General features: G+C 62.3%; 49 protein-coding genes and 1 pseudogene (1 of these 50 cut by a window edge). 29 read left to right on the plus strand and 21 right to left on the minus strand.

Annotated features, from left to right (window positions below; translation table 11 throughout):
- Positions 1-318 carry the 3' end of an LLM class flavin-dependent oxidoreductase gene (locus CR103_RS11380; protein WP_099916100.1) on the plus strand. The gene continues 672 nt to the left of window position 1, outside the view, so only the last 318 of its 990 coding nucleotides appear in the window; its start codon lies off the left edge, out of view; its stop codon occupies positions 316-318.
- A 155-nt stretch (positions 319-473) separates the two neighbouring features.
- The gene (locus CR103_RS11385; protein ID WP_099916101.1) at positions 474-3260 is read left to right on the plus strand and encodes a M16 family metallopeptidase; all 2787 of its coding nucleotides are present in this window, start codon (positions 474-476) and stop codon (positions 3258-3260) included.
- Positions 3261-3457: 197 nt separating this feature from the next.
- Here CR103_RS11385 and CR103_RS11390 read toward each other — a convergent pair whose 3' ends face one another.
- Together CR103_RS11390 and CR103_RS11395 are read right to left on the minus strand one after the other, a co-directional pair.
- The gene (locus CR103_RS11390; RefSeq protein WP_218968473.1) at positions 3458-4276 is read right to left on the minus strand and encodes a carboxylesterase family protein; all 819 of its coding nucleotides are present in this window, start codon (positions 4274-4276) and stop codon (positions 3458-3460) included.
- Between the two features lie 9 nt (positions 4277-4285).
- The gene (locus CR103_RS11395; RefSeq protein ID WP_099916102.1) at positions 4286-4606 is read right to left on the minus strand and encodes a PsiF family protein; all 321 of its coding nucleotides are present in this window, start codon (positions 4604-4606) and stop codon (positions 4286-4288) included.
- Between the two features lie 232 nt (positions 4607-4838).
- Between CR103_RS11395 and CR103_RS11400 the strand changes: the two genes are divergently transcribed.
- The 4 genes from CR103_RS11400 to CR103_RS11410 all read left to right on the plus strand — a co-directional run bounded on the left by CR103_RS11400 (position 4839) and on the right by CR103_RS11410 (position 7344).
- Complete coding sequence (locus tag CR103_RS11400) at positions 4839-5198, plus strand: DUF1428 domain-containing protein (protein WP_099916103.1); 360 nt, start codon at positions 4839-4841, stop codon at positions 5196-5198.
- Positions 5199-5204: 6 nt separating this feature from the next.
- Complete coding sequence (locus CR103_RS22650; RefSeq protein ID WP_180279356.1) at positions 5205-5351, plus strand: hypothetical protein; 147 nt, start codon at positions 5205-5207, stop codon at positions 5349-5351.
- Positions 5348-6004 carry a bestrophin family protein gene (locus tag CR103_RS11405; protein ID WP_099916104.1) on the plus strand — a complete coding sequence of 219 codons (657 nt, stop codon included), beginning with the start codon at positions 5348-5350 and terminating at the stop codon, positions 6002-6004. The genes CR103_RS22650 and CR103_RS11405 overlap by 4 nt, the downstream gene beginning before the upstream one ends.
- Before the next feature lie 200 nt (positions 6005-6204).
- Positions 6205-7344, plus strand: coding sequence for a glutathione-independent formaldehyde dehydrogenase (locus CR103_RS11410; RefSeq protein WP_099916105.1), 1140 nt, complete (start codon positions 6205-6207; stop codon positions 7342-7344).
- A gap of 28 nt (positions 7345-7372) precedes the next feature.
- Here CR103_RS11410 and CR103_RS11415 read toward each other — a convergent pair whose 3' ends face one another.
- Positions 7373-8206 (minus strand): aldo/keto reductase, encoded by an 834-nt coding sequence (locus CR103_RS11415; RefSeq protein ID WP_099916106.1) that lies wholly within the window; start codon positions 8204-8206, stop codon positions 7373-7375.
- Positions 8207-8456: 250 nt separating this feature from the next.
- Here CR103_RS11415 and CR103_RS11420 point away from each other — a divergent pair, with 250 nt between their 5' ends.
- Genes CR103_RS11420 through CR103_RS11430 form a run of 3 tightly spaced genes read left to right on the plus strand, consistent with a single transcriptional unit; the run spans position 8457 to position 14905 of the window.
- Positions 8457-11120: a TonB-dependent receptor gene (locus tag CR103_RS11420; protein WP_229443013.1), complete on the plus strand. Its 2664-nt coding sequence runs from the start codon at positions 8457-8459 to the stop codon at positions 11118-11120.
- 15 nt (positions 11121-11135) lie between these two features.
- The gene (locus tag CR103_RS11425; RefSeq protein WP_099916107.1) at positions 11136-13601 is read left to right on the plus strand and encodes a family 20 glycosylhydrolase; all 2466 of its coding nucleotides are present in this window, start codon (positions 11136-11138) and stop codon (positions 13599-13601) included.
- Positions 13598-14905, plus strand: a complete 1308-nt coding sequence (locus CR103_RS11430; RefSeq protein ID WP_099916108.1) for an MFS transporter — start codon at positions 13598-13600, stop codon at positions 14903-14905. Before CR103_RS11425 ends, CR103_RS11430 begins: the two co-directional genes overlap by 4 nt.
- On the opposite strand, the gene CR103_RS11435 is transcribed toward CR103_RS11430, so the two are convergent.
- The 3 genes from CR103_RS11435 to CR103_RS23855 all read right to left on the minus strand — a co-directional run bounded on the left by CR103_RS11435 (position 14902) and on the right by CR103_RS23855 (position 16980).
- Positions 14902-15822 carry a helix-turn-helix domain-containing protein gene (locus tag CR103_RS11435; protein WP_099916109.1) on the minus strand — a complete coding sequence of 307 codons (921 nt, stop codon included), beginning with the start codon at positions 15820-15822 and terminating at the stop codon, positions 14902-14904. The two genes, CR103_RS11430 and CR103_RS11435, sit on opposite strands and share 4 nt — an antisense overlap.
- 124 nt (positions 15823-15946) lie before the next feature.
- Positions 15947-16852 (minus strand): CAP domain-containing protein, encoded by a 906-nt coding sequence (locus CR103_RS11440; protein WP_229443014.1) that lies wholly within the window; start codon positions 16850-16852, stop codon positions 15947-15949.
- Positions 16849-16980 (minus strand): hypothetical protein, encoded by a 132-nt coding sequence (locus CR103_RS23855; protein ID WP_267873989.1) that lies wholly within the window; start codon positions 16978-16980, stop codon positions 16849-16851. The genes CR103_RS11440 and CR103_RS23855 overlap by 4 nt, the downstream gene beginning before the upstream one ends.
- Positions 16981-17117: 137 nt before the next feature.
- On the opposite strand from CR103_RS23855, the gene CR103_RS11445 reads away from it, so the two are divergent.
- Positions 17118-17654 (plus strand): DUF2058 domain-containing protein, encoded by a 537-nt coding sequence (locus CR103_RS11445; RefSeq protein ID WP_099916111.1) that lies wholly within the window; start codon positions 17118-17120, stop codon positions 17652-17654.
- A 30-nt stretch (positions 17655-17684) separates the two neighbouring features.
- On the opposite strand, the gene CR103_RS11450 is transcribed toward CR103_RS11445, so the two are convergent.
- Both CR103_RS11450 and CR103_RS11455 read right to left on the minus strand, forming a co-directional pair.
- Positions 17685-18083, minus strand: coding sequence for a hypothetical protein (locus CR103_RS11450; protein WP_099916112.1), 399 nt, complete (start codon positions 18081-18083; stop codon positions 17685-17687).
- A 59-nt stretch (positions 18084-18142) separates the two neighbouring features.
- Entirely contained in the window at positions 18143-18859 is a 717-nt protein-coding gene (locus CR103_RS11455) for a Crp/Fnr family transcriptional regulator (RefSeq protein WP_099916113.1), read from the minus strand.
- A gap of 206 nt (positions 18860-19065) precedes the next feature.
- On the opposite strand from CR103_RS11455, the gene CR103_RS11460 reads away from it, so the two are divergent.
- The gene (locus CR103_RS11460; RefSeq protein WP_229443015.1) at positions 19066-21309 is read left to right on the plus strand and encodes a sugar nucleotide-binding protein; all 2244 of its coding nucleotides are present in this window, start codon (positions 19066-19068) and stop codon (positions 21307-21309) included.
- Between the two features lie 213 nt (positions 21310-21522).
- Here CR103_RS11460 and CR103_RS24000 read toward each other — a convergent pair whose 3' ends face one another.
- Both CR103_RS24000 and CR103_RS11470 read right to left on the minus strand, forming a co-directional pair.
- Positions 21523-22164: a hypothetical protein gene (locus tag CR103_RS24000; RefSeq protein WP_099916115.1), complete on the minus strand. Its 642-nt coding sequence runs from the start codon at positions 22162-22164 to the stop codon at positions 21523-21525.
- Between the two features lie 256 nt (positions 22165-22420).
- Complete coding sequence (locus CR103_RS11470; RefSeq protein WP_099916150.1) at positions 22421-23554, minus strand: alkene reductase; 1134 nt, start codon at positions 23552-23554, stop codon at positions 22421-22423.
- A gap of 316 nt (positions 23555-23870) precedes the next feature.
- On the opposite strand from CR103_RS11470, the gene CR103_RS11475 reads away from it, so the two are divergent.
- Complete coding sequence (locus tag CR103_RS11475; RefSeq protein ID WP_099916116.1) at positions 23871-24080, plus strand: hypervirulence associated TUDOR domain-containing protein; 210 nt, start codon at positions 23871-23873, stop codon at positions 24078-24080.
- 418 nt (positions 24081-24498) lie between these two features.
- On the plus strand, positions 24499-24723 hold the full coding sequence (locus CR103_RS11480; protein ID WP_099916117.1) for a hypothetical protein: 225 nt from the start codon (positions 24499-24501) through the stop codon (positions 24721-24723).
- An 80-nt stretch (positions 24724-24803) separates the two neighbouring features.
- On the opposite strand, the gene CR103_RS11485 is transcribed toward CR103_RS11480, so the two are convergent.
- Positions 24804-26294, minus strand: a complete 1491-nt coding sequence (locus tag CR103_RS11485) for a tyrosinase family protein (protein WP_218968474.1) — start codon at positions 26292-26294, stop codon at positions 24804-24806.
- A gap of 338 nt (positions 26295-26632) precedes the next feature.
- On the opposite strand from CR103_RS11485, the gene CR103_RS11490 reads away from it, so the two are divergent.
- Positions 26633-27052, plus strand: a complete 420-nt coding sequence (locus tag CR103_RS11490; protein ID WP_099916118.1) for a hypothetical protein — start codon at positions 26633-26635, stop codon at positions 27050-27052.
- Positions 27053-27104: 52 nt separating this feature from the next.
- A complete protein-coding gene (locus CR103_RS11495) occupies positions 27105-27470 on the plus strand; it encodes a DUF3140 domain-containing protein (RefSeq protein WP_099916119.1) in 366 nt (121 codons plus the stop codon).
- Between the two features lie 48 nt (positions 27471-27518).
- On the opposite strand, the gene CR103_RS11500 is transcribed toward CR103_RS11495, so the two are convergent.
- The gene (locus CR103_RS11500) at positions 27519-28046 is read right to left on the minus strand and encodes a lipocalin family protein (RefSeq protein ID WP_218968476.1); all 528 of its coding nucleotides are present in this window, start codon (positions 28044-28046) and stop codon (positions 27519-27521) included.
- 207 nt (positions 28047-28253) lie between these two features.
- Between CR103_RS11500 and CR103_RS11505 the strand changes: the two genes are divergently transcribed.
- Genes CR103_RS11505 through CR103_RS23375 form a run of 3 tightly spaced genes read left to right on the plus strand, consistent with a single transcriptional unit; the run spans position 28254 to position 30213 of the window.
- Positions 28254-29228, plus strand: a complete 975-nt coding sequence (locus CR103_RS11505; RefSeq protein WP_099916121.1) for a MerR family transcriptional regulator — start codon at positions 28254-28256, stop codon at positions 29226-29228.
- A gap of 26 nt (positions 29229-29254) precedes the next feature.
- The gene (folE, locus tag CR103_RS11510) at positions 29255-29968 is read left to right on the plus strand and encodes a GTP cyclohydrolase I (protein ID WP_099916122.1); all 714 of its coding nucleotides are present in this window, start codon (positions 29255-29257) and stop codon (positions 29966-29968) included.
- A gap of 50 nt (positions 29969-30018) precedes the next feature.
- Positions 30019-30213 carry a TIGR02450 family Trp-rich protein gene (locus CR103_RS23375; RefSeq protein WP_267873990.1) on the plus strand — a complete coding sequence of 65 codons (195 nt, stop codon included), beginning with the start codon at positions 30019-30021 and terminating at the stop codon, positions 30211-30213.
- A 51-nt stretch (positions 30214-30264) separates the two neighbouring features.
- On the opposite strand, the gene CR103_RS11520 is transcribed toward CR103_RS23375, so the two are convergent.
- The 4 genes from CR103_RS11520 to msrA form a co-directional block, all read right to left on the minus strand.
- Positions 30265-30960 carry an SDR family NAD(P)-dependent oxidoreductase gene (locus CR103_RS11520; protein WP_218968477.1) on the minus strand — a complete coding sequence of 232 codons (696 nt, stop codon included), beginning with the start codon at positions 30958-30960 and terminating at the stop codon, positions 30265-30267.
- A 93-nt stretch (positions 30961-31053) separates the two neighbouring features.
- Positions 31054-31512: a fasciclin domain-containing protein gene (locus CR103_RS11525; RefSeq protein ID WP_099916125.1), complete on the minus strand. Its 459-nt coding sequence runs from the start codon at positions 31510-31512 to the stop codon at positions 31054-31056.
- Between the two features lie 648 nt (positions 31513-32160).
- The gene (locus CR103_RS11530) at positions 32161-32397 is read right to left on the minus strand and encodes a hypothetical protein (RefSeq protein ID WP_099916126.1); all 237 of its coding nucleotides are present in this window, start codon (positions 32395-32397) and stop codon (positions 32161-32163) included.
- 28 nt (positions 32398-32425) lie between these two features.
- Complete coding sequence (msrA, locus tag CR103_RS11535) at positions 32426-32941, minus strand: peptide-methionine (S)-S-oxide reductase MsrA (RefSeq protein ID WP_099916127.1); 516 nt, start codon at positions 32939-32941, stop codon at positions 32426-32428.
- Positions 32942-33159: 218 nt separating this feature from the next.
- Here msrA and CR103_RS11540 point away from each other — a divergent pair, with 218 nt between their 5' ends.
- Complete coding sequence (locus CR103_RS11540) at positions 33160-33303, plus strand: DUF2256 domain-containing protein (RefSeq protein WP_370659436.1); 144 nt, start codon at positions 33160-33162, stop codon at positions 33301-33303.
- A complete protein-coding gene (locus tag CR103_RS11545) occupies positions 33300-34673 on the plus strand; it encodes a DASH family cryptochrome (protein WP_099916129.1) in 1374 nt (457 codons plus the stop codon). The genes CR103_RS11540 and CR103_RS11545 overlap by 4 nt, the downstream gene beginning before the upstream one ends.
- 317 nt (positions 34674-34990) lie before the next feature.
- Here the strand turns inward: CR103_RS11545 and CR103_RS11550 are convergent, their stop codons facing one another.
- Entirely contained in the window at positions 34991-35566 is a 576-nt protein-coding gene (locus CR103_RS11550; RefSeq protein ID WP_099916130.1) for a hypothetical protein, read from the minus strand.
- 146 nt (positions 35567-35712) lie between these two features.
- Entirely contained in the window at positions 35713-36534 is an 822-nt protein-coding gene (locus CR103_RS11555; protein ID WP_099916131.1) for an alpha/beta fold hydrolase, read from the minus strand.
- Between the two features lie 85 nt (positions 36535-36619).
- Here CR103_RS11555 and CR103_RS11560 point away from each other — a divergent pair, with 85 nt between their 5' ends.
- From CR103_RS11560 to CR103_RS11575, 4 genes and pseudogenes are all read left to right on the plus strand, one after another.
- Positions 36620-37018 (plus strand): hypothetical protein, encoded by a 399-nt coding sequence (locus tag CR103_RS11560; protein ID WP_229443017.1) that lies wholly within the window; start codon positions 36620-36622, stop codon positions 37016-37018.
- Between the two features lie 408 nt (positions 37019-37426).
- Positions 37427-37990 (plus strand): annotated as a pseudogene (locus tag CR103_RS11565) (IS6 family transposase).
- A 147-nt stretch (positions 37991-38137) separates the two neighbouring features.
- Complete coding sequence (locus CR103_RS11570; RefSeq protein ID WP_099916132.1) at positions 38138-38677, plus strand: heme NO-binding domain-containing protein; 540 nt, start codon at positions 38138-38140, stop codon at positions 38675-38677.
- Complete coding sequence (locus CR103_RS11575; RefSeq protein ID WP_180279357.1) at positions 38658-40667, plus strand: putative bifunctional diguanylate cyclase/phosphodiesterase; 2010 nt, start codon at positions 38658-38660, stop codon at positions 40665-40667. The genes CR103_RS11570 and CR103_RS11575 overlap by 20 nt, the downstream gene beginning before the upstream one ends.
- 164 nt (positions 40668-40831) lie before the next feature.
- Here the strand turns inward: CR103_RS11575 and CR103_RS11580 are convergent, their stop codons facing one another.
- Both CR103_RS11580 and curA read right to left on the minus strand, forming a co-directional pair.
- A complete protein-coding gene (locus CR103_RS11580; RefSeq protein ID WP_180279358.1) occupies positions 40832-41509 on the minus strand; it encodes a type 1 glutamine amidotransferase domain-containing protein in 678 nt (225 codons plus the stop codon).
- A gap of 21 nt (positions 41510-41530) precedes the next feature.
- Positions 41531-42565 carry an NADPH-dependent curcumin/dihydrocurcumin reductase gene (curA, locus tag CR103_RS11585; RefSeq protein WP_099916135.1) on the minus strand — a complete coding sequence of 345 codons (1035 nt, stop codon included), beginning with the start codon at positions 42563-42565 and terminating at the stop codon, positions 41531-41533.
- A 336-nt stretch (positions 42566-42901) separates the two neighbouring features.
- Between curA and CR103_RS11590 the strand changes: the two genes are divergently transcribed.
- The 5 genes from CR103_RS11590 to CR103_RS11610 all read left to right on the plus strand — a co-directional run bounded on the left by CR103_RS11590 (position 42902) and on the right by CR103_RS11610 (position 48402).
- A complete protein-coding gene (locus tag CR103_RS11590; protein WP_218968475.1) occupies positions 42902-44113 on the plus strand; it encodes an efflux RND transporter periplasmic adaptor subunit in 1212 nt (403 codons plus the stop codon).
- Between the two features lie 5 nt (positions 44114-44118).
- A complete protein-coding gene (locus CR103_RS11595) occupies positions 44119-45321 on the plus strand; it encodes an ABC transporter permease (protein WP_099916152.1) in 1203 nt (400 codons plus the stop codon).
- Positions 45314-46027, plus strand: a complete 714-nt coding sequence (locus CR103_RS11600; protein ID WP_099916137.1) for an ABC transporter ATP-binding protein — start codon at positions 45314-45316, stop codon at positions 46025-46027. Before CR103_RS11595 ends, CR103_RS11600 begins: the two co-directional genes overlap by 8 nt.
- Positions 46028-46289: 262 nt before the next feature.
- On the plus strand, positions 46290-47315 hold the full coding sequence (locus tag CR103_RS11605) for a zinc-binding alcohol dehydrogenase family protein (RefSeq protein WP_099916138.1): 1026 nt from the start codon (positions 46290-46292) through the stop codon (positions 47313-47315).
- A gap of 70 nt (positions 47316-47385) precedes the next feature.
- Entirely contained in the window at positions 47386-48402 is a 1017-nt protein-coding gene (locus CR103_RS11610; RefSeq protein WP_099916139.1) for a zinc-dependent alcohol dehydrogenase family protein, read from the plus strand.
- A 372-nt stretch (positions 48403-48774) separates the two neighbouring features.
- Here CR103_RS11610 and CR103_RS23010 read toward each other — a convergent pair whose 3' ends face one another.
- On the minus strand, positions 48775-49128 hold the full coding sequence (locus CR103_RS23010) for a hypothetical protein (RefSeq protein ID WP_099916140.1): 354 nt from the start codon (positions 49126-49128) through the stop codon (positions 48775-48777).
- Positions 49129-49539 lie beyond the last annotated feature (411 nt).

Genomic DNA, 49539 nt, shown 5'->3' on the forward strand with positions numbered 1-49539 from the left:
GACACCGACGAACAGGCGCAGTTGCTGGCAACGTCGATGCAGCAAGCCTTCGTCAACCTGCGCAGCGGCCGTCCCGGTAAGCTGCAGCCGCCCAAGCCGGGCTACCTCGAGAGCCTGGGGCCGCAGGAACACGGCATGCTCGAACAGGTGCTGTCGTGCTCGGCCATCGGTTCGCCCGACACCGTGCGGCGCGACCTGGAAGCGTTCATCGCGCGCACTGGCGCCGACGAGCTGATGGTGACGTCGCAGATCTTCGATCAGACAGCGCGGCTGCGCTCGTATGAAATTACCGCGGGCGTGCGCGACGGCAGCGCCTGATTTGGTAGGGTGACGTGGAAATATTTACACATTGCATAGGCGAAAAGGCAATAAAGTGACATGCGCACCGGTCTGGATCCAGACCGGCGCGCTGGCTCATTTTAATTTTTCGTCGCACCAATCGGCTTACCCAGCCGAAATTATGGAGGTAAAGCATGACCACGTTTATCCGCACCAGCATCCTGGCGGCGTCGATTGCCATGATCGTCGCCGGCGGCCTGACCCAAGGGGTGGCTCACGGCGCCCCCGTAGTCCAGCCGGCCGGCAAGATGGACATTGCCATTCCCGATGTGCCGTACACCAAATTCGTCCTCAAGAATGGGCTGACTTTGCTGGTGCATGAAGACCACAAAACGCCGGTGGTGGCGATCAACACCTGGTACCACGTCGGCTCGAAAAACGAAAAAGCCGGCAAGACCGGATTTGCCCACCTGTTCGAACACCTGATGTTCAGCGGTAGCGAGAATTTCAACAAAGGCTACATCAACGCCATGGAGCGCATCGGCGCGACCAACCTGAACGGCACCACCAACCAGGACCGCACCAATTATTTTGAGAACGTGCCGACCTCGATGCTGGACTACGCGCTGTTTGCCGAGAGCGACCGGATGGGCTACCTGCTCGGCGTGATCGACCAGAAAAAACTCGACCTGCAGCGCGGCGTGGTGCAAAACGAAAAGCGCCAGCGCGAAAACCAGCCGTACGGCGTTGCCTACCAGCTGCTGACGGAAAACACCTGGCCGGCCGGCCATCCGTATTCGTGGACCGTGATCGGCTCGATGAAAGACCTCGATGCGGCGTCGATGCCGGACGTGCACGAGTGGTTCAAGTCTAATTACGGACCGAACAACACGACCTTGGTGCTGGCCGGCGATATCACGCCGGACGTGGCGCGCCAAAAAGTGGAAAAATATTTCGGCGACATTCCAGCCGGCCCGCCGCTGGCCAAGCACGCGGCGTGGATCGCCAAGCGCACCGGCACCCACCGCGGCCTGGTCCAGGACCGGGTGCCTCAGGCGCGCCTGTACCGCGTCTGGAACGTGCCGGGCGCGCATACCGCGAGCGAGCCCTTGCTCGACCTGGCGGCCCACGTGCTGGGCGGCGGCAAGACGTCGCGCTTCTACAAGCGGCTGGTCTACAAGGAGCAGCTGGCCACCAGCGCCTCGGCCAGCAACGACTCGTCCGAAATCGCCGGCCAGTTCGAGCTGACGCTGACCGCGCGTCCCGGCGTCGACCTGGGCCGCGTCGAAGCGGCGGGCGACGAAGAGTTGCGCACGTTAATGAAAAGCGGTCCGAGCGCGGCCGAACTGGAGCTTGCCAAGACAGCGATTTTGGCCCGCTATACCCGGATTGTCGAGCGGGTCGGCGGCTTCGGCGGCAAGAGCGACTTGCTGGCGTCGTGCGCGACCTTTACCGGCAACCCCGACTGCTACAAGGACTACCTCAAGCGCATCAAGGCGGCCACGCCGGCGCAGGTGAAGCAGGCGATGAATGAATGGCTCAGCGACGGCGACTACGTGCTTGAAGTGAAGCCGTTCCCGACCGGCCTGTCGAGCACCGCCAAGCTCGATCGCAGCAAGGAGCCGGCGATGGGCGCGCCGGAAACCTTGAATTTGCCGCCGATGCAAAGAACCACCTTGTCGAACGGGCTCAACGTGGTGCTGGCCGAACGCCATGCGGCGCCGGTCGTGAATTTTTCGATGATGGTCGACAGCGGCTACGCCGCCGATTCGCCCGAGTTGCCCGGTGTCGCCAGCCTGTCGCTGCGCATGCTGGAAGAAGGCACGCCGACGCGCGGCTCACTTAAAATCGGCGAGGAGTTCGAATCGCTGGGCGCCAATTTTTCGGCCAACAGCAACCTCGACGGCGGCTTCGTCCAGCTCAACGCGCTCAAGGCGACCATGCCGAAAGCGCTCGCCGTGTACGCCGACATCGTGCTGCACCCGGCCTTCCCGCAAAACGAGCTGGAGCGTTTGAAGAAGGACCAGCTGGCGGCGATCCAGCGCGAAAAAAGCAATCCGAATGCGATGGCGCTGCGGGTCATCCCGAGCCTGTTGTACGGCAAGGACCATGCTTATTCGCTGCCGATGAGCGGGACCGGCACTGAAACCTCGGTGGCGCGCATTTCGCGCGATGATTTGGTCAACTACCACCGGACCTGGTTCAAGCCCAACAACGCCACCTTGCTGGTGGTTGGCGACACCACGCTGGCCGAGGTGACGCCGCTGCTGGAGAAGGCGTTCGGCGGCTGGAAGGCCGGCGCGGTGCCGAAGAAGAATGTGGTCGAGGTGGCGCAGCCGGCCAAAACGGTGGTCTACCTGATCGATCGCCCGGGTTCGCAGCAAAGCGTGATCTACGGCGTGCAGCTGGCGCCGCCGCGCAATTCGCCCGATTCGGTGCAGCTGGGGGTGGTCAACACCATCTTCGGCGGCAGCTTCAGTTCACGCATCAACATGAACCTGCGCGAAGACAAGCACTGGTCGTATGGCGTCGGCTCGCAGTTGCCGCCGGCGGTCGGCCAGCGGCTTTACATGAGCAGCTCGCCCGTGCAGACCGACAAGACGCGCGAGTCGCTCCATGAGCTGGTGATGGAATACGCCAACGTCGCCGGCGGCAAGCCAATCACCGCGGCCGAGCTGCAAGATGCGCAGACCAACGCCACCCTCGGCTTGCCGGGTTCGTTCGAGACGGCCGGCCAGCTCAGCAGCGCCTATTCGACCATCCTGCAGTACAAGCTGCCTGAAAACTACTTCAATACCTACACCGGCACGGTGATGGCAATGACGCCGGAGCAGACCAATGCCCTGGCGGCACGCACCATCATGCCGGGCAAGCTGGTGTGGGTGGTGGTGGGCGACATGAGCCGGGTCGAAGCGGGCATCCGCGAGATGAAGCTGGGCGAAGTGCGCAAGATCGACGTTGACGGTAATCCGGTGCAGTAAGCCACGCGGTACAAAAACGACAGCCCCGCCGGCACCACGCCGGCGGGGCTGTTCAGGCGCTGTATTTTACCTGGAGCGCAACGGCGACACTGACGAAAAAGCGGACCGGCGCCTCAGCTACAAAGGCGAGCCGGACGCGGCGGCGCTGGGCTTCGATTTCAAGATGGCCAAGTCGCATCCGTAAAGCGCAACCAGGCTCATTGCTTGCGGTGCTCGAGGAACCAGTCGAACAGGCCGGCTTCGCCGTACGCATAAACCCAGGCGTCGCTATGGCCGGCCCCGGGCAGCACCGTGTATTTGACGTCGCCGCCGGCCGCCTTCAGCGCGGCCACCATGCTGGCCGACTCGCGCTCGGGCACCGACTTGTCCTTCAGGCCGTGGAACACCCAGGCCGGCACGGCTTTCAACTGGCCGATGCGCAGCGTGTTGCCGCCGCCGCAGATCGGCGCGATGGCGGCGAAATAACCCGGGTAGTTCATCGCCAGGTCCCAGGCGCCGTAGCCGCCCATGCTGATGCCGGTCAGGTAGACCCGGCTGCGGTCGACGTTGTACCTTGCCAGCACCTCGTCGAGCATGGCCTTGAGCAGGTTGGCGTGCCACCATTCGCCGCTTGGCACCTGCGGCGACACCACCATGAACGGGAAGTCCGGATCCTTGTCGGCCAGCGCCGGCGGCCCCCAGGTCTTTACCTTGTCCAGGTCGTTGCCGCGTTCGCCCGATCCGTGCAGGAAGACAATCAGCGGCACCGGAGTACCTTTCGCCGAGTACGTTTTCGGCAGGAAGGTTAAATAACTGAGTTCGGCGTGGACCGTCATCGTCCGCGCCTTCTGCTGCGGCGGTGGCTGCGCCTGGGCGGGGAAGCCTGCCGCCAAGGCCAGGACGCCAATGAGCAGGTGGTGCAAGGCGAAGTTGGGCATGGTCGCGGCGCGGCTAGCAAGGGTAAGGGCCAGGCAGGAGAAAGCCAACCGTTGCAGGTTGGCTTTCTCCTGACGAAGCGGCGCAATTGGCCGCTTCATACGGGGGAGCTACCGCGCAGCGCTCAGGCAGGACTTCATGAACGATTTACGCTCGTCACCTTTCTTGCCGGTGGCGTCAACGTTGCAGCTCTTCATTTTTTGCTGCTGGGTCATCGGGGCCGGCGCCGACAGGCAGGTCTTCATGAAGGTCTTGCGCTCATCGCCTTTTTTGCCGGCGGCATCGGCGTTGCAGGTCACCATCTTGCTTTGCTGGGCAGTCTTGGCCGCTGGCGCGGCCGTGGCTGCGCCTGGTGCGACTGTTGCGACTGGTGCGGCAAAGGCGGCGGCGGACATCGACAGGGCGACGCAGGCGATTAAGATTTTCTTCATGATGGTATCCCGGGGTGATGGCGCAGGTGGGCACGCCGATGATGGTGAAACTCATGATGCGACACAATGACGAAAATGACAAGTCGCCTATTTCCGAACCCAATCCTTCGCCAACGGCAGCCGCTTCCGAGCCGGTTCGGCCAGCACGTTTAAGGGCCCCTCTTGCCTTTTCGCCAAGGGCTGCTAACCTAGGCTATCCATCGTTCATACAACGATAATCAAGGAGAACACCATGGCATATGTCGACGGTTTTATAGTTCCGGTACCCAAAGATAAGATCGACGCCTATCGCGACATGTCGCGCGCATGCGGCGCGGTATGGCGCGAATTGGGCGCGTTGAGCTTTCGCGAATGCATCGCCGACGATGTCAAGCCGGGTCAGTGGACGTCGTTTCCCCAGGCCGTCAAGCTCGAGGAAAACGAGGTGGTGGTGTTCTCGTGGATCGAGTTTAATTCGCGCGCCGAGCGCGATGCCATCAACCACAAGGTGATGAACGATCCGCGCCTGGCCGAATTCATGCAGGCCGGATCGATGCCGTTCGACGGCAAGCGCATGATCTATGGCGGCTTCGAAAACCTGGTCGAATTGTAAGCCCCGATGCCAAAGATCGCCTGGCTGCGGTTGCCGCTGGCGGCGTACGGCGTGCTGCCTGCCGTATCCGGGGCACCTTCGGCCGACGATGCCGACGCCATCGTCATCGCCGCTGTGCTGCCTGTAGCCGGGTACATGCGGCATTGGCCATGATCGTTCGTGAACGCCCTTCCGGACTCGTCCTGTTCCTGGTGCTGCGCGGATCGATCATGCCGCGCATCTTGCTGACCCTGATCGTCAACATCGTCGTCGCCACCCTCGTCACGTTCTCGCACGGCGACCTGTTCAACCTGAAAATCACGTTGACCGCGATTCCGTTCAGCCTGATCGGACTGCCGATCGCCATCTTCCTCGGTTTCAGGAACAACGCCGCCTACGACCGCTTCTGGGAGGGACGCAAGTTGTGGGGGGAACTGGTCTATCACAGCCGCAGTTTTTCGCGCCAGTGCGCCAGCCTGATCGACTACCCGGTGCCGGCCTGCGCCAGCGAAGGCCTGGGCGACGCCCGGGTCCGCATGGTGTACCGCGCCATCGCCTTCGCCCACGCGTTGCGCGGCCTGTTGCGCGCCACCGATAGCGCCGCCGACGTGCGGGGGTTGCTGCTGCCGGACGAATTGGCGCAGATGGAAAAGGCCTTCAACAAGCCCGATTTCCTGATGGGGCGGATGGGGATGGACCTGCGCCTGTGCTTGAAGGAAGGGCGCATCGAATCCTGCCTGGCCGCGGCGGTCGACGCCACCCTGTCGGCGAGGCGACTCGACGCCGCCCGCTTGGCCGAGCGGCAGGCGATCCTCGCGCCGCTATAGAAATTCGGCGAGCGGTTCACCGTTAAACAGCGCACAGATCGCGCATATGTTTGCGCTCACAGTGATCCTCGAGTGTCTCCTGCATTTTGCAGCGTCTCGCGCGGGCCGCACTGCCACTGATTTTCCGCCCTTGCGCCCGGTCCGCCTTCGCGCTGGAGCGCAGCGGCGCCCGCAGCTAACTTTTTTTGAAAGAAAATCTCATGAAAGCACTTGTCTATAACGGCCCGCGCGACGTGCAGGTCAAGGAAATGCCGGACGCGAAGATCGAAAAACACACCGACGTACTGGTGCGCATTACGACGACCAATATCTGCGGCTCCGACCTGCACATGTACGAAGGGCGGACCGGGATGGAGGCCGGCCGCATCCTCGGTCACGAAAACATGGGGGAAGTGATCGAAGTGGGCAAGGCGGTCGACCGCGTCAAGGTTGGCGACATGGTATGCCTGCCGTTTAACATCGGTTGCGGTTTCTGCGCCAATTGCGAGCGCGGCCTGTCCGGCTACTGCCTCACTGTCAATCCGGGCAGCGCCGGCGGCGCCTACGGTTTCGCCGGGATGGGGCCGTTCAGCGGCGGCCAGGCCGAACTGTTGCGCGTGCCGTATGGTGATTACAATTGCCTGGTGCTGCCCGAAGACGCCATGGAAAAGGAAAACGATTACGTCATGCTGTCCGATATTTTACCCACCGGCTATCACGCGACCGAACTGGCCGGCGTGCGAGCGGGTGAATCCGTCGTCGTCTACGGCGCCGGGCCGGTCGGCCTGATGGCAGCCACCTCCGCCTTCATCAAGGGCGCCAGCGAAGTGTTCGTCGTCGATATGCATAAGGATCGCCTGGCGCTGGCCGAGAAGATCGGCGCGGTCGCCATCGACGACACCGAGGGCGGCGGCGTTAAGAAAATACTCGACCTGACCGGCGGGCAGGGCGCCGACCGCGGCTGCGAATGCGTCGGCTACCAGTGCTGCAACATGCACGGCAAGGAGGTGCCGAACCTGACGATGAACAACCTGGTGCAGTCGGTCAAGGCAACTGGCGGCATCGGCGTGGTCGGCGTGTTCCTGCCCGAAGACCCGGGCGCAGCCGACGCGCTGGCGAAGGAAGGCAAGATTGCCTTCGACTACGGCTCTTTCTGGTTCAAGGGCCAGCACATTGCCAATGGACAGGCCAACGTCAAGGCCTACAACCGCAGCCTGTGCAAACTGATCCACGCCGGCAAGACGAAGCCGTCGATGATCATTTCGCACGAGCTGGCTTTGGATGAAGCGCCGGCAGCCTATGAAAGCTTCGGCAAGCGCGCCGACGGCTGGACCAAGGTGATTTTAAAACCGGGCAAGTAAGCATATCCGCCGAGCCGGCAGCGCGCTTTCAAATCATCTCCAGCGCGCGCTTCCTGGCCGGCGGTGGAAAGGCCTGGTCGAGCGCTGCCAAGTCCCCGGTCGACAAAACAACATCGAGGGCGCGGCGGTTCTGCTCGACGTGATCGCGGGTGCCGGCTTTCGGAATCGCGATGACGCCGTCGCCCCGCAGCACCCAAGCCAAGGCAATCTGCGCCGGCGTGGCGCCATGCCGGTCGGCGACAGCTTGCAGCTGGGGCTTGCCCAACAGGCGGTTCTGCTCCAGCGGCGAGTAGGCCATGATCGGAATGGCGCGCTCGGCACACCACGGCAGCAGGTCGTACTCGATGCCGCGCCGCGTAAGGTTGTACAGCACCTGGTCGGTGGCAACCGCGGGGCCGCCGGTCAGGCCGGCCAGTTCCTCCATGTCGGCCACATCGAAATTGCTCACGCCCCAGTGACGGATCTTCCCCAGGCGCTGCAGGTGTTCGAACGCTTCCAGCGTTTCCGCCAGCGGCACGTTGCCGCGCCAGTGCAGCAGGTACAGGTCGATGCGGTCGGTGCCGAGCCGGCGCAGGCTTTGTTCGCACGCCTTGACGGTGCCGGCGCGACTAGCATTGTGGGGCATCACCTTGTTGACCAAAAAAACGTCGTCGCGGCGGCCAGACAGGGCTTCGCCCAGCAGTTCCTCGGCCGCGCCACCGCCATACGCTTCCGCCGTGTCGATCAGTGTCATGCCGCTGTCGAGGCCGAATTGCAGCGCCGCGATTTCGTCCTGGCGGCGGCCGGCGTCTTCGCCCATGTACCAAGTGCCCTGGCCGAGCACGGGCACTTGCTCGCCAGATAAAAATTTGGTGGTGCGCATGTTGGCTCCTGTTTACGCTTGTCGCGTTCCGGTATCCGCCGTTTTATCCTACGTGAAAAACTACAAACCCGCACGCACAGCACGATTTGACAAACATGGACCGGCGGATCACCACACAATGCGGTCAATGCGAAAAGGACAGAGACGCTTGAGCGTGCGCCGCATTCGACGACTGCACGCCAAGGGTCTGCGCCGATGGCGCGCCAGGCTGTCGGCCGCACCGATCCCCCACCTGTATTTTGGAGAAAATATGAAACAGTCGATGGCACGGCACAAGCACACGAAAACCGCGATCGCGGCCGCAGTGACGGTATTGGCGATGGGGACGGCGCTGCAGGCGCAAGCGGCGGACACCTCGCCAACCGCACCGCAGACGGTGGTCTTCACCGGTGTGCGCGCCGCCCTCGAACAGTCGTTGCGCCAGAAGCGCGACGCCGATGCAGTGGTCGACATCGTCACCGCAGAAGACATCGGCAAGATGCCCGACAAGAACGTCGCCGACGCCATCCAGCGTTTGCCCGGCGTGAACACGCAGTCGTCGGCCGGCGGCGAAGGAGGCTTCGGCGAGAACGACAGGGTCAGCCTGCGCGGCACCAGCCCGAGCCTGCAGCAGACGCTGTTCAACGGCCACGCCATCAGCACCGGCGACTGGTTTTTGCTGAACCAAATTGGCGGCAACGTCGGCCGTTCCAGCAGCTTTTCGCTGCTGCCTTCCGAACTGGTCGGCTCGGTCGTGGCGCAAAAGAGCGCCACCGCTGACCTGGTCGAAGGCGGCGTGTCCGGCGCCATCAACGTCATCACCCGCCGTCCGCTCGATTTCCGCCGCCATCTGACGGTCGAGGGCTCGGTGCAGGCCAATTACAACGACTTGTCAAGCAAGACCGAACCGCAGTTGTCCGCGCTGATGAACTGGAAGAACGCCGACAACAGCGCCGGCGTGCTGCTGCAGGCGTTCTCCGAAAAATCGTCGGTGCGGCGCGACGGCCAGGAAATCCTCGGCTACACGCCGATCAGCGCCACCAGCGCGGCGGCGCTGGCCAATCCGGCGCTGCTTGGTGTCGTCGTGCCGACGTTTATCGGCGCCAGCCTGTTCGAACAGGTCAAGAAGCGCACCGGCGGCGCCTTCGACATCGAGCTGCGGCCATCGCGTGCGCTCATGCTCGACCTGAACGGGTTCTACTCGAAACTGGAAGCGCCGCACCAGAACACCAACTGGCTGGCAGCACCGGCCAATTCGCTCAATGGCAGCAACCTGGTGCCATTGAGCGCCACCGTGCGCAACAACACGCTGGTGGCGGCCTCGTTTGCCAGCAACTCGGGCGAGGTCGACAACATCTACCGGCCGGACGCGGGCGGCGAAGCGTGGTATCTCGACTTCAACGGCAAGCTGCGCGTGAACGACAATTTGACCGTGTCCGGCAAGCTCGGTACCACGCACGGGGTCGGCTACGACCGCAAGGACGTGTACTACCAGAACAACGTCAACGGCGGCATGACATATGCGCTCAACGGCCTGTCGCCGGCAAGCGTCAGCTATCCCGGCGGGAACACCATCTCGCCCGGCTCGACGGCGTGGGCCGGCGGCGGCGAAGCGCAGTCGGTCGACAAAGAACAGTATGGCCAGATCGATGCCGAATGGCGGCCGCGCGACTCGCTGCTCACCTCACTTACTTCACTGACCTCGCTCAAGTTCGGCGCCCGCCTGACCGACCACCACCGCAGCGCCGAGCATCCGCTCGAGACGCGTCCGGGCCCGCTGGGCTTTAGCAATCCGGGCCCGGCCTGGAGCGGCCAGATGTACCCGTCCGATTTTGCGTCGAACCTGGGCGGCAACCTGTCCTCGAGCTATTTCAAGTACGACGGCGCGGCCCTTGGCGCCTGGGGCGCGGTGCCGGGCAACCGCCTGCTCGACTACACGCTGCGGCATAACTGGACCGACGAATTCCAGGTCGCCGAGAAAACCGCCGCGCTGTATGCGATGGCCAATCTGGGCGGCGATGGCTGGAGCGGCAACTTCGGCCTGCGCGCCATCCAGACGCGCCAGCGCACGGTCGTCAATCTGGCGGGCGGGCCGGCGCCGGTCACCGGTTCGGCGTTCGGGTCCTACACGCCAACCACCTTCGAGCGCACCTACCGCGACTATCTACCAAGCGCGAACGTCAAGTTCGACGTGGGACCAAGCCTGGTGGTGCGCGCCGCCGTGGCCAAGACCATCGCGCGGCCGGACTACAGCGCGCTGGGCGGCTCGGTGTCGCTCAACGATGACGCCTTGAGCGGCAGCGGCGGCAACGTCAACCTCGACCCGGTACGCTCGACCAATGTCGATTTGTCGGCCGAATGGTATTTCGCGCCCAAGTCCCTGTTGTCGGCCGGCCTGTTTTACATGGACCTGCGCTCGATCGTGGCGCAGGGCACGTCATCGGGCACCTACTACAACAACAAGCGCAGCGCGCAGACGGTGTACCAGATCACGTCGCCGTACAACACCAGCGGCACCAACAAGGGCGTCGAGCTGAGCTACCAGCAGCCGGTGTGGGGCAATTTCGGCACGCTCGTCAACTATACGTACGCTGACGGCAAGCTCGACGGCGGCGGCGAACTGCTCAACTCGTCGCGCAACACCTACAACGTTACCGGCTACTTCGAAGACGAGCGCCTCAGCGCGCGCCTGGCCTACAATTTCCGCTCGGCGTACAAGGCCGGGGTCGACCGCGGCGCCAGCCAGCACGTCGACGGCTCGCCATCGCTGGCAGCATCGCTGAACTTCAAGCTGAGCGAGCGGCTGACCTTGACGTTCGATGCGCTCAATCTCACCAACAAGACCATCGCGATGTACGCCGAGAACAGCGACCGGCCGCGCGCGTTCTATTCGAACGGGCGCACTTTCTATGTTGGCCTGCGCGCGAAGCTGTAATTGAGTCCGACAACGATGGCGACAACCAAGAGCGTCACCGTTGGCTGGGAGTGCCTGGCCAACGGCAGAACGGACGAGTGGCCGGGCGAGTCGTTCGCGGCAACGCTGACGTTGCAGAACGTCTCGGGCGCGCCGCTGGCGGCGGGCTGGGCGCTGTACTTCAATACCTGCCGCCAGGTCGTGGAGGGCAGCGCCGACGCCGGCTTCATCATCGAACATGTCAACGGCGACCTGTTCCGCCTGACGCGGTCCGGCGCATGCGCCTGGCAAGCCGGCCAGGTCCATGCGATCAATTACCGCGCCCGGTTCTGGGCCATCAGCGTTACCGACGCCCCGCTCGGGTTTTACCTGGTGCCGGGCGATGGCGGGCCGGCCATCGATCTGGGCGACGCGCGCATCGTCCCGTTCACCCGGCCGCAGCAGCTGCGCCGCAGCCTTAATGACCGCGTGCCGGTGCAGGACGCCAGCGCGCGCTTTTGCCAGAATATGCAAGCGCGCCTGCTGCCGGTGCAGCAGGTCGGGCGCATTACGCCGAAGCCGTTGTCGGCGGTGTTTATTGAAGGTCAATGCGTGCTGGCGCGCGACACCGATCTCGTGTGCGACAGCGCGCTGGCCGGCGAGGCCGCCTACCTGCGCGCCCTGCTGGCCGGGTTGCCTGGCCTGCCGGCGGCTGGCGGCGCCACGATTGTGCTTGAACTTGGCGAACCTGGCACACCGGGCGACGAAGCCTACCTGCTCGAGCTGACAACGGCCACGCTGCGCCTGCGCGGCGCTTCGCCGCACGGCGTCTTCAACGGCATCCAGACCCTGGCCCAGTTACTGTGCGCCGCCACCGGCACGGCGCCGCTCGGGCGCGTGATCGATGCGCCGCGCTTCGGCTACCGTGGCATGATGCTCGACGTCGCCCGCCATTTCGCCAGCGTCGACACGGTCATGCGCCTGCTCGACTGCATGGCGCGCTACAAGCTCAACCGTTTTCACTTTCACCTTACCGACGACGAGGGCTGGCGCCTCGAGATTGCGGGCTTGCCGGAGCTGACCGAGGTCGGCGCGCGGCGCGGCGTGGCCCTTGATGGCCAGCCGTGCCTGCCGCCGGCGTTCGGCTCGGGCGCGGACATCGAAACCTCCGCCGGCACCGGGTTCTACAGCGCCGGCGACTTCATCGCCATCCTGCGCCATGCCCACTGTCTGCATATCGAGGTGATCCCCGAGTTCAACCTGCCGGGCCACGCGCGCGCCGCCGTGGTCGCGATGCGGGTGCGCCACGACCGCCTCCGCGCAGCCGGCGACGTCAATGCCGCCGAAGAATATCTGCTCAGCGACCCGGACGATGCGTCGCTCTACCAGTCGGTGCAGCTGTGGCGCGACAACGTCATCTGCATCGCGCGCCCGTCGGTCGATCGCTTCATCGATAGCGTCGTCGACGCCGTCTGCGCCTTGTTCCGCGCCGCCGGCGCGCCGCTGCGCGCCATCCATACCGGCGGCGACGAGGTGCCGGCCGGTGCCTGGCTCGGCTCGCCCCTGTGCCGCCGGCGCATGGCCGAGCACGGCTGGACCGGCGTCGGCGAGCTGCGCGACGACTTCGTCCGGCGCTGCCGCGCCATCCTCGAACGCCATGGCCTCGGCTTCGCCGGCTGGGAAGAAGCCGTGCCGGCCGCAGGTGACCTGACGCGGGCCGTCGAGGCCGGACCGAATTTCCAGCTCTACGTGTGGAACAACGCCTGGGGTTCTGGAATGGAAGACGGCGCGTACCGGCTGGCGAACGCCGGCTACAGCGTGGTGCTGGCCAACGCCGCCCATTTGTACTTCGACCTGGCCTGTGCCAAGGACCCGGAGGAGCCGGGCTACTACTGGGCCGGCTTCGTCGAAACGCGCAACGCGTTTACGTTTTGCCCGCTCGACGCCACCCTCACCGCCGGTTTTGACGCCATGGGCCAGCCGGTGGCGGCACCGACGCTGGCGGCCATGCGGCGGCTCGATGCGGCTGGCGCCGCGCGCATCGCCGGCCTGCAAGGCCAGCTATGGGGCGAGAACACGCCGTCGCGCGAACGCCTCGAATACATGGTGGCGCCACGCCTGCTGGCACTGGCCGAACGCGCGTGGGCACCCGACCCCGGCTGGCACCTGATGTTCGATCCGGCGCGGCGTGGGCAGCGCATCGAGCGCGACTGGAACGAATTTGCCAACCGCCTCGGCCAGCGCGACTTGCCGCGCCTCGATTGCGCGCCGCTGGCCTACGGCTACCGGCTGCCGCCGCCGGGAGTGGCGCTGGACGCCGCTGCCGGAACGATCCTCGCCAACGTTGCACTGCCGGGGCTGGCACTGCACTACACTGTCGATGGCAGCGAACCGGCGCAAACCAGCGCGCGTTACCGCGATCCGGTGGCGGCAAACGGGTGTGCGGTATTTAAGATCGCCACCTTCGACACGCGCGGACGCAAGAGCCGCAGCGTCACCCTCGACCTGGAGCCGCAGCCATGAATGATGTTTCCGCCGCCGCCGCCGTGTCCACAACCTTGGCGCCGTGCGCCGCCCGTCATCCGCTGGCGTGGGTGCCGACCTTGTACCTGGCGCAGGGCTTGCCGTTTTACGCCGTCGCGCTGGTGGCCGGGCTGATGTTCAAGAGCATGGATGTGCCGAACCACCAGATCGCCCGCTGGACCGGGCTGCTCGGCATGGCGTGGGTGTTCAAAGCGCTGTGGAGCCCGTTCCTCGAACTGGCGCGCAGCAAGAAGCGGGTGGTAATCGCCTTCCAGCTGACGGGCGCGGCCAGCCTGGCCGGCGTCGCGCTGGCGCTGCAGATGCCGGCCTGGTTCGCCTGCACCATCGCGCTGCTGGCGCTTGTCGCGCTGGCCTCGGCCACCCACGACATCGCCGCCGACGGCTTGTACATCGCCAGCCTGTCGGCGCGCCAGCAGGCCGCCTATGCCGGCTGGCAGGGCGCGTTCTTCAATGCCGCCAAGTTCCTCTCGCTGGGCGCGCTGGTGATGTTGGCCGGCTACCTGGAGCCACGCATCGGCGCGCGGCCGGCGTGGATCGCCGTGTTTTGCTTGCTGGGCGGCGCCATGGCCGCCCTCGCGCTGTACCACTTGTGGGTGCTGCCGCCAGGGCACAACACGGCAGACCACGCGCGCGCGGCGTCGCCGGGCGCGGTCGCTGCCACCCTGTTTGACGTCATCAAGGCGTTCTTTGCCAAGCCGGGCATCTGGATCGGGATCCTGTTTATTATTTTGTTTCGCGCCGGCGAAGGGCAGATCCAGACCATCGGGCCGCTGTTTCTGCGCGACGCCCGGGAACTCGGCGGGCTCGGGCTGTCGACCGGCGAAGTCGGCGCCGTCTACGGCACCGCCGGCACCATCGCCTTCCTGGCCGGCTCGATCGCCGGCGGTTATTTCACGTCATGGCTTGGACTCAAGCGCGCAATGCCGTGCTTGATCCTGGCGATGAACCTGCCGAACGCGGTGTTTTACTACCTCAGCGTAAGTCAACCCGATTCGCTCGGCGTTATCGCCACCGCGCTCGCGATCGAGATGTTCGGCTACGGTTTCGGTTTTGTCGGCATCATCCTGTTCATCATGCAGGTGATCGCCAGCGGCCGTTACCAGACGGCGCACTATGCCCTGGGCACCGGCTTCATGCAGCTCGGTTTCGTGGCCTCCAAGATGATCAGCGGCGACATCCAGCAAGCGCTCGGCTACCGCCATTTTTTCCTGTGGGTGTTGCTGGCGGCGTTGCCGGTGCTGCTGCTGACGCGCGTGGTGGAACTCGAGCGGCGTGAAGTTTAGCGCTTCTTGACCGGCAGCGCCAGCCAGCCGCGCCACTGGCCGGCGTCGCAGCGCTCCACCATTTCGATATGCGGGCGGGTGCTATCGAGCCGCCACGCGGCTTGCTGGTCGAGCCAGTCTTCGTACATCGAGCGAAACCGCGGCCACTCGCGCTGGAAGTCGAGGCAGGCGTAGTTGCCGGCCGGCAGGATGCGCACGCCCAAGCGCGGGTCGCCTGCCGGGGCGGCGGCCGCACCGAAATCGTAGCAGTATTCGCTGGCGCCCGTAAAACCCGGATCTTCGTCGAACACGCCATACCACGGCGTGCCCGGCGCCGCGCCGCCGCGCCGTTCGGCTTCGCAGATGACGTCGTTGCAGGCCAGTGAAAGCGCCGCTCCCGACTGGCCGAAAAAGCGATGGTAGCGCAGCGTGATTGGGGGCAGGGCGCGCACCGCGATGCGCGCGGCGATGCTGCCCGGCTCGGGTGGACAATACGGCGCCAAGATCACGTCCAGGTTATCCGGCTCGGCGACGAAAAAACTGACATCGCTCTCGCGCCCGACCTGCTGGTCCATGAAAGTGCGCCAGCCGCCTTCGCGCCAGGCCTTGGCCGACATCGCGAATTGCTGCTTGAAGGCCTTGGCAAAGGCGGCGTTGGACGGAAACCCGCAGTCCTGGGCGATGCGAAACACCGCGACGTCCGGTTCATGGCGCAGCAAGTGGGCGGCGCGCCGCAGGCGCCGCTTGCGCTGGTATTCGACGGCCGAAAAACCGGTCAGCTCGCGAAAGATGCGGCCGAAGTGAAACGACGAATAGCTGGCCGACGCCGCCAGCGTTTTAAGCGCCAGCGGGTCGCCCAGCGAGTCGAGCATCAAGTCCATCACTTCGTACAGACGCGACGCGCGCGACGTCGGTACAGGGCGGGAGGAGTGCGGCATGGCAGCGGCCGTTAATATAGGTGCATTAATTATCGCTTAAATAATGTGCAGTGACGCAATTAGTCAGCCATTGGGGCAAGCGCCGCAACACCTCCGATGTATTCCAGGTTCTCTTAAGCGCGGGTCAATGCGGCGTCCCAAATACCTGGGTCCAGTACACCCGCGTGCTCGCGCGGGCGCTGTCGACGGCGTACGCCGCGCCCATGTCGGTAAACCCGCGGTGCATGAGATTGGCGCAGTGCCCCGGGCTCGATAACCAGCCCGCTACCGCGTCGCCAGGGGAGTCTTGTCCGGACGCGATGTTTTCGCCGATCCGCCGCCAGCGATAGCCCGCTTGCAAAGCGCGGTCGCCGACCACGCGGCCATCCTTTCCCTGGTGACTGAAAGATCGATGGGTGGCCATATCGAGACTGTGCGCCAGCGCCGCATCGGCAAGCGCCGCGTTCCAGGCCAGTGCGGGCGCGGGCGCAAACTGCTGCTCGCCACAGCTTCTTGCCGACGAGCGCGCGGCGTTGACCGCGTCGAGGATGGCTTTACCTGCTTGCTGCCAACCGGCCAGCTGCGACGCGGGCGATGGCGGCGCCGGTTGCGCCAGCACGACCAGCCAGCTCGCGCCGCTGCGACCGGCGCCGATCGCGGAAAATTGCGTGCTGAGCAGCGTGCGGCAATATGTGGATGCGATGGCGGCCATGGCGGCGTGCTCGTCGAGCGGGCCTTCCACATAAATGGCTTCGGCGCGCGCAACCGGGTAGCCGGCGCGCTCAAGTGCCTGCTCCAGAAACATGCCTGACGCAACTTGTGCCCTGGACAAGGCCGGTTCAAGCGCAAGCGGCGCCACCGGAACTGCCGGGCGTCCCTCGCAGCTACCGGGCGCGGCGCGATACGCGTTGATGAGGTCGGCCAGCGACTGATGGCGATGCCGGTTTTGCGGGTTTTGCGCGTGCGCTGCCACAGCAGCGAACAACATGGCGCACACCAGCGCGCACCGGGTCAGGGCAATTCGCCGCTCTTTCGCGAACAGGTTTTTCACGCTACCGAGCTTGACCGGCGCCTGGGGGCGCGCCGAGCCAGCTGCGCCGGCGAAACGGGCACTGCCAGCAGCGCGCTCAGGAAAGTGGCAAGGAACAAAGCTGGTGGCTTGGTGTGGAGGCGTTTCATTATGGTTCCCTATTTATTGTTTCAGATTGCCCTGGATCGGCGCTTGCTGGGTGGGCGGCTGCGGATTTGCTATGCTAGCGTCTTCGAATCTCCGGCGCGGCACCCGTGCCGGCTTACCCTGTTAACGGAGCAGCACCATGGCATCTTTGCAAGATCAGTTTTTAAAAGCCGGCCTGGTCGACAAGAACAAAGCCAAACTGGCCAACCAGGACAAGAGCAAGCAGAAAAAGGTCGAGCGCCGCACCGGTACCCAAAATGTCGATGAAGTACGCTTGGCCGCGCTCGAGACGCAGCGCAAGAATGCCGAGCGGGCGCGCGAACTCAATGCCCAGCGCGACGCGGCTGCCACCCAAAAAGCGATCGTGGCGCAAATCGCCCAACTGGTGAACAAGAATCGCCAGAACAAAGGTGCTGGCGACATCGCCTACAATTTTGCGCACGACAAGAAGATCGAACGGATCTATGTTTCAGCGACGGTCCAGGCGCACTTGATGGCGGGGCGCCTGGTGATCGTCTGCCAAGGCGGCGCCACCGAACTGGTACCGCGGATCATCGCCGACAAGATCGCCGAGCGCGATGCCTCGCTCGTGGTGCGGGTCAGCAAGGCCAGCACCGAGGTCGACGCCGACGATCCGTACGCCGCTTTCCAAATCCCCGACGACCTGATGTGGTAACGCAGGCCCGGTCGACAAGCTGTAGCCTGCCTACTTGCGCGGCGCCGGCTTGCCGGCCAGGCTATCTGCCACCGCACCGGCGACCGAACCGGCCGGCGTTTTTCCGCCGTCCGCTGGCAGGTTGCCCAGTTCGCGTACCCGGTCCGATTGCTGGTCCAGGCTGACTTCCTCGGCGACGTCGCGCGTTTCGTCGCCTTCCACCTTCGGCAGCAGGGACTCGCTGCGTTCACCGGCGGGAGCTTGAGCGTCGCCAGTGGTTTGCTGCTGCTCAGTAACCGCTTCGTCCGGGCTGACTTCGTCGGTAAGAACATCGCGCGTTTCGTCGCCTTCGACCCTCGGCGCCGGCGATGCGCCTGGTGTAATGGCGCCGACGCCGGCGGTATTGTGCTGCTGCTGGCCGAGCTTTTCTTCCTTGTTTTGCTGGGTCATCAATGTCTCCCGCCAGGCAGTGTCCTGCCCGTGTTTAAGTAAAAAATAAAAAATAAAAATCAGGCCGCCATCAGCCTTGCGAACTGGGCGACGTTCGACGCATAGCATTCGCAACTGGCCTCTTCGAGGCCCTCGCGGTTGAGTATCATCATTGCGCCCCGGCTATATTTGATGAATCCGGCCTGTTGAAAAGCGCCTGCCACCAGGCTCACGCTTGGCCGGTGTACGCCGAGCATGTCGGCGATAAAGTCCTGGGTGAGGAAAAACTCGTCGCCGTCGACCCGGTCGTGCGTCATCAGGACCCAGCGCGCGAAGCGTTCTTCGACATTGTGCAAGCGGTTGCAGGCGACCGACTGCGACACCTGCGAGAGGTAGGCCAGCAGATAGCGTTGGGTAACGCGGCGCAGCGGCGTGTCGCCGGCAATCGCAGCACGAAAAGCGGCGACCGGCATGCGCAGGCTCGGTCCTTCGACCTGGCAAACAGTGGTTTCGATCCACTCGTCGCCGCCGACCAGCAGTTCGATTCCGAAAAACCCCTCCTTGCCAATGGTCCCGACCTTGACCGCGGTGCCGCTTTCCATGAAGGCCAGCACCGACAATACGCCACCGCATGGAAAATATACATTGGTGGCGGGCTTGCCGCGTTCTCCGACAACAGCCTTCCTGTGCAGGTGGGCGGGGAAGAGATCAGGGGCGATCTCGCGGTACTCGGACTCGCTCAGGCTGGCAAGCAACTGGTTGCCGCCCGCAATAGGGCAGGGAGAAAGCGTGGACATTGGCGCGATCGGCTAGTAGAAAAGGGGCGGCGGCCTGCCTGGTTCGAAGGGGGTGTCTTACCCACAGTTGGACCTGCCAGTGCTTGATTGGTTCGCGCGAATTTAGCGCTAATTCAGCCGTTTCACTTCATATGTATGGACTAATACAGACATGCATACGCATGCCTGTGTAAGCTATTTCCCTCGTTTTAACCAAGGATCATCCAATGAGGATTCAGACGACTGGCAGTGCGGCACCGGCGATGGCGCTATGGGGTGGGCTCGAGTGCACGCTGAACCGGGTAAGGGACAATTATTTCAGCCAGATGGAGCGCAACGGCCACGCCGAGCGCTTGCAGGACCTCGAGCGGTTCGCCTCGCTGGGCGTGCGCGCCATCCGCTACCCGGTCTTGTGGGAGCGCACCGCGCCGGAAGCGTTGGCAGACGCCGACTGGACCTGGTCCGACGAGCGGCTGCCGGCCTTGCGCGATCTGGGCGTCACACCGATCGTCGGCCTGCTGCACCATGGCAGCGGGCCGCGCCATACCAGCCTGGTGGCCGCGGACTTTGCCGACAAACTCGCCGCCTATGCCGGCGCGGTGGCCGCCCGTTATCCTTGGGCCGAATTTTATACGCCGGTCAATGAGCCGCTTACCACCGCCCGTTTCAGCGGCCTTGCCGGTGCCTGGTATCCGCACGGGAGCGACGACCGCACCTTCGTCCAGGCACTGTTGAACCAATGCCGCGGCACGGTGCTGGCGATGCGCGCCATACGGCAAGTCAATCCCGATGCCAAGCTGGTGCAGACCGATGACATCAGCAAAACGTACGGGACGCGCGAAATGGCGCCACTGGTACATTTTTATAATGAACGGCGCTGGCTCAGTTGGGACTTGTTGTGCGGCATGGTCGACAGCCGCCATGCGCTGTGGGATTACTTGGTCGGCACTGGCATCGATCCGGCCGAGCTTCTCTGGTTGCGTGACAATCCGTGCCCGCCCGACATCATCGGCGTGAATTATTACGCGACCAGCGAGCGCTGGCTCGACCACCGGGTCGAATGCTTCCCGGCGAGCCATCGCCACACTTACCGGGATGTCCACCATGCCGACATGGAGACGTCGCGCGTGCTGGCCACGCCGACCGCCGGCATCGGGCCCTTGCTGCGCGAAGTGTGGGAACGCTACAGCCTGCCGGTGGCGGTGACGGAAGCGCACATCGACGCCAATCGCGAGGACCAGCTGCGCTGGCTGCTGGAAATCTGGGAAGCGGCCGTCAACGAACGCAAGGCCGGCGCCGACATCCGGGCGGTGACGGTATGGGCGCTGCTCGGCTCGTACGACTGGAACTGCCTGGTCACCGAGTGCAATGGCTACTATGAACCGGGACCGTTCGACGTGCGCGGCGAGCAGCCGCGCCCGACCGCGCTCGCCGCGCTGATGCGCGAACTGGCGACCGGCCGGCCGCACGCCAGCCCGGTGTTGCAGGGGCAGGGCTGGTGGCGCCGCCCCGGGCGTTTCCTGGTGCGCCCGGTGGCAACCCCGGGCGAGGTGGCCGACCTGGCCACGTTTCGCCACCATGGCCGCAACCAGGTTCAGCAACCGATCCTGATCACCGGCGCCAGCGGCACCCTCGGCAGCGCGTTTGCGCGCCTGTGCGAAAGGCGCCACCTGGCTTACCGCATCGTCACGCGGGCCGAAATGGACATGGCCGATCCGGCCGCGGTGGCGGCGGCCATCGTGCGCTACCGGCCGTGGGCGGTGATCAACGCCGCCGGCTACGTGCGGGTCGACCAGGCCGAAGCCGATGCCGAGCGCTGCTTTCGCGACAACACGACGGCGCCGACCATCCTGGCGCTGGCCTGCATCCGCCATGGCCTGCGCTTCACGACGTTCTCGAGCGACCTGGTGTTCGACGGCAAGCAAACCACGCCGTACGTCGAGTCGGACGCGACGTCGCCGGTTGGCGTGTACGGACAGAGCAAGGCGGAGGCGGAGCGCCGCGTGCTGGACGCCAACCCGCAGGCGCTGGTGATCCGCAGCAGCGCATTTTTCGGCCCGTGGGACGGTCACAACTTCGTCAGCCTGGCGCTCGACGCGATGGAAAATGGCGCCCCGTTCGCCGCCGCCGCCGACCTGATCGTCACGCCGACCTATGTGCCGGACCTGGTGAACACGTGCCTGGACCTGATGATCGACAATGAACACGGCATCTGGCACCTCAGCAATGGCACTGCCGTGACGTGGGCGCAGCTGGCATCGATGGCCGCCGAGGCGGCTGACGTCGACGGGTCGTGCGTGGAGGCGATGTCATCGGCGCGGCTGGGCTACCTCGCCAGGCGGCCTGCCTACAGCGCGCTCGGCAGCGAACGCGCGCCGCTGTTGCCGTCGCTGTCGGACGCGTTGACGCGCTACGCCGGCGTGCGCGCCGAGCGCAACGCGCGCACGGGCGAGATCCGGCGCGTGGTGTAACAAGGCAAATGATTACCTGCCGTTGACCGGTGGCCGCGCCCGTGTTTGTGGCGTGCGTGCGACGCCGGCGTGTTGCGAAGGGGCTACGGAGCGCTGCATTTATGCTGGTCGCTATAAACTCCGAGCTTTCAATCTATGTCATTGATATTGTTGAGTTTTCTCATCCATTACCCAGTTACTTCAGGCTGCAATTGCGGCCGGGCGGGGTGGGAATCAATGAAAAATCGGCGCCGATGCAAAGGTGCCTAGAGAAACCCCAACCCCCATCAGGAGATCGGCAATGAATAAGCAATTGAAAGCATTACTGGGCGTATCGATCGTCGCCGCCATGTTCGGTACGTCCACGGCGCAAGCGCAATCGTCAGGCTCCAGCGGATCGAGCGGCACCAGCGGTTCGCAGGCAACCGACCAAAGCTCGGGCGCCTCGCCCGGCGATATGACCGGTACCCCTACCAAGAAAGAGAAGAAGCAGAAGAAGTATGGCGCCGCTTCCGGCAGCAGCGGCAGCAGCGGCAGCCCCGGTACCACCGGGGCTTCGATAGGCGAAGGCGGCACCAGCTCGAGCGGCGTCGGTGGCACCAGCGGCGCGGGCGGCTCCAGCGGCTCCACCGGCGTCAGCGGCACCAGCGGCGCGGGCGGCAGCAGCGGCAGCAGCGGCAGCAGCGGCTCGATGGACTCCGGATCGAGTGGTTCGATGGGTACTGGTTCGAGCGGTTCCAGTGGCTCAAGCGGCTCAAGCGGCTCAATGGGCTCCGGCTCGAGTGGTTCGACGGGCACTGGTTCGAGCGGTTCCAGTGGCTCAAGCGGCTCAATGGGCTCCGGCTCGAGCGGTTCCAGTGGATCGAGCGGCACCAATGGATCGAGCGGCTCAGGCGGCTCGATGGGTTCCGGCTCAAGCGGCAGCAGCGGAACCAGCGGCAGCGGGACCAGCGGGAGTGGAACCAGTGGAACCAGCGGAACCAGCGGGACCAGTACACCCAGCGGTAGCGGGCGCTAACCAGCAGTGAGCGACCGTGCAGTTGCAGTGCGGCCGCATCGTAAGCATCGTGCAAACACCAACCGAGCTGGTTGGTGTCTGCATGTGCGGGCGTCTTGCTGCGGCTTACGACTGCTAGGTCGGATGCGCTTCCAGGTCGGCTTCGGACTGCTCTGCGTTCATTGCCGGATAATCGATGTAACCTTCGGCGCCGCCGCCATAGAAGGTTTGCGGGTTCGGCTTGTTGAGCGCCGCGCCCCGGCGGAAACGTTCGGGCAGGTCGGGGTTGGCGATGAACAGCTGGCCAAAGGCGATCAGGTCGGCTTTTCCTTCGCGCAGTGCCTCTTCGGCGCGTTGCTGGTCGTAACCGCCGGCGACGATGATGGTGCCGGGGTAGAACGGGCGGAAAAAGCTGGCTGACAGGTCGGCATTAGGATGCTCGCCCTGCGTTATCGCCGGCTCGATCAGGTGCAGGTATGCCAGGTTCAGCGTTGCCATGCGGCGCACCACGTAGCCGAAGGTGGCTTGCGGATGGCAGTCGCACATATCGTTGAAGCTGCCGCCAGGCGACAGGCGCACACCGACGCGCTCGCTCCCCCATACCTCGCTCACCGCGTCGATCACGTCGAACAACAGGCGCGCGCGATTCTCGACGCTGCCGCCATACTCGTCGGTGCGCTGGTTGGTGCCGTCCTCGAGGAACTGGTCGAGCAGGTAGCCATTGGCGCCGTGCACTTCGATGCCGTCGAAACCGGCCGCTTTTGCATTTTCGGCGCCATGGCGGAAGTCGGCGACAACGCGCGGCAGCTCGTTCGTTGCGAGCGCGCGCGGGACCGGGATGTCTTTGAAACCCTCGGCTGTATAGGTCTGCACGCCGCGCGGGGCGATCGCCGACGGCGCCACCGGCAGCTGGCCGTCCCGGAAGTCGGGATGCGAGATACGGCCGACGTGCCACAGTTGCATGAAGATCAGGGCGCCCTTGGCATGAACCGCGTCGGTCACCTGTTTCCAGTGCGCGACCTGGTCCAGGCTGTGGATGCCCGGCGTGGCGACATAGCCCTGGCCGTCCGGGCTGGCCTGGGTCGCTTCGGTGATGATCAGCCCGGCCCCGGCGCGCTCGCTGTAGTAGGCCGCGGCCATGGCCGACGGAAGGTTACCCGGCTCGGCGCGGCTGCGCGTCAGGGGCGCCATTACCATGCGGTTCTTCAGTTGCAATGTGCCGAACTGGTACGGCGCCAGCAGGTCTGCTGGTTGGGTGTTGGCGTTCATGGTTTTCTCCTTTTGATTGGTCAATCCGACCAGTCTAGGGAAAGCACGGCGCGCGTCAAACGCTATTCAAACGTGCGCCTCTCAGGTGTCGGCGCTGCCGGCATTGCCAGTGCGTCAGGTCGCGGATCGCTTGTTCCTTGGCCTTCGCGTCGATCTCGATTGATTACGTCCAGGCTCTTCGCTGACGGCGCATACGGTTTAGCGTCAGCCGAGTTTATCAGGAGCATGGCAACCAGGGGCCGCCAGCTGCGCCTTCGGGTTGCGGAACTAAATCGGCAAGCGCGACTCGCATGGTTATCACTTCAAGGAGCGCACCATGACGGACGCATTCAAGGTTGGCGACAAGGTTCAATGGCATTCACCGCAAGGAACAATACAGGGCACGATCAAGAAAAGGCTGACTTCGCCCGTGACCATCAAGGGCCACGAAGTTGCCGCCTCGCCCGAGAACCCGGAGTTCCTGGTCGTCAGCGACAAGTCGGGCGCTGAAGCCGCACACAAGGCCTCGGCGCTTAAAAAAGCATGAAGGAACGGTCACTGGACGGCCGGCAGGGACATTGCCTGGCAGGTATCCACTGGTTCGCTGGCCAGCCGTTAATCCTCGAAGGAGGGAGTCGCCGACATGGGCAGCGCGGAAATGCCGGGCACCGCAGAAGCGAGCTTGATGACGGATCGTCGTCTTCTCAAACCAATGGCGCAATCCGGGGCGAGTGGTCACGCGTTTCGCGCGACTCGACCTAAAAGCTGAAGAACCGGCCGCGTTGTAATCGCTTGTAAAAATTCAATTGCGCGCACGTAAGGACGGCGTTTAGAGTTAGATCTGGCTTCTCCAAACGTTTGCAGGATTTGGATCAAACCAAACGTGCACCGCCGTTTTTTGTCAGGCCGCGTCGGGTGGTTGGGCTAATGGTCCGACTTTTATCAGCAAATTCGTGGAGTAGTCGATGGACGGAAAAGATTTTATTCTTCATGCCAAGCGCGACGCCATCCTGATTGCGGCATTGCGCCACGCTTTGGGCGCAACGGAGCTGACCAATGGGAGCGCCGTCAGGATGGACGGCGTCCGAGGAATTTTATATTACGAACCGCACATAGAAAAACTGAAAATGGCGCTTCTCCTTCTAGGAGTGGACGCGGCGGAGCATTCGCAATCCATGCTGCGGCAGTAATTGGGTGGGCCAGGGTCGCGGCCTGCCCGAAGTCACTGAATAACGACAGCCGTGCCAAAGTGCCGGGCACGGCGGCAAACTTAGCAATAGCACGGTCCCGGCCGGCCCCGGGGGCTGGCATCCCAAGGCGGCACAGTCGATACTTCGATGCGTACGTCCCCTAGCTTCAGTACCGCGCCGCGGGGATGGTTTTCGCCGCTGATCCGCACCAGCGAGACAGTGACATCCTGCAGTTCGAAGGCGGAGAGCTGCGACAGCACGTCGGTAGCCTGGTACTCCAGCTTGGCTAGCCCATGGTGCGCGGCGCCTGCGACCTCGAACGCACCTACGGTGCCGAGGAAGTACCTGCGGGCACGCTCGGCATCGGTGATAAAAGGCAGATTGATATAGACATTATAAAAATATCCGCCCTTGGCGCCAGCGCCGAGCAGCAGCAACTTGTCCAGCACGACGACGACCGACTGAAAGTTGCCTGACGGGATTTGTGGCGGCGGCCTGGCTGCCACGGTTATGGTGTCTTGCAACATTTGCAGGCTTGACGCGGCTAGCGGCAAGCGCGCGCTGACGGAGGTTTCGGCAAGAACCACGCCGGACACGCCGCCAAGCGAGCGTTGGTTGGCAGAAACGGCGCGCGCGGCCGTCGCCGGGAAATCGCCGGTACCGGGACGGGTCAGCAATGACGCCGCCTGGGCTTGCACCAGCTTGATCGGGCTGTCAGGGTTGGCGCGCGCCAAAGGCGGAAGTGCGGTCGGCTTCGTATTGTCGCTATAGCCGAAGTTTAGCCAGCCGGGATAGTAAGTTCGGTAGCGCGGCATCGTCAGTCCGGGCGCATAAGTGAAATTGCCTGCCCAATAGGGGCTGCTCGTTGATGCACTGTACGGATTGCTGGTACCTGGTATCCCTTTGCCATCAGGCAGCGCCCATGCATGCCAGAGGCGGTCAATGTTGGCATGGTGCAGAAAGAAGATCGGGTCCCGCGGCGACGTCATGGTCGCCATTGCACCGCCGATCAGGTTATGTACCGGATTATGCGGTGCCGACTCGATCTTCGGCTCAAAGGCATTCATCGTCCCATGCTGGAAATTCCAGACGCCGGAAGCGAACGGCGACATCGTCAGCGCATTGTAGACATTGGTGCCAGTGCGCGGCATATATAAGGGATTGCCTGGGGTCGGGTCGGTGAACTCCACTGGCATTTTTGGAAATTTGTAGTAGTTCCAGTACGGCATGCTGAGCGTATTATCTTGGGAGACGAGGCGCATCTGCTGCTCGAGAAAATGCAGATAGCCACGATGCCAAGCCAGGAAGTACGGAGTGCCATGCGGACAGTAATTTACGTGGGCATTGGTCCAGTATGCCCACGACGACGAACTCGCTGCATTCGTATTTGCCTTCATTTTGCGTAAAGCATTGAGGAAGGAGGCATATTGCGGCGTGGTTTTAAATTGTTGCCATTCAAGCCGGGTTTGGGTTGCCGCTTGACTAAAGCCGAGGCGGGGAAAAGACAATGATGCGGCGGCGATTGCGGACGTGCCGATAAAGACGCGCCTGCCGAGAAGTAGAGAAGACATGCGATATCTCCAGGAAGGGTTGTAAACTTTTTCGTCCCGATTTAATAATAGTTTTGCTCGCTTTCGTTTGACGCCATTGAGATGTTTTAAGTTCGAGGGCTGATTAACGATATTGCGTCTGACTCGCATGCTCGTTTACGTCACGGTGCGCGTCCAGGCGCACTGGATGTTCGCTATAACCGGTGGCGTCTGCCGCAAGGTGTGGCCGCGGCTTCGGTCGCCACTGTCGAATTTTCTACCGATTTTCTACCGATACACTTCATGAAAGCAAATGCGCAGCATTCCCTGCGCATCACCGAGCCAGGCGCGACCGGCGCCGTGTCGCGTGCCCGCAAGCGGTGCACTACGCTGATCAGGAAACTGGCGGCCATGCGCTCGCGGCTGGCCGCGTGGAGGGAGACGATGCCGAGCTCAAGGATATTTGCAACCGTCACAGCGGTAGTGACTTCGACGCCGAGGTCGAGCAGCAGGGCGCCGCGTTGACGGTCATGCTGGAACCGTTGCCTGGTGCGGAAATCGACACCGACCAGGCCGGGCTTGGCAACCTGAGTGCGAATCGAATCGAGCAGTACAACAAGATCCTCAACGGCCAACTGCGTGAGATCGAACGCGAGAGTGCCAGTCGTATCGGCCTGCCGTGCGGCCCGATTTTGACGACGATGATCGGTCTTGATAGAACACGCTTGCGCCTTGTTAGCTGCGATCGGCTTCGGGCGCGGCGGAACTCTATTGGGAAACGCGACTCACATCTTTGCTGACATCGTGCAGCCGCGCACAAGCGACTGCTTTTAAAACAGATAAGGGACGGCAATGACTACACAAGATCCGACTCACTCGCCTGCGCTGACGGACGCCGAGCGCAAGCAGATCGCTGCCGATTTTAATAAGGCCGTCAACATGAGCCCGGACAGCCTGAAGAAATGGCTGAAGTCCGATGATTCGAAACGGGTAGGTTTCAAGAGCGACGGCGGCCAATCCGTGGGCCACCAGTCCGGCGAGCGGATCGTCAAGCTGCTCGCCACGCCTGCCGGCGATCTGGTCGACGACGATTTTCTGCACATGCGAAAGGTTGTCGGGTATGTACACCGACACATGGCGCAAGGACCGAGCAAGCATGAGATGGCAACCAGCGACTGGCGCTATTCGCTGATGAACTGGGGCCACGACCCACTGTAGGACGGGCGCTGGAGTACTTCGGGCGTCATCCGCGACGCAACGTACTCGCTATTGCTGGTCGGTAAAAACCAGTTTGCTCACGTCCAGTCCTTGTCCGGCCAGGCGCGCGACAAGCGCATCGTAGCTTGCCTTGTCGACCTTGGGCGAGCGCGACAGGATCCACAGGTACTCGCGTTTCGCTTCGCTGACGGCGGCCAGCTGGTACCCGGGGTCCAGGTCGACGACCCAATAGTCGCCCCACACCATCGGCAGGAAGGACAACATCGCCGGGGCGAAACGCACCTTCAGCTTGGGCGAGTCCGGCCCCCCGACCTGGCGTGCGGCGCCGATGGCCTCTTCGGTTTTGCCATTGGCGGTCCGGCAGCGGTTCACCACTTGCAGCGTGCCATCGGCCAAGGCGGAATACGTCGCCTTGGTGAATCCGACGCATTTTTTCTGAAATCGATTGGGAAATTTCGCGATTTCGTACCAGGTTCCCATATAGCGCGGCACGTCCAGCGCCGCAATGGTGGCAAGCGGTTTGGCAGCATTGCCAGGCGGCGCGTCGGCAGCGCCCGTGTTCAAGCCAAATACCATCAATATGGGTGCGATCACGCGCGCTTTCATATGCTTACCTCCACTTGTCAAGTTCGCCATCGTAGCAGTCCACGCCGCATGCAAGCGCACAAGCAGGAACTCCCTGCGATGAACAGGTTTTGTACCGGTATTATGTGAGAATTTAATCAATTGAACGTATTTATTGGGTTAAGCTTATCTACTCGCGGTTCACTTTCGGTTCATATCATGGCTCAATTAACCCACTCTATTGAAGTTGTCGACGGCCAGGCAGGGCGCTATCGTAGCGGCACCGCCGCCAGGCTGGCCGGTTTGCCGGTCGAAACGTTGCGGGTCTGGGAGCGTCGCTACGCTATCTCCGACACCGGCCGCTCCGCGCACGGGCAGCGCCTGTATTCTGATGCCCAGGTGCGCCGGCTGCGGCTGATAAAGCACCTGGTTGACCAGGGCCACTCGATCGGCGCGCTGGTACAACTGGCATTTGAACAGCTGCGTGCGCTGGCAGTGGTGCCGGCGCCGCGTGCGCCGTCGCAGCCGCTGCGGGTGGCACTGGTGGGATCGGCGCTGGCGCGGCGCCTGGCCGGCGGCGGACGCGAAGCGCTCGACATCGTTGCCAATTGCCAGGAACTGGATGGCGTGGCAGCCGCGTTGTCCGGCGCTGGCGCCGAGGTGCTGCTGATGGAAATGCCGGAACTGGACGACAGCGCGGTGTCGGCGATTGTTGCGCTGCGCCAGCAGCTGGCCGTCGCCGTGGTGGTGCTTTACCGCTTCTGCCCCAGTGCCACCATTCGCCAGTTGCGCACACACGGCTGCCTCGTCGCGCGCGCGCCAGCCGATATTGCTGAAATCGTGCTGTTGTGCCAGGCGGCGCTGGCGACCGTGCCGGTGGCGCAAGTGCAAGTGCAAGCGGCATCGCCGCGGCTGGTGGCGCCGGCCCCACGCCGGTTCGACGATGAGGCTTTGGCCAACCTGGCCGCCGCCAGCAACAGCGTCTATTGCGACTGCCCGCGCCACCTGTGCGAGATCCTGCTGATGCTGTGCAGCTTCGAGCGCTACAGCGCCCAGTGCGCGTCGAAATCGCCTGCCGATGCGCTGCTGCATGAGCAACTGAACCACGCCGCCGGCTACGCCCGCCAGTTGCTCGAGGCTGCGCTCGAGCGGCTTGCGCGGGCCGACGGCCTGCCTTTGCCTGCCGGGATGTGAGGCAGCAGCCATTCACAAGGAACGCCATGCCGAACGACGCCATTGCTATTTTCAAGTCTGCGCCAACCAAGGTCTCGCACCGCATCCGCGACCGGCTACTCGCGCGCCAGACGCGTTTTTTCGCCAACGATAATATCGCCGCCTGCATCGAGCCCGGTGAGCTCGACGAATTGGTCGATGAAGTCGGCGCCAGGCTGCAAGACGTGCTGGAAAGCCTGGTCATCGACACCGGGGCAGATCACAACACGCGCGATACCGGCCGGCGCGTCGCCAAGATGTTTATCCACGAAGTATTCGGCGGCCGCTATACGGCGATGCCGCCGGTAACTGAGTTTCCGAATGCGTCCGCCCTCGACGAACTGATGATTGTCGGCCCGATCACCGTGCGCAGCGCCTGTTCGCACCACCTGTGCCCGATCATCGGCAAGGTCTGGATCGGCGTCATGCCCAACAAGCACTCGAACCTGATCGGATTGTCCAAATATGCGCGCATCGCGCAGTGGATCATGAGCCGTCCGCAGATCCAGGAAGAGGCAGTGATACAGCTAGCCGACCTGTTGCAGCAAAAGATGCAGCCGGACGGCCTGGCGGTATTGATGCAGGCCGATCACTTTTGCATGCAATGGCGCGGCGTCAAGGACAGCGGCGCCGGCATGACCAACAGTGTGATGCGAGGCGCGTTCCGCGACGATGCGGCGCTGCGCGGCGAGTTTCTGTCGCTGGTCCGCTGTCGTGAATAGAGCACGAATCAAGGCAGCGAACGCTGCTGGGCCTGCAGCCGGCCAAGCTGCTGCACAGCAAATGGACGGCCACCGTCCCGGTCGACAGGGAAAAACACTTTATGGTGACAAGCCTGATTGCGCCGGATGTGCCAGGTATCCAAGTCGATACCGTCACGATGGAGGCGGTGCTGACAGGGCGCAGTTTTATTTTGCGCTGGCGCGAACTGAACGACGCCGGCCAATGGCTGCAAGGCTGGCGCTGAGCACCGTCAGGTCGATGACTTGTCAATGACGTGTGTCATCACGGCCCAGCGCTACCAGGGCAGTTCGGCGCCGTTGTACGATCTGAACGAGCCGCTGTCGGCGCTCGTGAGCTGATCGAGCACATGCAGCATGTCGGCGGCGGCGGCGTGTGCGGGGCGCCCGATGGTCTCGCCGCGAAACGGCTGCGACAGGCGCGAGGAAACCGTGCCCGGATGCAGCGCGACGAGTACGCTGTTGCCCTGGCTACGCGCCACTTCGATAGCGGCCGTTTTGATCAGCATGTTAAGCGCGGCCTTTGATGCGCGGTAGCTGTACCAGCCGCCGAGCCGATTGTCGCCGATGCTGCCCACTTTCGCCGACAACATGGCCATGATGGCGCGTTCGCCATCAAGCAGTGGCACAAAGTGGCGCAGCACCAGCGCGGGACCGAACGTGTTGGCCTGGAAAATCGCTTGCATCTGCGTGTAGTTCAGGTCGGCCAGGCGTTTTTCCGGCATGAACGCCTCGGTGTGCAGCAAGCCGGCGGCGTTGATAACAAGGTGGTAACGCGGACCGGCAGCCAGTTCGCGCGCGGCTTGGGCGACGCTGTCTTCGTCTGCAAAGTCGACGTATGGCGGCAGGCGGCGATGCAGGCCTTGCACCGACGCGCAGCGCGGCGAGGCTGTCAGCAAGTCGACGAAGGCTGCACCGATCGTGCCGGATGCTCCTATCACCAATGCGTGAAACTGGTCGGGAAGGCTGTCCATCATCGTGAGCCGCGCTGTTCGCAAGATTGGTTGATTCAAAAAGCGCCAACCTCCAGGTTGACGCTGCTTGCCGCACAATGTGGCAGATGCCGATTACGTCTTGGGCATCAGCACGGTGTCGATGACGTGGATGACGCCATTGTCGGCGGCGATATCGGTCTTGGTGACATTCGCCTTGTCGACCATGACTTTGCCGCTCTTCGCCTTGACGGTCACCGAGCTGCCTTCGACTGTTTTGACCATGCCCGGCTTGATGTCAGCGGCCATTACTTTGCCTGGTACCACGTGGTAAGTCAGGATCTTGGCCAGCGCTGCCTTATCCTTCAGCAGTGCATCGAGCTTGGCCTTCGGTATCTTGGCAAATGCCGCGTCGGTCGGCGCAAATACCGTGAACGGCCCCGCGCCCTTGAGCGTGTCGACCAGGCCCGCCGCTTCAACGGCTGTCACCAGCGTGTTGAACGTGCCGGCCGATTTGGCCGTATCGACGATGTCGGCGGCACTTGCCGCGCCAAACGCCATGGTCAATGCTGTTGCCATAAGAAATTTCTTCATTTCAAACTCCTGTAATTGAACCAACGCACAATGCGGGTTTCTGAGGGTTGTCACGACGTAGCACGAGGCCAACTGCATATTTGAACCGGAATTGAACCGGAACAAACCTGATATTAGTGAAGAAAACAAGATATGTCCAACGGGATTCGCGATGAAATTCGTAATAATCGGGTCAATCACGGTTCATCAGCGGTGATTGTCGTTTCGCTGCCGTCAAGGACGGGCCGTCGACTATGGGCGTCGATCAGACAGCGACATGCCTTCTGTGCAATCCAGTAGTGTATAGCGGATTGGCTTCGGCGGCGCCATTTCGCTATCGAACGTCGGCCACATCAAGTCCGCACGTTTTACCACCAACCGACTGTATGGTGCCGACGACCTGAGCTTCGAAGCAGTGGCTTCGGCCGTACCGGAGCCAGCATCGAAGGCGTTGGCCAGTCCGGGCGTTCCCGCACCTGGATTTTCACGCGCACCGGTGCCGGGCTGGACTTGCGGCATGCTCACCGCCGGACGCCATGACGCCGGTTCGGCCTTATCGCAATCGTTTCTCGCAGGCAGGCATATTTTCAAGGTATCTCCCGGCTCGCAGATGAACGTGTAGGCCACGCATTGAATTTTTCTTCAAGCGCGGCCCTTGCCGGCGCACCGTCAGTGACGGCGTTCTACCTTCAGAAAGAAGGTGCGCTCGCTCGGCGCGAATACAGGGAACTTGGGCTGGCCGGTGGCCGGGGTCATCAGCTGGCCGTTCTCCTTGGTGGTGCCGATCACGAAAGATGGGTTGAGTGCGGAGCTGCCGACGAAAGCATCGAGGCGGGCAGGATCGAGCTTGATCTCCTTCTGCTCGGATGCGTATGTGCCGATGCGTCTGCCAGCTTGTGCCGACATTCGCTGGCCACTGAGCTGCCCGGCCGGTTTAATCCGATCCCTGGCGGACGGGAAGCTTCCAACCCGGCCGAATGAAATGGCAGGTGTACCCGTTCGGATTGCGTTCCAGATAGTCCTGATGTTCCGGCTCGGCTTCCCAGAAAGGCCCCGCCGGGACGATCTCGGTGACGGCCTTGCCGGGCCAGAGGTCGGAAGCGTCGACGTCGGCGACGGTCTGTTCGGCCATGCGCTTCTGCTCGTCGCCAAGATAGTAGATGCCGGAGCGATAGCCCGTCCCGTGATCGTTGCCCTGGCGGTCCGCCGTCGACGGATCGTGGATCTGAAAGAAAAATTCCAGGATCTGGCGATAGCTGATCTGGCGCGGGTCGAACACGACCTCGAGCGCCTCTGCGTGCGTGCCATGGTGGCGGTAGGTGGCGTTGGGCACGTCGCCGCCGGTATAGCCGACGCGTGTGGACAGCACGCCGGAAATGCGCCGCAGCAGTTCTTCCATACCCCAGAAGCAGCCGCCTGCCAGAATGGCGGTTTCAGTTTGCATTGCCATTTTTTTTCCTTTGCTAAATGAGTGGTCTACATTGTGCGCTACAAACGCGGAAACCGTCGCGGCATAGCCGGAGACAACGTCAGAACAATGCACGTTCTTCGGCACCGCACGGGCCAGTCGACGGCCTCGCACGTTGTGTTATAAGATCACGCGGGGCCTGTCGGTGTATGGTAGCGCCCCTTCAAGTACGAGCTTAGCCAGGGATTGCTCAAATGCGCATGCGAAAAAAATCCGACCTCCCGAGCAAGCTCTGTCAGCAATGCAATCTGCCATTTACCTGGCGAAAAAAATGGGAAAAAGTGTGGTTCGACGTGAAATACTGTTCAGATCGCTGTCGCCAGGATAGCAAACGCAAAGTATGAATCCATCGCTACCGCTTGCCGCTTCCGACGCCGCCGCATCTCCCTCTGCGACGCTCATTTATTGGTTCCGCAATGATCTGCGGCTGGATGACAATCCGGCCTTGATACAGGCTTGCCAACAAGCAAATAATCTATTGCTCGTCTATTGCCGCAGCTCCACCGCGTGGCAAATGACGCGCTGGAATGTGCCGCGCACCAGTGCGCATCGCCAGCAGTTTTTGGCATCCACCTTGGCTGACCTGGCAATCCAACTGAAGTCGCACGACAGCGACTTGCTGGAGGTGGAAGGAAACCCGACAGCATTGCTGCCTGTACTGGCGCGTGCAATTGGTGCGACCACGGTCTATTGCGAAGAAATTGCCGCTCCAGAAGAGCAAGAAGAAGTTGCCGCATTACGTGCCGCGGGTTTGACGGTGAAGACAGTGTGGCAATCGAGCCTGCTCGACCCGGCCAATTTACCTTTTGTGCCAGATGCTTTACCCGACGTTTTTAGCAGCTTTCGTGCGACGGTCGAGCGCCACCGCGTGCTGCCGCCGCCGCCGCTGGCAACACCGCAAAAAATCCCGGCCTTGCCGCCGGCGTATGCGGCCGTGGCCGAACAATGGGGGGCGGCCAGTGGCGCGATCTCGTCCGGGTTCGCCGAGGCCGAAGCAATTGAACCTCAAGCCGGCACCCGCTCATCGTTTCCGTATTTATCATCCCGATTTTCTGGCGGCGCAAGTGCTGCTGCTGAACATGTGCGCCAGTATTTCGATCGCCAGCTGGCGCACACCTACAAGCAGACACGCAATGGTGTAACGGGCGTCGATTATTCCACTAAATTTTCGCCCTGGCTGGCATCCGGAGCGCTGTCCGCACGCACCGCCTACGCGGCCTTGAAACAATTCGAGGCGGAGCACGGCGCTAACGACAGCACCTACTGGATCTGGTTCGAGTTGCTGTGGCGTGACTATTTCCGCCTGCTGCACCTGAAGTACGGCGTGCAGCTTTACCGCGCACAAGGCCTGACGAGCTTGCCCCAGCCTAGCCACAATACGCGCCGGTTCGACGCCTGGCGCGAAGCCAGAACCGGAGAACCGCTGGTCGATGCGGGGATGGCGGAACTGCGCATTACCGGCTATGTATCGAACCGCTTGCGCCAGATTGTCGCAAGTTACCTGGTGCATGACCTGGGCTGCGACTGGCGCGCAGGCGCGGCCTGGTTCGAGGCGCAATTGATCGATTACGACGTCTACAGTAATCAAGGCAACTGGTTATATATTGCTGGCCGCGGCACCGATCCGCGCAGTGGAAGACGATTCAATCTCCAGAAGCAGGCCCGTGAGTATGATGCTGACGGGGCGTATCGGCGGCTGTGGAGCGCAAGATAGCTTCGCAGCACGTCACCTGCGGGCCAGCGAGGTTGGGCTGCCGATCCATTGCGCGGGGTTGACGATACTGGCGCATCGCATTATCTTCGCTACCAGAGCTATACACCGATACCCACACCGAGGCAGACGATGAAACGCCGATCATGCTTTGGCTTGTTGGCCCTGATGACACATTCGTTGGCGTACGGTCCTTGCATGGTCATGCAATTGACCTTGTACAAAAATTTTCAATCCTCTGCTCTCGCGACCGAGCTACCAGGTCAAGGGACGGCATTACAGCAGGACTGATTTTCGGCCAATGCCATCTTTCACAGTAACTAGCCCGCTTCTTCAAGCAAGTGCTCGCCCTCTGCCGCATCCACCACCTCGACACGGGCGAATTTCAAATTGTCGTAGCCATGGATGCGGCCGACCACCGGCCACCAGTCGTATAGAAAAATTTGCACTGGCCGCCACATCGCCACCCATCCAATGATGGTCAGGCTTTCGCGTGCGATGCTGCCGGCTGCGCCCTGGGTGGGGTGGGTGAGCATTTCGGCCGCCAGCAGGCAGGCCGCGACGAAGACCAGCCCGATGGCCAGGCTGATCCTGCCCTGCCGTAGCAGCTGGCGCAGTTCGGCGCGCACCAGGTCCGACTTGTAGCCGTAGTGATTGTGGATGGCTTCGGACATCAGGTCGCTCGCTTCCTGCACCTTGTCGAGCTGTTCGACGTGGATGGTCAGCTGCAGCCGGCTGCCCCGCGCTATCGGCAGGGCCCAGCTTTCGATGTAGGCCTCGGCCGAACGGGCCAGGTCCTTGGTCAGGAATGGCGATGGGTCGAGCGAATTGAACAATTGCTGCAGTTCGCGAACGCGCAGTTCCAGGGTGTGTACGGGAAGATGATTAAGTTTCATAGGGTGCAGGGTACCCCGGCCTTGGCGTTTTTTGCCCGGAAAGCAAAAAAGCCAGGCTGCAGGGACTACTCGGACATCACGCGCTGCATGCTCCAACGGGCATGGAAGCCGGCTCGGTCGGGCTTTTTTACGCAGCGGCGGCGTGGTCAGGCATGGCCAGGCTTTGGCGCGAAAGCGCTCAGAATGAGTTGCGACGTTTCCGCCGGCGCGTCCCAGTGTGGGAAGTGACCGCATCGCTCGAACCAATGCATGCGGGCATCCGGAAACAGTTCCAGGGCGCGCTTGGCTTGTCCGGGAAAGCACACCCGGTCCTGTCTTCCCCATCCAATGACAAGCGGGTGCAAGAGTGCATGTCTTGGTGCGCCTTGTTGCTCTTCACCGTATGCAAGCTGGTACAACAGTTCATCAAAAGCGGGAGCGGCGACATAACCGCGCAGCTCATCGAGCGCAATGTTCGCCGGCACGTGGGTGGGCCTTGAGGAAAATTGTGCCAGCAGTAGCGCTCGGCCAACCGTATTTGCGGTGATGCGCGGCAGTGCAGGGCGCAGCAGCCGCAGCAACCGAATCGACAGGTAGATAGAACTGTAAAACGCGTGTCGTTGCCACCCTTGCCAAAACCCTCCCGGGTTAAGCGACACTACTGCGCCCACCACCCCGCCGCGCCGCGCCAGTTCAAGGACTAACCGCGCGCCCATTGAGCTGCCAACCGTGTCGACTCCGGCGAGACCATTGGCATTGATAAACTTGCTCATTTCGTCGGCCAGCGTATGCATCGAGGTTTCTCCGGCCAGGCGCGGCGTCTGGCCGAAGCCGGGCAAGTCGACTGCGATGACTTCCCGGTGTGCAGCAAGATCGTCCAAAATGGGATGCCAGGACTGCCATGTCCCCCCGAGACCGTGGATTAACAACAAAGGCTTTCCTGCGCCGCGCCGCACGTGATGCATGATCGCTTCTCCAGCCTTGAGCATATCGATGCAGTGAGGTTGCCAGTACCGGCCCCATGGAACCGTACGCAGACGCACACTGTGCGCCAGTGTGCGGCAAGCATGACGGATGCAGACACCAAACGACACTAACGCCGGCGGCTGCACCTGCGTGGGCGAGTTCTATTACAAGCGCTGGGGCATCGAAAAAGCGTTCAACCGTCCCAAGCACCGCCTGGTTCAGGACGTTGCCGCCAAAATCCTTCGCGACAATCTTCGATCCCTTGTCTCGATGACCGCCCATGCCGACGCCGATTTATCCAAAAATATACGCATCAACCATGCCTACGCCCACACCGCGCTCAAGCCGCTGATGCCCATACTTCTGCTTGGTGAAAAAATCGGCAGAAAGCTTGGAACGCTGCTGCGCGGCCTGCTACGGCTAATTGCCGGGAAGACCTATCGACATCGAGACAATCGTTCGAAGCCAAGCAAGCCAGGTGCAAAACCACACAAGAAGATGACTTAGAAAAACTGCTGAAATGCCTTAACTTGGGTGGATTGGGTTTGACCAAGCGACATGAGCTGGCCATCCAATTCGTCGTATGTAAGGCGGAATTTATTAATGGAATAGTTCCCAACGATATCGATCCGGAAGCTTACGTCGGGAAACAATAGGCGCGTCTTTCGGTTCTTATGGAATGGCTGCGCGGGATACTGTTAACGGTATTGTCAACTTAGCAGGACGTTGAAAAAGGCATGAATACCTGCGGGTTTTATCGATGATTAGTCGAATTTGTCGTTCGCAAACCCGTATGCAGCCTTGAAATCGCTGTGGTTCTGGCCGCTTTTCAGGGCGGTTCTCGCGCGGTTTCACGCCTTTCGGCGCTCTCCGGGCGGATTCCGCCCTATACGGTCGACAAACGCCAACCAAAAATTGTCGCCATGCGCGTCAGGTTGTAGGCCTGCCGGCGAAATCATCAGCCACGTGGTGTGGCTCTACTTCCGGTTTTCGCTGAGTTTTCGCGATATCGAAGAATTGATGGCCAGTCGTGGCATCATCGTCACCTGCGAGACGATCCGCCAATGGACGTTGAAGTTCGGCCAGGGATATGCCAATGAACTGCGCTGGCGTCAGCCGCAGCGGGGGACAAATGGTATCTTGACGAAGTGGTGCTAATCATCAAGGGCAAGCATCACTACCTGTGGTGCGCAGTCGATCAGGACGGCCATGTGCTCGATATCCTCATGCAGAGCCGGCGCAACCGGCAGGCAGCAAAACGCTTTTTGCGCAAGCTCCTCAACCGACGCGACAACGGAGAACGACAGATGCGCCGCTTCAAGTTCCCCGGTCTGCACAGCGCTTCCTGTCACCACACGGTCAGATCAACAATGCTTTCCGGTGTCAGCGCAACGCTCTGTCGTCCAGCAGTGCCGCGACTTCCGCACTCAGGCATTTTCTCTCTGGAATGAGGTCACTGGTGTACGCAATCCCTTGTAAGCTCGGCACTTCCTTCCTCCAAATCCAGGCAGTTCGGCCTCGATTTTCCTGGCTCGTCCCGTCGGTTCGCCAAGTTGACAATGCCAGTTTAACTATTGTTTCTAATTTGCAATATTATTGCCATATTTCTCAAAATACAGGGGCTATATGAAAGGTATCGTTTTCAATTTGCTCGAGAAAGCCGTCAGCACAGAGTTCGGCGAGGAGACTTGGGACAAGCTGCTCGATGAAGCCAACCTGTCGGGTGCCTACACGTCCCTCGGCAGCTATGCCGACGACGAGATCGTCGCCCTGGTCGGCGTGGCGTCGAAGACGCTCAACCTTCCGCCCTCCGACGTCCTGCGCTGGTTTGGCCAACGCGCCATGCCCTTGCTGTTCGCCCGTCATTCCGGCTTTTTCAGCGACCATGCCGAAACACGCAGCTTCCTGCTTTCGCTGAACAACATCATTCATCCAGAAGTGCACAAACTGTATCCCGGTGCGATCACGCCGGTGTTCGATTTTGGGGTCGACGATGATGGCGGCTTAATTATTGGCTACAGCTCGCCGCGCAAGTTGTGCGCATTAGCGGAAGGCTTCATAAAGGGCGCCGCCGAGCATTTCCATGAGCAGGCGGAGATCGAGCAGCAACAATGCATGCATGAAGGCGCTTCCAAATGTGTGTTCCATGTCCGATTCCATCAATGACGCGGCGGCGCTCAACGCCGAAATCGCCCGCCTGAACCGACGCCTGCTGCGCGCGACTACCGCGCGCCATGAAGCCGAAGCGATCGCCGAACGCGGTCTGCGCGACCTGTTCCAAAGGCAGCAGGAGATTGCCCTGCTTGAAACGATCGCCACGGCAGCGAACCAGGCTACCAGCGTGGAAGACGCGATGTGCCACGCCCTCGCCGCAGTATGTAAGTTCGCATACTGGCCGCTGGGCCATTTGCTGTTGTCCGATGACGGCGTTGGCCGCACGCTTCATTCCACGACCATTTGGCATGACGAAAGCAATGGCCAGTACGACGCCTTGCGTGCGCTGACTGAATCGATCGCGTTCGGCAATGGCACCGGCCTGCCTGGTCGGGTAGTTGACAGCGGTGCGCCGGCTTGGGTCAATGTCGGCAGTCATGATGCGGATGCCTATCCGCGCCTGCCGGAAGCGAAGCGCGCAGGCCTGCGCTCATTGTTTGCGTTCCCTGTGATGATCGGCACCGATGTAATGGCTGTGCTCGAGTTCTTCAGCATGAAGCACCAGACGCCTGACGAGGCGCTGCTGCGCTTGATGGCCCAAATCGGCATCCAGCTCGGACGCGTGATCGAACGCAACCGCACCAAGACCAAGCTGATGCACGATGCGCATCACGATCCGCTGACCCAACTGGGAAACCGTAAGCTATTCCTCGACCGCCTGCAGCAGGCTCAGCGACGCGCAAAGCGTGTACCAGGCTACAAATTCAGCGTACTGTTCGTCGATCTGGACCGTTTCAAATCGGTTAACGATGGCCTGGGGCACCAAGCAGGTGACCAGTTGATCATCGCCACCGCCAACCGCTTGTCTTCTGCGCTGCGCCAGATCGATCTGGTAACGCGCGGCGATGAGGACGATGGCGGCGACGATATCGTGGCCCGCATGGGCGGCGACGAGTTTATTATCCTGCTCGACAATATAAGCTGCGAGCAGGTCCCAGTGCGCGTAGCCGAAAGGCTGATGAGCGTCATGGCCGAAGCCTTCGTGCTGGATGAGCAGCAGGTCATCGTCACGGCCAGTATCGGCATCGTCCAAAGCGCGAGCGGTTACGAGGACGTGAAGAACATACTGCGCGACGCCGATATCGCCATGTATCAAGCTAAGCAGCAGGGCCGGGCGCGCTGGGTCATGTTCGACACCGCCATGCAGCAGAAGGCCTTGCGTCGATTGCAGCTCGAATCGGAACTGCGCCTGGCGCAGGAACGGGGTGAATTGTGGCTGGCCTACCAGCCGATCGTCAGCCCCCGCGATGGCCTGATCTGCGGCTTCGAGGCGCTGCTACGCTGGGACCACCCTATCTACGGCGCGGTCGGCCCGGCCGAATTCATCCCGGTGGCCGAAGAGATCGGCCTGATTAGCGCGATGGGTTCCTGGATCCTCCGGCATGCATGCCGGCAGCTGCGCACCTGGCAGCATGACAGCGGACGGTCGATGACGATGAGTGTGAATCTATCGGCCATGCAGCTGTCCCACCACGGCCTGGTCGCGCTCGTTGAACAGACCCTCAACGAGACTGGCATCATTGCAGGCACATTGAGACTGGAATTGACCGAAAGCGCGATCACGGCCGCCCCTGAGCACGCGCTGGGCATATTGCTGCAGTTAAAGCAACTGGGCGTCAAGCTATCGCTCGACGATTTCGGTACCGGCTATTCTTCACTGAGCCAATTGCGGCGCCTGCCGATCGACACCCTGAAAATCGATCGTTCCTTCGTCAGCCAGATGGACCTGCACGATGACAAGCGCCAGATTGCCGAAGTGGTCATGATGCTTGCTCACATCTTGGGCATGGACGTGGTAGCCGAGGGGGCCGAAACGGTCGCCGAGGTTAAGTTGTTAGGGGAAATGGGCGCCGATTTTGTACAAGGCTACTATTATTTCAAGCCCATGCGGGCCGATGCAGCCGAGGCAGCTTGGCGCGGGCAAAGTGCAATGAGGACATAACACTTTCCAAGTTTTAGCAATCTCACTATTTTGGTGTCACTTGGCATCCCTGCGAGCTGGGCCTGGGCTCTGGACCGGAAATTGACCGGACACGAGCACTGCGCAGTCCACAAACAACAACGCCAGCCGGTGCGGGCTGGCGTTTCGTGAAGAACATTATTCGATCAGGCCAGCAGCTTGATCAGCGCCTTCGCACCTTCTTCCGACGAGGCCGGATTCTGTCCGGTGACCAGGTTGCCATCGGTGAGAACATACGACTGCCAGTCGGCACCTTTCGAATAATGGCCGCCGTTTTCCTTGAGCATGTCCTCGACCAAGAACGGCACTACCTTGGTGAGGCCAACCGTTTCTTCTTCCGTGTTGGTGAAACCGGTTACCTTCTTGCCCTTGACCAATGGAGTCCCGTCGGCGGATTTTACGTGGCGCAGGACCCCCGGTGCGTGGCAAATCGCGGCGACCGGCTTACCGGCGGCGGCCATCGCTTCGATCAGGGCGATCGATGCCTTGTCTTGCGCCAGGTCCCACAACGGGCCGTGTCCGCCAGGATAGAACACGGCATCGAAGTCTTTCGCGTTCACCTCGACCAGCTTGCCGGTCGAGGCGAGCGTGGCTTGTGCGGCTGCGTCCCCTTTGAAACGCCGGGTCGCGTCGGTTTGCGCGTCCGGCTCGTCGCTTTTCGGATCGAGCGGCGGCTGGCCGCCCAGCGGCGAGACGACGGTCACCCTGGCGCCGGCATCCGTCAGGGTGTAATAGGGCGCGGCGAACTCCTCCAGCCAGAAGCCGGTTTTTTTGCCGGTGTTGCCGAGTTGATCGTGTGAGGTCATTACCATTAATATATTCATGTGAATTCCTTGGTGAGTCGTTCAGTCTTGGGTGACGCGGATGACGAGCTTGCCGAAATTCTTCCCTTCGAGCAGTCCGTTAAAAGCTTGCGGCGCATTCTCGAGGCCGTCGACGATGTCTTCCCGGAATTTGATCTTGCCGTCCTTGAGCCACTGGCTCATCTGGGCGAAGAATTTGCCGAAGTGCGGCCCGTAGTCGTCAAAAATAATGAAGCCCTGCATTTTGATGCGCTTGGTCAAGATGGTGCGGGCCAGCAGGCCAAGCCGGTCCGGGCCGGGCGGCAGTTCGGTGGCGTTGTAGTCGGCGATCAGGCCGCAGACGGGGATGCGCGCCAGGGTGTTGAGCAAGGGCAGCACTGCGTCGAAGACTGCGCCGCCGACGTTCTCGAAATACACATCGATGCCGGCCGGGCAGGCTGCAACGAGCTGCTGCGCGAAATCGGGCGCGCGGTGATCGATGCCGGCATCGAAGCCGAGTTCGTCGACCACATAGCGGCATTTGTCCGCGCCGCCGGCGATGCCAACTGCGCGCGCGCCCTTGATCCTGGCGATCTGGCCGACCAGTGACCCGACCGCGCCGCTGGCGGCCGCCACGACGACGGTGTCGCCCGCTTTCGGCTGGCCGATGTCGAGCAGGCCCATGTAGGCGGTGAAACCGGGCATGCCGAGCACACCCAGCGCACGCGAGGCCAGCGTCACGTCGTCGCCGAGCTTGTTCAGGCCGGCGCCATCCGACAGCGCGTAGTCTTGCCAGCCGCTGTAGCCGAGCACTAGCTGGCCGACCTCGAAGTCGGGGTGGCGCGAGGTTTCGACGCGCGAGACGGTGGCGCCGACCATCACGGCGCCGATCTCGACGGGCGCGGAATACGACGGCGCGTCGCTGATGCGCCCGCGCATGTACGGATCGAGCGACAGGAACAGGGTGCGCAGCAGTACCTGGTTTCCCTGCGGCGCCGGTACTGGCGTGGCGGTCAGGCGAAACGTGCCGGCGTCGGGCGCGCCGTGCGGGCGCTGCTGCAGCACGATGCTGCGATTGCGGCTTGCGGCTTGCGGCATGGTCCAGTCCTTTGCAGCTTGGAAGCGGTTTTAGGGCGTATTGAAGCAGGTTTTCGGGTTTTTTGTCGCGCTGCACATCTAGCAAGGCCGACAGCACGATCGCCAGCGCGCAGGAAGTCAATCGGATGGACGCCCCCACCCGTAACGGCATCGAACGCGCCAAAGTGGCAGTGTCGAACAACCACTTGAACCGCGGAAGGCGTCGGCATCAAGACGACGACAATCGGAATCGACCTGGCAAAGAATTCATTCCAGGTCCACGGCGTGGATGCACACGGCAAGGCCATGGGAACAATCGGTTAACATAGTGGCACCATGCCTATTCAAAGTCACACCATGAAACGCACCCTCTTTTTTATCGCCGTCGGCTGCTTGGCCTTCGGCGCCCTGGGATGGGCGCTGGTGCAGAAAATGCGAGGGCCGGCCTTGGCCGGTTACGAAGTGACGGCGCGGCCACTGGTGCAGACTGTCGTGGCCACCGGCCGCGTGGCGGCCGTATCGCGCGCCCAGGTCGGCAGCCCGGTGACCGGGGTGGTAGTCGTGCGGCGCGTGCAGGAGGGCGACCTAGTACAGCCTGGCGACGTATTGGCGGTACTGCGTGCCGACGACCTCGAGGCCGCAGTTCTTGAAGCGCAGGCCGCCCTGGCCCAGTTGCAGCAGTCGACACGTCCGCAGGCGCAAGCCAGCCTGCGCGAGGCGGAAGCGCGGTTGGCCCAGGCCAGCCGCGAAGCCCAGCGTCGTCGCGATCTCTTCCAGCAGCACATGATCACCCGCGAGACGATGGAGCAGGCCATACAAGCCGAGACGATCAGCCGCACCGCAGCCGAGCAGGCGCTACTGACTGCCCGTTCTTTCGTGACCGGCAATCCAAGCGAGGCTGCGGCGCGCGCCCGGGTGGCCAGCGCCAAAGCGCAGTTGGCCAAGACCACGATCCGCGCCGAAGTCGCCGGTACCGTGCTGACCCGCAACGCTGAGCCGGGCGACCTGGTGCAGCCCGGTCGCATCCTGTTCGAAATCGCTCGCAGCGGCGACACCGAAGTCGTGGTGCCGCTAGATGAAAAAAACCTCGAAGTGCTGGCCATCGGTCAGGCGGCCGTATGTATCGCCGACGCCTACCCTGGGCGGCCGTTCCCGGCAAAGGTCGGCTTCATCGCTCCCAGCGTCGATCCGCAGCGCGGCACGGTAGAAGTTCGCCTCACCGTGGCCCCGGTGCCCGGATTCTTGCGCCAGGGGATGACCGTTTCAGTGAACGTGGAAACGGGCCGCCGGGGCCGCGCCATCGTCGTGCCTAACGACGCACTGGCTGTCACGGACGGCAACCACGCCGCGTTGTGGCTGGTCGTGAATGGCCGCGCCACGCGGCGCCAGGTACAGCTCGGGCTGCGTGGCCTGACTCAAACAGAAGTCACGGCCGGTTTGCGGGCCGGAGAGTGGGTACTGGCGGACGCGCAGGCCGTGCTGGCACAGGGCGAGCGCGTGCGCGTGGTGGCCACCGGCATGACGGTCGACCCTGCCACGCGCAAAGAACTGCCGGTCAAGCTGGACTGATGCCGATGTGGATCGAATGGACCATCGCCACCAAGTTCCTGCGTGAAGGCAAGACGCAGAGTACCCTGATCCTGGTCGGCATCGCCGTGGGTGTCGCCGTGATTGTTTTCCTCACTGCGCTGATCACCGGACTGCAGGTCAACATCATCAACCGTACCCTGGGCACCCAGGCCCACATCAAGGTACAGCCCACGGAAGAGCGCAACCGCATCTTGCCGTCTGCTTCGGGAAGCGCGCACCTGCTACTGGAGAGCAAGCGCGCCCAGCGCCTGCGGTCGATCAACAATTGGCAGCAGGTGCGCGATGTGCTCGACACGCTGCCGCGTGTCACGGCCGTGTCGCCGTTGATCTCCGGGCCGGCGTTCGCGCGGCGCGGCGAGGCACTGCAGTCGGTGGCGCTGGTCGGCATTGACGCGCCGCGCTACCTGCGCATCATCCCGATTCAGGATGACATCGTCGCCGGCGTGTTCCGCATCGGCGCCGGCGACACCGTGATCGGCAAGCAGCTGGCGACCGACCTCGGCATGCACGTCGGCGACAAGCTGCGGCTGGACGGTGGCCAGGGACGGGAGAGCGTGGTGAACGTCGCCGGCATCTTCGAACTGGGCGTGCGCGAGTTGGATGCGCGCTACGTCTACCTGGACATGAAGCAAGCGCAGTCCCTGCTCGACCTGCCTGGCGCCGCGACGATCATCGACGTGACGGTGGATGATATTTTCGCCGCGCAGGCAGTCGCCACGCGTATCGCCCGCCTTACAGGGCTGAAGGCGGAAAGCTGGATGGAAACCAATGCACAGCTGATGAACGCCTTGCGCTCGCAGAACCTCTCGACGCGGATGATCAGCGTTTTCGTGGCATTGAGCGTGGCGCTGGGCATTGCCAGTGTGCTGTCGGTGAGCGTGGTCCAGCGGACGCGTGAGATCGGGATCCTCCGCGCGATGGGCACCACGCGGCGACAGATGCTGGGCGTGTTCCTGATCCAGGGCGCACTGTTCGGCCTGGCCGGTTCGCTGTTGGGTGCCGCGGCGGGATATGGCCTGGTGGCCGGGTTCAACACCTTCGGCCCAAAGCTGTTCTACATTCCGGTGGATCCATGGCTGCCGGTGGCCGCGATGGCACTGGCAGCGGTCACCGGCATTCTGTCTGCAGCCGTGCCGGCGCGCCGCGCCGCTTCCCTCGACCCGGTGGAGGCGATTCGCCATGTCTGAGCATGACCCCAGCGAGGAGATACTGCGCCTGCAAGGCCTTCGAAAAAGCTACAACGTCGGCAAGCCCACCGAAGTGGAAGTGCTCCACGGGCTGGACCTGCGCCTGCAACGCCGCGATTTCGCGGCGCTCGTGGGTGCGTCGGGCTCGGGCAAGAGCACGCTGCTCAACGTGATCGGTCTGCTGGACTGGCCTACAGCGGGCGAGCTGTTCCTGCTTGGTGAGCCTACCCGCAACATGGACGACGCCCGGCGTACCGCGCTGCGCGGCAGCGCAATCGGCTTCGTGTTCCAGTTCCACCATCTGATCCAGGCCTTCACCGCGCTGGAGAACGTGCTCATGCCGCTCATGGTCGCCACCGGCAAACCCACACGCGAACAGATTGAACACGCCCGCAGCCTGCTTGCCCAGGTGGGCCTGGAGGGGCTCGACCAGCGCAAGCCCGACCAGCTCTCGGGCGGCCAGCAGCAGCGTGTCGCCGTGGCCCGCGCGCTGGTCACCAGCCCGGCGCTGCTGCTGGCCGACGAACCCACAGGCAACCTCGACACCAAGTCCGCCGCCGAAGTGTTCCAGCTGTTCCGCAAATTCAACCGGGAGTCCGGCTGCGCGGTTCTGCTGGTCACTCACGATCCGCGCCTGTCCGGGCAGTGCGACCGCATGATCGAGCTAGTGGACGGCAATATCGAGAGCGATGATGCAACCGGCTAGTGCAGGCAGCAGGTGAGATCTGATGCTATTTTTGGGCGGATTGTCACCACTTCGGTAAACATTTCTGACCTGTGCTTGGACTTCGGTCAAGACGTCTCTTTCTGGACGTTGCGTGAACGCTGTTGTTGGTGGCCCGGGGCGCAATCGAACCAGCGACGCAAAAGGTTACACTGATGGCTAACCAGTTGCATCCATTGTCTTGCGCGGGTCGGCCCGAAGGCGGCCCGGCCGCCACCGCCAGACTGATATATTGAGAGAGAAAATGAAAGCAGTAGGATATCAACAATCGCTCCCCATCGATCATCCGGCATCGCTGATCGACTTCGAATTGCCCGAACCCATCGCCACGGGCCATGATCTGCTCGTCGAGGTGCGCGCGGTATCGGTTAACCCGGTCGATGCCAAAATACGCGCCAACGTCGCCCCCGAGAATGGCGCGACCAAGATTTTGGGCTGGGACGCGGCCGGCATTGTGCGCGCGGTCGGCGACAAAGTTTCCCTGTTCAAGCCGGGCGACCGGGTCATGTATGCTGGCGACCTCTTGCGCTCCGGCACTAACAGCGAATTGCACCTGGTGGACGAGCGCATCGTCGGGCGCATGCCAACGAACCTGAGTTTTGAAGCGGCTGCTGCGCTGCCGCTGACCACCATCACGGCCTGGGAAATGCTGTTCGACCGGTTGCAGATATCCCGCTTTGCGCCGTCGGCAACCGGCACGCTGCTCATTGTCGGCGCCGCCGGTGGCGTGGGATCGATGATGGTGCAGCTGGCGCGCAAGCTCACCGGCCTGACGGTAATCGGCACCGCTTCGCGTCCCGAAACCCGGCAATGGGTACGGGATCTGGGCGCCGACCATGTGATCGACCATACCCGTCCCTTATCGGAAGAATTGCAGAAGATCGGCATACCCCAGGTCGACTATGTCGCAAGCCTGACCCACACGGATCTGCATCTTCCGGAGATCGTCGCCTCGCTGGCGCCGCAGGGCAAGCTCGGTTTGATTGACGATCCTGCCTCGCTCGACGTCACGCTGCTTAAGCGCAAGAGCATCTCCCTGCATTGGGAATTCATGTACACCCGTTCGATGTTCGCCACAGCCGACATGATCGAGCAGCATCGCTTGCTCACCACCGTCGCTCAAATGATCGAGGCGGGTGTCTTGCAGTCGACGTTGACCGAGCGTTTCGGCACCATCAATGCAGACAACATGCGCCGTGCCCACCGGCTGATAGAGAGTGGCCGGGCGCGCGGGAAGATCGTGCTTTCCGGTTTCGACGCAGGGGCATAGTTTCAAACTCGAAGCTGGCGCCGCAAGCCGCGCCAGCTTCGCCGCGTTTTACGTAATTCGAGGAGACGACATGAAGGCCTACCGCATTCTGCCAGGGAAAGACATTGACGGACTATATTTGAAAGACATTCCAGAACGACCACTTGCACCGCATGAAGTGCGCGTGAAGGTCCATGCTGTATCGCTCAACTACCGCGACCTGATGGTCGCCAAAGGCAATTATCTGGTAAAGCTAGACGACCCGATCATTCCGTGCTCCGACGGCGCGGGACAAGTCGTCGAGGTTGGTTCAGCAGTCACGCAAGTCAAGCCCGGTGACCGGGTAACAGCATCGTTTTTCCCGTATTGGCGCGATGGCGGGCCAACTTCCGCCAAGGTGCGCAGCGCGCTCGGCGGCGACATCGATGGGATGCTGGCCGAAGAGGTCACACTGCATGAAGATGCGCTGGTCAAGATCCCGGACCAGCTCGGCTTCATCGAAGCATCCACCCTGCCATGCGCCGCCGTTACTGCATGGAATGCCATCTTTGTGTCAGCCGCCACCCGTCCCGGTGATTCCGTTCTCTTGCTAGGCACCGGTGGTGTTTCGGTGCTGGGTCTGCAACTGGCGAAGGCGGCTGGTTTGCGAGCGATCATCACATCGTCGAGCGATGAAAAACTGGCCCGAGCGCGTGCGCTTGGCGCGGACGTGACTATCAACTACACCGCCGCGCCGGAGTGGCACCAGGAAGTACTGCGTCATACAAACGGCGAGGGTGTGAACGTGGTACTCGAAGTGGGCGGCCAGGGAACAATCAATCGTTCGGTCGCCTCCACGGGCGTGGGCGGCTCGATTGCCATTATTGGCGGCGTCAGTGGATTTGGCGGCGAAGTCTCTCCCGCTACGCTGCTGACCGGCGCCAAGCGCATGGTCGGGATTTTTGTCGGCAGTAGGGCCATGCTCGAACAGGTAATTCGTTTCATTCACGGAGCCGGAATAACCCCCGTGGTCGATCGGGTATTCCCATTTTCCCAAGCGAAAGATGCGTACCGGTACATGGAATCCGGCGCGCATTTCGGCAAGGTCGTAATCGACGTGACGAAGTAGGGACCTTTGTGGGCGCGCATCTTCCAGCACGGAAATAGACCGGATACAAGGACTGCGAGCTCCAGACACGACAACGCCCACTTGCATGAGTGGGCGTTGCGTGCAGTATATTCTTGGTGGCCCGGGGCGGAATCGAACCACCGACACAAGGATTTTCAAATCTCGTGCCGGCATTGTCATACAAGCTCAACGATGTGTACTAGCGCCCGAGTGCTTTTGGAGCCACGCCTGCTGCTTTCGCGCGATCCTGCGTAGTAGTTCCGGGCGGCTGTTTCCAGAATGCGGCGAATGTCAGGGTTCTTCATCGCCATTCCCGACAAGCGCGGGATGGAACGCGGATCGCTGCCGTCCAGTACGGAGAGCGCAAACGCCTTACAAGTGGCCGCACGCTGCCGCATCTCGTGCGCATCGAAGGCGGCGCTGGTCAGGCGGGGAAAACCGATCAAACCTTCCCAACTGTCGGCCCTGCCGCTGCGACTGCCTCACCCGAAAAGTCGGCAGTATGGGGCGCAGCTTGTACATGGTCATCCGGTACGCAATTTGACGCGAGAACAGGATACGGCTGGTTTGGAAAATCCCGGCGTGGACTTTGAATTCGCCTTCTTCCTTGTTTGCCTCGGCCGTACGAAGAGGGCGCGGGGATGTTAAACCGCTTAGCAGGCCCGGCAGGTTGCCCGTGCGCGCGCCATATTTGTCGTGCAAATATTTGCCCGCCTGGTCCAGCATCGGATTGTGTGATATGCGCAGCAGCGCGACGACTGATCCACATCTGACAGCGTTGACTCGGCTAAAACTTGCTGCTGCTGAGTCACCCGCTTTTTGGCCTCCTGTATGGCGCCCTTATAAAGTCTTGCCTGACCAAAATTTTTTCGGTCGCGGTATCTATTGGTCTACGTTATTCAAATCCATCATGAAGTCGTCAGTAATGCGCCGCAGCGACAGTTGTTGGCTCAGCCGTAAAAACTTGCGTACGTGAATTTATTAATACCTACTGTCGACCAAATTTTGGAGTAACTATTCAGCCGCTATGCAGCTGACTGAATAGGAGTGCCGGCGAAGGCCTGCTGCAGCACGGCAAGCATGTTGTGGCCTTGCTTGCGCAGGGTGTCGAGGCAGGAGCGAATGACGCAGAAATAC

The sequence above is a fragment of the Massilia psychrophila genome, from assembly GCF_002760665.1.
Classification (GTDB): domain Bacteria; phylum Pseudomonadota; class Gammaproteobacteria; order Burkholderiales; family Burkholderiaceae_D; genus JAFCUW01.

Excerpts from the sequence above, each read along its gene's own strand:
- CR103_RS11385 (WP_099916101.1), top strand. The coding sequence starts at position 474 with ATGACCACGTTTATCCGCACCAGCATCCTGGCGGCGTCGATTGCCATG.
- CR103_RS11390 (WP_218968473.1), bottom strand. The coding sequence starts at position 4,276 with ATGAAGCGGCCAATTGCGCCGCTTCGTCAGGAGAAAGCCAACCTGCAA.
- CR103_RS11395 (WP_099916102.1), bottom strand. The coding sequence starts at position 4,606 with ATGAAGAAAATCTTAATCGCCTGCGTCGCCCTGTCGATGTCCGCCGCC.
- CR103_RS11400 (WP_099916103.1), top strand. The coding sequence starts at position 4,839 with ATGGCATATGTCGACGGTTTTATAGTTCCGGTACCCAAAGATAAGATC.
- CR103_RS22650 (WP_180279356.1), top strand. The coding sequence starts at position 5,205 with ATGCCAAAGATCGCCTGGCTGCGGTTGCCGCTGGCGGCGTACGGCGTG.
- CR103_RS11405 (WP_099916104.1), top strand. The coding sequence starts at position 5,348 with ATGATCGTTCGTGAACGCCCTTCCGGACTCGTCCTGTTCCTGGTGCTG.
- CR103_RS11410 (WP_099916105.1), top strand. The coding sequence starts at position 6,205 with ATGAAAGCACTTGTCTATAACGGCCCGCGCGACGTGCAGGTCAAGGAA.
- CR103_RS11415 (WP_099916106.1), bottom strand. The coding sequence starts at position 8,206 with ATGCGCACCACCAAATTTTTATCTGGCGAGCAAGTGCCCGTGCTCGGC.
- CR103_RS11420 (WP_229443013.1), top strand. The coding sequence starts at position 8,457 with ATGAAACAGTCGATGGCACGGCACAAGCACACGAAAACCGCGATCGCG.
- CR103_RS11425 (WP_099916107.1), top strand. The coding sequence starts at position 11,136 with ATGGCGACAACCAAGAGCGTCACCGTTGGCTGGGAGTGCCTGGCCAAC.
- CR103_RS11430 (WP_099916108.1), top strand. The coding sequence starts at position 13,598 with ATGAATGATGTTTCCGCCGCCGCCGCCGTGTCCACAACCTTGGCGCCG.
- CR103_RS11435 (WP_099916109.1), bottom strand. The coding sequence starts at position 15,822 with ATGCCGCACTCCTCCCGCCCTGTACCGACGTCGCGCGCGTCGCGTCTG.
- CR103_RS23855 (WP_267873989.1), bottom strand. The coding sequence starts at position 16,980 with ATGAAACGCCTCCACACCAAGCCACCAGCTTTGTTCCTTGCCACTTTC.
- CR103_RS11445 (WP_099916111.1), top strand. The coding sequence starts at position 17,118 with ATGGCATCTTTGCAAGATCAGTTTTTAAAAGCCGGCCTGGTCGACAAG.
- CR103_RS11450 (WP_099916112.1), bottom strand. The coding sequence starts at position 18,083 with ATGACCCAGCAAAACAAGGAAGAAAAGCTCGGCCAGCAGCAGCACAAT.
- CR103_RS11455 (WP_099916113.1), bottom strand. The coding sequence starts at position 18,859 with ATGTCCACGCTTTCTCCCTGCCCTATTGCGGGCGGCAACCAGTTGCTT.
- CR103_RS11460 (WP_229443015.1), top strand. The coding sequence starts at position 19,066 with ATGAGGATTCAGACGACTGGCAGTGCGGCACCGGCGATGGCGCTATGG.
- CR103_RS11470 (WP_099916150.1), bottom strand. The coding sequence starts at position 23,554 with ATGAACGCCAACACCCAACCAGCAGACCTGCTGGCGCCGTACCAGTTC.
- CR103_RS11475 (WP_099916116.1), top strand. The coding sequence starts at position 23,871 with ATGACGGACGCATTCAAGGTTGGCGACAAGGTTCAATGGCATTCACCG.
- CR103_RS11480 (WP_099916117.1), top strand. The coding sequence starts at position 24,499 with ATGGACGGAAAAGATTTTATTCTTCATGCCAAGCGCGACGCCATCCTG.
- CR103_RS11485 (WP_218968474.1), bottom strand. The coding sequence starts at position 26,294 with ATGTCTTCTCTACTTCTCGGCAGGCGCGTCTTTATCGGCACGTCCGCA.
- CR103_RS11495 (WP_099916119.1), top strand. The coding sequence starts at position 27,105 with ATGACTACACAAGATCCGACTCACTCGCCTGCGCTGACGGACGCCGAG.
- CR103_RS11500 (WP_218968476.1), bottom strand. The coding sequence starts at position 28,046 with ATGGTATTTGGCTTGAACACGGGCGCTGCCGACGCGCCGCCTGGCAAT.
- CR103_RS11505 (WP_099916121.1), top strand. The coding sequence starts at position 28,254 with ATGGCTCAATTAACCCACTCTATTGAAGTTGTCGACGGCCAGGCAGGG.
- folE (WP_099916122.1), top strand. The coding sequence starts at position 29,255 with ATGCCGAACGACGCCATTGCTATTTTCAAGTCTGCGCCAACCAAGGTC.
- CR103_RS11520 (WP_218968477.1), bottom strand. The coding sequence starts at position 30,960 with ATGGACAGCCTTCCCGACCAGTTTCACGCATTGGTGATAGGAGCATCC.
- CR103_RS11525 (WP_099916125.1), bottom strand. The coding sequence starts at position 31,512 with ATGAAGAAATTTCTTATGGCAACAGCATTGACCATGGCGTTTGGCGCG.
- CR103_RS11530 (WP_099916126.1), bottom strand. The coding sequence starts at position 32,397 with ATGTCGGCACAAGCTGGCAGACGCATCGGCACATACGCATCCGAGCAG.
- msrA (WP_099916127.1), bottom strand. The coding sequence starts at position 32,941 with ATGGCAATGCAAACTGAAACCGCCATTCTGGCAGGCGGCTGCTTCTGG.
- CR103_RS11540 (WP_370659436.1), top strand. The coding sequence starts at position 33,160 with ATGCGAAAAAAATCCGACCTCCCGAGCAAGCTCTGTCAGCAATGCAAT.
- CR103_RS11545 (WP_099916129.1), top strand. The coding sequence starts at position 33,300 with ATGAATCCATCGCTACCGCTTGCCGCTTCCGACGCCGCCGCATCTCCC.
- CR103_RS11550 (WP_099916130.1), bottom strand. The coding sequence starts at position 35,566 with ATGAAACTTAATCATCTTCCCGTACACACCCTGGAACTGCGCGTTCGC.
- CR103_RS11555 (WP_099916131.1), bottom strand. The coding sequence starts at position 36,534 with ATGCTCAAGGCTGGAGAAGCGATCATGCATCACGTGCGGCGCGGCGCA.
- CR103_RS11560 (WP_229443017.1), top strand. The coding sequence starts at position 36,620 with ATGCAGACACCAAACGACACTAACGCCGGCGGCTGCACCTGCGTGGGC.
- CR103_RS11570 (WP_099916132.1), top strand. The coding sequence starts at position 38,138 with ATGAAAGGTATCGTTTTCAATTTGCTCGAGAAAGCCGTCAGCACAGAG.
- CR103_RS11575 (WP_180279357.1), top strand. The coding sequence starts at position 38,658 with ATGTCCGATTCCATCAATGACGCGGCGGCGCTCAACGCCGAAATCGCC.
- CR103_RS11580 (WP_180279358.1), bottom strand. The coding sequence starts at position 41,509 with ATGAATATATTAATGGTAATGACCTCACACGATCAACTCGGCAACACC.
- curA (WP_099916135.1), bottom strand. The coding sequence starts at position 42,565 with ATGCCGCAAGCCGCAAGCCGCAATCGCAGCATCGTGCTGCAGCAGCGC.
- CR103_RS11590 (WP_218968475.1), top strand. The coding sequence starts at position 42,902 with ATGAAACGCACCCTCTTTTTTATCGCCGTCGGCTGCTTGGCCTTCGGC.
- CR103_RS11595 (WP_099916152.1), top strand. The coding sequence starts at position 44,119 with ATGTGGATCGAATGGACCATCGCCACCAAGTTCCTGCGTGAAGGCAAG.
- CR103_RS11600 (WP_099916137.1), top strand. The coding sequence starts at position 45,314 with ATGTCTGAGCATGACCCCAGCGAGGAGATACTGCGCCTGCAAGGCCTT.
- CR103_RS11605 (WP_099916138.1), top strand. The coding sequence starts at position 46,290 with ATGAAAGCAGTAGGATATCAACAATCGCTCCCCATCGATCATCCGGCA.
- CR103_RS11610 (WP_099916139.1), top strand. The coding sequence starts at position 47,386 with ATGAAGGCCTACCGCATTCTGCCAGGGAAAGACATTGACGGACTATAT.
- CR103_RS23010 (WP_099916140.1), bottom strand. The coding sequence starts at position 49,128 with ATGCTGGACCAGGCGGGCAAATATTTGCACGACAAATATGGCGCGCGC.